Genomic DNA, 57,671 nt, shown 5'->3' with positions numbered 1-57,671 from the left:
AAAGAATCTGGATTGAAGCCACTTATTTTTGGTGGTGAGCAGGAGAGAGGCTATAGAGCTGGTACGGAATCCATCCATAATATTGTTGGTATGGACGAAGCGCTGAAAATTGCCTATGCTAATTTAGATACCGAAAAACAATACATTTCTGAATTGAAGAATTACTTCATTGCACAATTAAAGGAAAATATAGATGATGTCAGCTTTAATGGAGGTTGTGAAGACACAGTAAATAGCACATACACTTTGGTGAACGTCTGTTTGCCTATTGCTCCAGAGAAGGCACCAATGCTACAGTTTCAACTCGATCTTAAAGGTATAGCTTGCTCTAAAGGTAGTGCTTGCCAAAGTGGAAGCAATCAACAATCCCATGTACTTTCGGCAATTCTGGATGGGGATAAACTAAAGCGACCGTCCGTCCGTTTTTCATTTAGTGTTTTTAATACTAAAGAAGAGTTGGATTATGTAGTTGATGTGCTAAAGGATTTTGTTAATTCTTAACGATCACCTTTTCAGATTTTACCGTATTTGTATTTGAAATCACATTGACTATATAAACTCCGTCGCTTAGATCTACTGTAGAGAGTTCATAGCGATTAGATACAGAATCATATTGGTTATTTAGCATACGCTTGCCTGCAACATCAAAAACTTCAATAGACTTAATGTCTAATCCATTTGGATTTAAAACAGCAAGTTGATGTAAGTCATTGTTCTGTCTTATGGTAAGCTTGTTAACTTCAAAATCATTAATACTTAGAGCCTCGCCAGGCGTAAATACAATTTCGAAGCGATTGGTGTAATTGCCTGGCTCAATGTTTAATTCATAATCTTGTTCCCTAAGATTGACATAAAGTTCGTTTTCTATATCGTGAATATAAATGCCTTGTGAATCATCAAAATTCTGAATATCAAATATTCTAAATCTAAGCGGTTGCTGTTGTTCTATATCAACTACTAGAGGAATAGTCAAAGCATCTTCAAAAGGATAGGCTTGTGCTGAATATGCTTTGTCATTGAGTGTAAAATAAGTATCCGAAGGGTGATTATCTGAACGGCTTAACTCTAATCCATAATCAAATCCAGCTGTTGCTGTATCATGAAAATTTAAAAGTAGCTGTCTTGTGTATTGGGATTGACCCACCGTAAAATCTACATTAACCCTAAAACGTTTGTAATCTTCTGGAACTATAGGAAGTCCATTTTCGTGAAATTGAATGCCATCTGAACTTGTATTGGTAGCATCACCATTTCTAAAGAAATAACTCTGTGCACCTTCTTTTACATAAGCTCTGTGTTCGTTTTTGGCACGCACAACACCAGATGTACCAACACTGCCCTCTACCATAAAACCTTGCCCAATTGGTATGTAGCGTTGAGCCATTTTAGTTCCAGTAGCTGGTGGCCCAGGAGGTAAAGAATAAACATTATCTTGCTCATCATAAGTATAAAATACAGCAGGTGTATTGGAGATGATAACTCCAGAGGAATTGATGGTAAATTCTGAATAGCCACCAACATACTCTTGTAAAACATGTGATTGTGTTTGTGGAGTACTGGCATCTTGCTCCCAATAAAACAATGTGCCAGTTATTGCTGCTTGATTTTGAGTATCGTGTATAAAGGCTGCAGAGTCCATAGCGCTAGGATACGGATTGCCAACCAGAGTGAAATCACCAGCAGCCACAGGATTAGCCATTGTGCCATTATTTGGTTTTCCTCTGAAATCGTAAGTGGTATTACCTGTACTAGCTGTTCCACTTCCTTTCATAGTGAAGCCCAATCCAGGGTCTATATCACCAGCATCACCAGCATAAATCCAATCAGCATAAGCACTAGACGATACATAAGTCCATAACCAACGGTCAGATATGGTCAAAGGGCTTGCGGTTCCATTATACGAAGCGGTAAATATACTATTGTTACTGTCTATTGGATTCATGGTGGACAGAAGGGGATCGTCTAATTGATTAATCCTAAAATAATTATTTATAAAATTATCAGTCAATATTCCACCAACAGGAGAGCACCAATAATTGTAAGCCCATTGGTTGACTGTTCCGTTTTGGTAAACACTTAATTCACCAATACCAGAATTACCAGTTGTTCCAGCTCCTTGAATTAATTGAGATTCGTTTCTAAGATAAAGTTTAGTGGTTGACTCTTCGAGGTTAACATCATCTTCTACGTACAAAACCTGATCATTAACGTAGACAAAAGCGTTGTTTCTGACACTAAGTTGTGCAAAAACCGAACTAAAACATAGCATTAGGCATGCGATGAGGGAAAATTTCATGCTTGATAAATTTATAACTATAGCTTAGTAGGGTAACCTAAAGTGAATTAGACAGTTACAAATTTATAAAATTTAATGATACCTTAGGTGTAATACAACGAGGAATTTGGCTCTTCCGCTAAAATTTGGCTATTCCTTAACCAAGATTTTTTGAGACATAATTGTTTCATTAAGTCTAATATTAACAATATAAACGCCATCACTCAAATTTGCAGTAGATAATTTGTATATCTCTGTACTCGCATCGAACTGACGTTTTAAAATGTGCTTACCATTTACGTCAACAATTTCAATAGATTTAACATTAAGATTATTCGGGTTTAAAATTGATAGCTCCTGTAAATTATTATTTTGAACTACAGTTACAGATTCAGAAATATAGTCCTTAACATCTAAGACGTTTTGTTGCATAAATACAATTTCAAAACGGTTGGTATAATTACCGGCATCAATATTTAATTCATAATCTTCATCTCTTAAGTTAACGAAAGTATTCGTTTGCACATCGTGAATATAGATGTCTTGATTTTCTTCAAAGTTTTGAATATCAAAAATTCTAAATCGTAGTGGTTGTTGTTCCTGAATATCTACATTCAGAGGTATTACAAGAGCTTGATCAAAAGGGTAGGCTTGCCCAGAATAGATTTTGTTATCTATTGTAAAATAGGCATCGTTAGCAAAATTTTCAGAGCGACTTAACTCCAAACCTCGATCAAATCCAGCCGTTGCACTGTCATGAAAGTTTAAAACCAATTGTCTGGTATATTTAGACTGATTTACAGTAAAATCGACATTAATTCTAAAACGCTTATAATCTTCTGGAACTATTGTTAAACCATTATCTTGATATATAATTTGTGAGTTATCAGATTCTTGAGCACTATTATGACTTCCATTTCTAAAGAATATACTATTTCCACCTTCTTTTTCATAAACACGATGCTCATTTTTAGCATATACAGTTCCTGAAGTACTAGTTATACCTTTAACCATAAATCCTTGACCAATAGGGATGTAACGACCAGCGGATTTAACTCCATTCAATGGCGTCATTAAAGGATACGAGTTATCATCTTCATCGTAAGTGGTGAATACAGCAGGTGAATCTGTTATCATATCTCCTGTCGCGTTTATGGTGAATTCATAGTAGCCACCAACATAGTCTTGTAAAACGTGTGAGTTAACCGTTCCATCCTGTTCCCAGTAATATAAAGTACCATCTATTGCGTTTATATTGTCGGTATCATGTATGTATAGAGCAGCATCAATTGCACTTGGGTACGGATTACCTACCAAAGTGAACACATCATCCGCTATAGAATTGCCTATGGTACCATTATTTGGTTTTCCTCTAAAATCGTATGTTTGGTCCCCAGTAACTGCAGAACCCATTCCTTTCATTGTAAAACCAAGTCCTGGTGAAACATCTCCTGTTTCTCCTACATATACCCAATCACTATTTGAATCTGATGAAACAAAGGTCCACAACCATCGGTTAGAAATAATCAGTGGAGTACTGTTTCCATTATAATTGTTGGTAAAAATACTATCGTCACTATCTATAGTGCTCACTGTTAAGAGCAACGGGTCATCGATTTGATTTACTCGAAAAGAATTATTTAAAAAATTATCGGTTAAAATGCCGCCAACAGGTGAACACCAATAGTTATAGGACCATTGATTCACATTTCCCTCTTGGTAAATACTTAATTCTCCTAAACCAGAATTGCCAGAAGTTCCATCGCCTTGGATTAATTGTGATTCATCCCTTAAATATATTTTAGAATCAGCTTCGTTGAGATTTATATTATCCTTGACAAAGACAACTTCATCTTTTACGTATATATAGGTATTGTTTCTAACATTTAATTGTGCAAATATCGATGCGCTATAGCCTAATAAAAGCAGTGAAGTTAGTATACGCATGGCCTAAAGATTTGGGTTGTAAAAGTTGGCAATATAAAAAAAATAATGTACTTGAACGTTGAAATTTGGTTTTAATCGATAATTGGTATATTATTGCACTAGAATTTGCCCCAAATTTTTATTTATGAAACGTATTTTAACCGCTATAACTTTCTTTATTGTATTTCAAACTCATGCCCAAGTGGGTATTGGAACTACAGATCCTGATCCATCAGCCTTATTAGAACTAGAGTCCGACAGCCAAGGTATGCTTACTCCTAGAATGACTTCAGATGAGAGAAATGAAATAATTTCTCCAGCGACTGGACTATTAGTATTTGATACAGATTTAAATGTTTTTTTATTTTTTAACGGTTCAACTTGGCAACAATTATCTCAGCCTTCCAATACTGGTTGGGTAGCATTAAATGATGGAGATTACTTTTTAGACCTACCAGGAATATCTATCAATGATTCAGAGAACCCTGAGAACTTTACGGATATAAACTTAAACTTTACTAATCATCCATCAGACAACGTTATCGAATCTTTTGCCCCAACAGGAGTAGCAGCATCAGATTTTTTTGATAATAGCAATAGCCGAATCACACCTATTAATTTAGGAGATTCTGTTGAAGTTAGATTACAGTTTGATGCGATTCCGGATGCAAATAATAGTTTCATAGTTATTGCATTTGACATTGCAACGACCAACGGAATCGTAATTTTTCAGAAGACTGTACCGTTATTAAGGGGATCTGGCGACTTAAACAAGGTTAGTGAATCCATTCTATTATATCAACTTGAAACTTTTGTTGCAAATGGTGCTAAATTGAGATTAGGGTATAGTTCAACTAGTGGTTCTCCGGGGAATGTAGAGTTGTCAAATTTTAATTTAGTAATTACTAAACTATCGGGCAATTAAATTAAAACTTAGCAGAAAGCCTTACGTTAAATACCCTTGGTGTTAAAAAATTAGGAATGGCAAACTGACGCTTGGTATAAACATCCCTTACCCAAGTATTGGTAATAGAGTTTTGGTTGTTGAACATGTTGTAAATCTCAAAGCCTAAGGAAAGTTCCCTAAACTTCTTTTTCCAGCGAGCGTTGTAGATTTTGGTTGGGTTTACCAGTTCTAAGGAAATACCCAAATCGGCACGTCTGTAGTCTCGCAATCGAATCTGAAAATCGTATGGATCCGCATAACTCGGAGACCCACCAGGAACACCTGTATTGTACACCAAATTGAGGTACATTTTTAAATTGGGCATGTTTGGTACATAATCCTGAAACAATGCTCCAAATTTTAAACGTTGATCGGTTGGTCTAGAAATGTAACCACGATTATCAATATTCTCTTCGGTTTTTAAATAGCCAAAACTAAACCACGACTCAGTGCCTGGTACAAACTCACCATTCAATCGCATATCCAAACCATAAGCGTAAGCTTTAGCATTATTCTTGGCCCTATAACGAATCCTTACGTTTTCTAAAGTGTACGGATTTACATCGCTTAAACCTTTGTAGTAGGCTTCAGTAACTAACTTAAATGGTCTATCCCACATTTTGAAGCTATATTCATTACCTAGAACTATATGAAAGGATTTCTGAGCTTTTACATTTGGTTGCACTACACCTGAAGAATCTCTTAACTCTCTGTAAAAGGGTGGTTGGTAATACAAACCACCTGCAACTCTAAACAGCATATCCTTATCCCAATCTGGCTTAATGGCAAATTGAGCTCTTGGGCTAAAAACCGTTTGTGTATTGCTTTCTATATCCTCGCCACTCACAGTCCAGTTGTGTGCTCTAACACCAACATTGTAAAACACTTCATTGGTTCCCCATTCCGTTCGTTTACTATATTGGGTAAAAGCTTGCATACGATTTATCTGAACTCTATTCAACGCTCTAATGTTTTCAAAAGCTGTTAGAGGTCCTTCAAAAGGTTCGTAAGGTTGTAAGTTTGGAATGCTAAAATTCGGTGGACGAATAGAGAAGCCTGCCGAATCTATAATTTCGTATTCTACCAAACGATCTCTAATATCTTCATGGGTGTATTTTACCGACCATTCAACTGTAGATTCTTCATCAATTTTGTAATCACCTCTATGCTCAGCATTGACGATAAAGGCGTCTAAATCGTTACGTGCATGTGTTAATTGTGAGCCAATGCCTTCGCTGAATTCAACTTCACCTAAATCCTCGTCGCCTATATTAGTATTGACTTCTCCTAAACGGTATTGTGCAAAAATGTCGAAATACTCTTGCTCTATAGTGTGATATGCTGAAGCAATCAGCTTTAGCGTTAAATCTTCGTTGACAAAATAATTGGCTTTAAAAGCACCAAAATAAGTTTGGTATTGGTCTTCCTCATTTCCATCATAGAACACCAACAAGGCAACAGGTTCTTGTAGTGTACCGAAGTTGGTCTGTCTATTTTCTGGCTCAAAGTTGTATTTGTTTAAAGAAATATTCCCTAGAAAGTTGAGATGAAACTTATCTGAAAAACGATACGTTAAATAGGTCTGGGCATCTGCAAAAACAGGTTCTACGTTACCTTCGGTTTCTAAGTTGTTTAATATTAAACTATTGTCTCTGTAACGCACACCAGCAATACCAGAAAATTTTCCGTCTTTAGAAATGGTTTCAGCAGCAATGCTTCCTCCTAAAAAACTTAAATCTGTTCTTATACCGAAATCCACAGGATTTCTATATGTAATATCCAATACAGAAGAAAGTTTGTCTCCATATTTGGCTTGAAAACCACCAGCCGAAAAATCAACATTTGAGACCAAATCCGTGTTTACAAAACTCAGACCTTCTTGATTACCAGAACGAATTAAGAACGGACGATACACTTCAATTTCATTAACATAAACCAAGTTTTCATCAAAATTTCCACCACGTACGGAATATTGTGTACTTAGCTCATTGGAAATATTAACACCAGGCAAGGTTTTTAGTATGTTCTCCACACCAGGTTGTGCACCTTTTATGGTTCTTAAAGTTTTTGGAGTCACAGAGACAATTCCGTCGACGCTTTGCCTTGTATTGGTAGAAATTACAACTTCGGCAATTTGCTCTATTTCAACTTTCATTACAGGATTAAACTCTAATTCCTGCCCATTTTTCAAATTGAATTTTGAAACAACACGACTGTGCCCAACATGTGTAAATTCTAAAGTTAATTCAATATCTGAAGGTACTCTTAATTCGTAGAAGCCATTTTTATTGGAAGCACTACCTTCGCCAGTAGAAGCTTTTATGTTAACATTTTCTATTGGGTTATTAGCTTCATCCAAGATAACACCTCTTATAATTGCAGACTGCGAAAAAGAAAACACGCTGAATAGCAAACAAAATAGAAGAATAAAGTGTAAGCGTTTCAAATATTAGTTTTTATAGTTAGCATTAAAAAAGATCATAAAGATCAAGTTTTGTCATGCTGAACTTGTTTCAGCATCTCAAAGTATGAAAAACAGAAAATGAAACTCTGAAACGAATTCAGAGTGACAAGATTTTAATGTTATTTCATTTATTTTCTGAAAAAGGTTGCTTCAAATGTAGAACTATTTCCAACATTATCGGTAACAATTATCTTTAATTCGTTCTTAGTGTCTTTAACGATGTTATCATTAAAATCGTGCACCAACATCTTGGTTTTATAGTCGTACTCCATTAAGATCCATTCACCATTTACCGTTGCTCTGTATTTGCTGATTCCAGATAATTCATCATCAATTTTCACTTTCAGATAACGGTATTTGCTCAACCATTTCTTGTTCTGAAAATTTACTGGTTCAATTGTTGGTGCAACCGTATCCATTACCAATGTATATAAACCTAATGTTTTACTACCAGCGCTCAAAATGTTTCCTTTCCGCTTTGTGTGTACATAACTTGGTCTTTTGTAATAACCGTATAAACGCGCAATGAAAATTTTGTCCAAATGCTCAACCTTATAATTACTTAGGTCATAATTGATATAGAAATTCTTTTGAAGTGGGATGTTGTCTTTATGAAGATGAATTGTATCTGAGCTTACTTTAAAATCAATAAAAACATCATCATAGACCGTGTTTTCATAGAAATTAACGGTAACGTTTCCAGATTGAAGCGTTGTCGGTTGGTTACTGTATACCAATGTCTTGTTGGCATCAATGTCTCGTAATGTTTCATTGGGCTTTTCATACTTTCCAGTTACAGGAATATTCACCCAAGTTTCGTTGCCTTCAAAATCACGAATTCTTATTTTATAAACAGAAGAAGTACTATCTTCAACACGTATATAGCCATCATCATACGCATCTTTGTATAGGCTCAGCGGATTGTTTTTCTGAACAAATAATTTTTGAATTCGAGAACGTTTGGTTTTGTAATATTCATAATCAATTAAACGCTTAATGTGCTTAGATTCATCAAAACTGAAACGCTTAAAATCTATTTCCAGACTTTTATTGCCATTAAAAAATGTTTCAATATTGCTTACTCCATTGTTGTTTGGCGCCAAATCTTGTTTGTCATAAGAAGTCACTCCAAAACCTATATTGCCAAAAGCGGTAATTTTTTCAACCTCATAATCACCACTTTTCTGCGGTATTAAACGAAGAGGTACACGTTCATTTTTACCATTAATTATGGCATTTTCATCTTTTGGATACGCAAATACTGCTGACACAAATGGCCTTTTGGTGTCTTTTGCCTCAATACCAAATAACATTGGATTCATGGGACGTTCTTGGTTGTCTCTTATTTCAAAATGCAAATGAGGTCCGCCAGAACCGCCTGTATTACCAGAGTATGCAATAACTTCATTTGGTGCAATAATGAGTTCTTCAGAACTTGGAAAAACTTCCACCTCAAAACTTTCTTTATCGTATTGACATTCCTTGATGTATTTTTCCAATCGGTCAGAAAATTTTTGAAGATGGCCATAAACCGTTGTGTATCCATTTGGATGTGTGATGTAAATGGCCTTTCCGTAACCGTAATGCGAAATTTTTATTCGGCTCACATAACCTTCTGCAGCAGCGTAAACTTTCAATCCTTGTTTTTGCTGGGTCTTTATATCCAATCCAGAGTGGAAATGCGAAGAACGTAACTCACCAAAAGTACCAGAAAGCACTAGGGTGATGTCTAAAGGGTTTCTAAAATAATCTTGAGGGTATTCTGACTGTGCGTACACAGACGAGGTAATTAAAAAGAAGAGTAAAAACTTTTTCATAGACTAAGCAATACAGCTAAAATATCAAATAGATTAAAATTTACAAACGCTAATGTTGTATTATTTTATAGAAGCACAATTTCAGTGGTAATATTGTCATATGGAATCGTTGATGAGTTAGAATAAACATTTTTGTTCTTGTATAATGTTTATTTTAATCACGTTATTTTCTTAACGTTCTAATTGTTTTGATGTTATGTGAATTAAAAATAATTGTAAAAGAATTGTGTTTTTTCATTAGGTATGTTAACTTTGTTTCTACAGTATTGAATTACTTTAATGAGTAAAATAGAAGAAATTGTTGATGCTTTAGAGAATAAGATCAGTAAGATTTTACACAAGCAGGAGGTTTTAAAGCAAACTAATGCGAAACTTACGGATCAATTAGAGAAACAGCAAAAAGAACTTCTCAGCAAACAAGAAGAAATTGCTTCTTGGGCAGAAAAATATGAGACACTCAAAATAGCAAATTCAATGCTCGGTAGTGACGAAAATAAACGAGAAACAAAGCTCAAAATAAATGCACTTATTAGGGATATTGATCATTGTATAGGTCAAATCTCGGAATAAAGTTGTAAATTTAGACTGAATGTCAGATCAATTAAAAATTAAACTTTCTATTGCAAATAGGGTATATCCTTTAACGATTAATCCAAAGCAGGAAGAAGGTTTGCGAAAGGCCACAAAGAAGATTGAGGCAATGATAGGGCAATTTGAGCAAAATTACTCTGTAAGAGATAAGCAAGATGTTTTAGCAATGTGTGCTTTGCAGTTTGCGGCTCAAGTAGAGCAAAAGTCAATAGATAAAGAGTATGTTAATGAGGAAGTTCAGGAAAAGTTAGAAGCTTTAAATGATCTGCTTCAAAAACACATCTAACTCGTTCGTTCTTTAAAATACATAAGGTTACTGCCTACATTAGTTATATTTTTTGATAAACTCAACGTTAATTCTTTAAAAAGGGTGAGTTTAAATTGTAAAAGCAAGCCATCTCAGAATGGATCCTTGATCAGTTTGTTAGCCCTAAACTTGTTTTTAAGGAGTTTATACCAGAATCCAAAACTGATGTAGGCTTTTTTTATATACTAAACTAAATAACTAACATGGACACTAACACAATTTTATATATTGTTGGAGGAGTAGTATTAGGCGTAATACTGGGCTATATAATCGCTAAATCCCTTGAAAAAGGAAAGGCATCTAAATTAATCGCAAATGCAGAGAAAGAATCCAAGTCGATTTTAAAGCAAGCAAAAGTAGATGCAGAATCATTAAAAAAAGATAAAATACTTCAGGCTAAGGAAAAGTTTATTGAACTTAAGGCTGAGCACGAAAAAGTCATACTTTCTCGCGACAAGAAAATGGCTGAGGCAGAAAAACGTATTAGAGATAAAGAGTCCCAAATTTCCAATGAACTTTCAAAAGCAAAAAAATCCAATCAATCTTTAGAAGGCAAAATTAAAGATTACGATTTTAGATTGGAGTTTCTTGAGAAGAAAAAGGATGAAGTTGAAAAAGCACATAAAAGCCAAATTCAGCAATTAGAAGTCATTTCTCAACTCTCAGCAGAAGAAGCTAAAGAACAACTGGTAGAATCTCTTAAAGAAGAGGCCAAAACAGATGCTATGGCTTATGCCCAAGAACGATTAGAGGAAGCCAAACTAACTGCACAACAAGAGGCCAAAAAGATTATTATTAATACCATTCAGCGTATTGGGACTGAAGAAGCTGTAGATAATTGTGTATCTGTTTTCAATATTGAATCTGATGACGTTAAAGGTAGAATCATTGGTAGAGAAGGTAGAAATATTAGAGCTATAGAAGCAGCGACAGGTGTTGAGATTATAGTTGATGATACACCAGAAGCCATAATCTTATCTTGCTTTGATTCTGTAAGACGTGAAATAGCACGTTTATCGCTTCATAAGTTAGTGACTGATGGTAGAATACACCCAGCTCGTATTGAAGAGGTAGTAAGGAAGACAGAAAAGCAGATTGAGCAAGAAATTATAGAAGTCGGTAAGCGTACGGTTATCGATTTAGGGATTCATGGTTTGCACCCAGAATTGATAAAAATGGTAGGACGAATGAAATATCGTTCTTCTTATGGCCAAAACCTATTACAGCATTCACGCGAAGTCGCTAAGCTTTGTGGTGTGATGGCTGCAGAATTAGGTTTAAATCCTAAATTGGCTAAGCGTGCAGGTTTATTGCACGATATTGGTAAAGTACCATCTTCTGAAACTGATGTCGAAACTCCACATGCTATACTTGGTATGCAGTGGGCAGAAAAACATGGAGAAAAACCAGAGGTTTGTAATGCCATTGGAGCCCACCATGATGAAATAGAAATGACAACCATGTTGTCACCAATTATTCAAGTTTGTGATGCTATTTCGGGAGCAAGACCAGGTGCGAGACGCCAAGTGTTGGATTCTTACATTCAACGACTAAAGGATTTAGAAGATGTAGCTTTTGGTTTTAACGGCGTAAAGAAAGCCTATGCTATACAGGCAGGTAGAGAACTACGTGTTATTGTAGAGAGTGAAAAAGTTTCTGATGATAAGGCAGCTAGTTTATCTTTTGAAATTTCTCAGAAAATACAAACGGATATGACCTATCCAGGACAGGTAAAAGTAACCGTAATCAGAGAAACTAGAGCGGTGAATATAGCCAAGTAGAATAATAGTGTATTTAGGTTTACTAAAAAGTGTCTTAATTTCTTAAGGCACTTTTTTTATATGTATACTGCACAAAACACATACTATGTAAAATTTATATTCATTACTCGAGTAAGTATGTGATGTAAAATTTCTAAGATCAAAGTAGATATTATTTTCTCGGATGAAATTTGTTTAAAACATCGCTTAAGTGAGTCCTATCCACATGCATATAGACTTCAGTAGTCGTGATGCTTTCATGACCTAGCATCATTTGTATAGCCCTTAAGTCTGCACCGTTTTCCAGTAAATGCGTAGCAAATGAGTGTCTAAAGGTGTGTGGCGATACCGTTTTTTTCAGACCAGACTTCTCGACCAATTTTTTTATAATGGTAAATATCATAGCACGAGTTAACTTTTTACCCTTATAATTTAAGAACAGAATATCTTTAGAACCAGATTGAACACCTATATGGTTTCTTATGTCTTTCCAAATGTTGATAAACCGTTGGGTGGTTTCTCCAATGGGTACAAAACGCTGTTTATCACCTTTACCAGTCACCTTTATAAAGCCCTCTTCAAAAAATAAATCAGATAATTTTAATTCAATAAGCTCACTCACACGCAAGCCGCAGCTATATAAAGTCTCTATGATGGCTCTGTTGCGTTCTCCAAGATTTACACCATTGTATTGGTAGCTCAAATCAATAGCGCTTATTAGTAGGTCAATATCGCCAATGGATAAAGTGTCAGGAAGTTTTCTACCGATTTTTGGGGACTCAATTAAATCCAGGGGATTGGTTTTTCTATAGTTTTCAAAAACGAGATAATCAAAAAAATTGCGAAGACCAGAGATGAGACGTGCCTGCGACCTTGGGTTTATCTCTTTTGAAATGGTGTAGATAAATTGTTTTATAATTTCGTTGTCAATAACTGTTGGTGAGGTAGTTATGCTATTGTTTTCAAGATATGAAATCAATTTCCTAATATCATAGCTATAATTTTCTATGGAGTTGTTGGAAAGTCCACGTTCAATCTTGAGGTAGTGCTGATAATCAGTAATCGCTTGGGACCATTTCATGCCTAAAAATAGAAAAATATAAACGCAAATAAGTGAAAATACTACGCAATTTATCGTATATTCATTATAAATTGTTAATAACAAAATTCATAAGCATTTGTAAATCAGTAACATATATATCTGTGTTTACAAAAATGTTAATAACTGTGTAAAGAAACTTTAATATTTAAAAAAAAAGGCTTTAGTTTGTATTAATCAATTTTAAAACTTTAAAGATTATGAAAAAATTATTTTTAGCTGCTTTTGCAGTCTTTGCTTTTGCGAGTGTTAATGCACAAGATTTTAACGCTAGTATCAGTGGTGCTTTACCAATAGGTGATGCCGGAGATGGTTGGACTTTTGGAGTAAACCTTGATGTTAACTATTTATGGGAAGTTTCTGATGATTTTCAAGCAGGTGTAACTGCAGGTGTAGCTCACTACTTTGGTGATGAAATCTCTGGATTTGAAATCGAGGACGCTACTTTTATTCCTATTGGTGCAGCAGGACGCTTCGCTGTATCTGAAGAGTTTACTTTAGGTGCTAATTTAGGCTATGGAATCGGTATTGCTCCTGATGGTAACGACGGTGGATTTTACTATTCGCCTAGAGTTCAGTATGGTGTAAGTGATTCATTAGATATCGTGTTCGCCTATACAGGTATAAGTATTGAAGGAGGATCATTTGATGCAATTTCTCTGGGAGTAGAGTTTGGATTGTAATCTATCTAAAATTATAGATAAAAAGGAGGCCATTTGGCCTCCTTTTTTTTACAGTTATTTTTAATAGATAAACTAATTGATAATTGAAATTTTAATAATATTTTGTTTACAAAATTGTTAATAGTTCAAATCAATTTTTTTAAAGATCTCTAAAAAATGCTTTACTTAGTATAAACTAATTTTTAAACCATAAAGTTATGAGAAGTTTATTTTTAGCTGCTTTTGCAGTATTTGCATTTTTAAATTTAAATGCACAAGGGGATGATGATCATGGCCCAATCCAAGAGGGTAAATGGCAGATTGAAATTAATACAGGTTCTTGGACAACAGGAAGCACTGCTTTTTCATTAACGTCTGTTGATGGTGAAACCATGTGGTCTGTGGGTGGTGAAGGTGGCTATTTTGTAGCTGATGATTTAGCTATTAAGGCAGGTTTAGGCTATTCCGATTTTGGAGATGATTTTTCATCATTTAGCTATAAAATTGGTGCAAAGTATTACATTAATAGTGAATTTCCGGTTGGCTTAGATTTCACCGGTACAAGTTTCAAGGACTTTGATGAAAATCCGTCATATGTTGGTATTGAAGGAGGTTATGCGTGGTTCATAACCCAAAAAGTAAGTGTTGAGCCTAAGCTACGCTATAATATATCTATGAACAGTGATTTTTATGACGATGCACTTCAGGTTTTAATCGGATTTGCAATTCATTTATAAACATTAGTGATAAAATAAAAGAGGCCATCTGGCCTCTTTTTTTATTTATGTGAATTTCGATTATTTACATTAAATATTAACATTCTGTTATATTTCAATTGTCGCCTAAATCTTACATTTGGTGTTCGAAAAATTAAACTGATATCAAAATGAAAAAAATTACTTTATCTGCAATTATGGCTTTTTTTAGTTTAATTGCTATTAACGCTCAAGATGACTCCACAGCTTCTGCAGACCAACAATTTGGTTTAAAGGCAGGATACTCTTCAATTATTTCTAAAGTCAAAGTTGATGGTGCTTCTGGTTCTGATAATGTTTCCGGTTTTTACATTGGTGCTTTCGCTGAAATAGAATTAGGTGATAAATTCTCTTTACAGCCAGAAATTACTTTTGCAAACTATAGTCAAGATGGCGAGAGCAGTAGCGTATTACTAATACCAATTCTTGCAAAATTTAAAGCAAACAATGAATTAGGGCTTTATGCAGGACCTCAATTAGATTACCTGCTTAATGAAGAAGATGCGGAAGGATTGAAAAGAGTAGGACTAGGATTAGCTATTGGTGCTTCGTATGATATTTCAGATGATGTTTTTATAGATACTAGATATACTTTTGGAATTTCTGATAGATTAGATGGGGATTTAGAAGGTTTTGAAGATTTTAATGTTAAGGCAAAATTTAATTATTTTCAGGTAGGCTTAGGATACAGATTCTAAACATTTATTAATTCAACATAAAAAAAAGGCAATAATTGCCTTTTTTTTATGCCAGAATTTTTACCACGTGATACCCTATATATTACTATAAATTTAGTTAATATAGAGTTTTGTAGCTTAATTTATATTTTCAGAAACATACTTAAACAATTGATAATTAAGCATATACATATATTTTGTTTATTAATTTGTTAATAACTCGTACTAAATCCCATAAGTTCTTCAAAAAAATCATTTATTTAGTAGTAACTAATTTAAAACCAAAAGATTATGAGAAATTTTTTAATGTTTACCGTATTATCGGTTTTTAGCTTTTCAATTATTTTTGCACAAACCAGCGAAGATAACGATAGTTTTACTACTGGTTGGGCAGAAGGAGATATTGCTTTAAGCGGATCCTTAAACTATTCGACTACATCTCAGGATGATGTAAAAGATTCTAGTTTTGGCGTTATGCCACAAATTGGCTACTTCTTCAATGAAAACTTGCAAGGTGGCTTAAGTTTAGGCTATATGTCTAATACTGCAGAGGCTAATGACATAGATATTTTTGACGAAAGTACCATTATGGCTGGTGCCTTTCTTAAATATTTCTGTATGCCAGAAAAAAGGTTTAGTCCATACGCTTCATTGGGCATTAATTATATGTCTACAGATGACGGATTAAATGATGTAAAGTTTAATGGTTTTGGTATTGGAGTAGGTTTAGGTGCAAATTTCTTCTTAAATGATGATTGGGCCCTAACTACTTCCGTTGGTGCTCTGTCTTACACTTCTGAAAAGGCAGATTTTGATGGTGCAGAAGCCAGAAACACTTTTGGACTAGATTTAGACTTCAAAAATATATGGTTTGGAGTTGTAAGAAGATTCTAGAACTATTAGAGTTTTATAAAAAGCAGCCAACTTGGCTGCTTTTTTTATTAGGTTTTTATACCTTTATCTTATGAAGAAACTTATAGTCATCAACGGTCCAAATCTCAATTTATTAGGCAAGAGAGAACCAGAAATATATGGCGACAAAACTTTTGAAGACTATTTAGGTACCTTACAGTCTAAGCACAATGACGTTAAGATTGACTACTATCAGTCTAATATTGAAGGTGAAATTATAGATAAGTTACAAGAGGTTGGGTTTAACTATGATGGTATTATATTAAATGCCGCTGCTTATACACATACTTCAGTAGGGATTGGCGATGCTGTAAAAGCTATTGAAGCACCAGTTGTAGAGGTTCATATTTCCAATACATTTTCAAGAGAAGAATTTAGACATCAGTCTTATATATCACCAAATGCAAAAGGAGTTATACTTGGTTTTGGCTTAAGAAGCTATGATTTGGCGATACAAAGTTTAATAGAATAAGGCATGAGAAGGATAACACTTGTTCTAGCTTTTCTTTTATCAGGCATTTCTGTAAATGCTCAAACTGATTTTGGCGTTAAAGGAGGACTGAATTTTACTTTTTTTAAAGTAACCGAAGGTAGTTTTGGTACTAATCCAAGCGAGGAGGTTGGCTTTTATGGTGGAGTATTTTTTGATGTTGAATTTGAGGATAAGCTCCACCTTCAACCAGAGTTACTCTATATTCACATACGGGATTTTCAATTTCTAAATGCACCAATTTATCTGGAGTATGATATTGACAAAAACTTTCACATACTTGTTGGGCCTAGTCTAAATTACTTTTTCGATTTCTTTTCTAACAAATTTAAAGTACGAGCTGATCTTGGCTTGGCCTACAACTTTACTGAAAACTTAGATATGCATATGAAATATACCTTAGGTTTTGAAGAACTTGCACCTAATATGGTATTTCTAGGCTTAGGTTATAAGCTGTAAAAATAAAGCGATTCAATTATTAGATGAATCGCTTTTTGTTTTTAAAATAAGAATTACCTCCCATTCGGAAGGATAGGAAGTACTTACAAATGAATCACTTCATCATAGGCATCAGCCACAGCTTCCATTACAGCTTCACTCATTGTTGGGTGAGGATGAACTGCTTTTAAAACTTCATGGCCTGTAGTTTCTAACTTACGACCTAAAACAGCTTCAGCAATCATGTCAGTTACACCAGCTCCAATCATATGGCAACCTAACCATTCTCCATATTTAGCATCAAAAATCACTTTTACAAAACCATCTTTATTTCCGCCTGCACTTGCTTTACCAGATGCTGAGAATGGAAACTTACCGATTTTTACATCAATACCTTGCTCTTTAGCTTGTGCTTCAGTTAATCCAACACTTGCAACTTCTGGAGAACAGTATGTACAACCAGGAATGTTGCCGTAATCTAATGGTTCAACGTGTTGTCCTGCTATTTTCTCTACGCATAAAATACCTTCTGCTGACGCTACGTGAGCTAACGCTTGCCCAGGAGTTACATCTCCAATGGCATAATAACCAGGTATATTGGTTTGGTAGTAATCATTAACTAAGATTTTGTCTCTATCTACCACAATACCCACATCCTCTAATCCTATATCTTCAATATTTGATTTTATACCTACAGCGGATAAAACAATATCTGCTTCTAGTACTTCTTCACCTTTTTTGGTCTTTACTGTAGCTTTAACACCACTACCAGAAGTATCTACAGAAGTAACCTCAGCAGAGGTCATTATTTTGATTCCAGATTTTTTAAAGCTACGCTCTAATTGTTTTGAGACTTCGTCATCTTCAACTGGAACAATTTTAGGCAAAAACTCAACGATGGTCACCTCTGTTCCCATAGAATTATAGAAATATGCAAATTCAACACCAATAGCACCTGAACCTACAACAATCATTTTCTTAGGTTGCTTGTCTAGTGTCATTGCTTGTCTATACCCAATAACCTTTTGGCCGTCTTGTGGTAAGCTTGGGAGTTCACGTGAACGCGCACCTGTAGCAATAATGATATGGTCTGCAGAATATTCTTTTCCATCTACCTCAACTTTTTTTCCTGGTTTTACTTTTCCGTAACCTTCAATGACATCAATCTTGTTCTTTTTCATTAAGAACTTAACACCATTACTCATACCATCTGCAACACCTCGACTACGTTTTACAACGGCATCAAAATCGTGCTCGGCATCCTTTACTTTTAAACCGTAGTCTTCAGCATGTTTAAGATATTCGAAAACCTGAGCAGATTTTAAAAGTGCTTTTGTTGGGATACAGCCCCAATTTAAACAAACACCTCCAAGACTTTCCTTTTCTACTACAGCAGTTTTAAATCCTAATTGAGATGCTCTAATCGCAGTTACATAGCCACCTGGACCACTTCCTAAAACTATAATATCGTATTTACTCATAAGTGATTTTATATTGAAAATGAGTAGCAAAAATATGAAAATCCCTTAACAATATTGAAATATAGAGATGTCAAATTTTATCATTTGAGCAAATGTTAATTTGGTTTCGGACAATCTAAAAGCTTTAATGAAAGTATTTTTACAATAATGTTATGCGATAAGTGATTAGTCCATAACATAAGCTAACATAATCACGCAACTAAATAACTTAAAAATTTAAAAAAATGAAAAAATTAATATTATTATTTGCAATAGGAGCTTTTACATTTTCAGTAACAAGCTGTAAAATTGATAAAGAAGAATCGGGCGAGATGCCAGAGTTGGATGTAGATGTAGATGCTGACGCAGGTGAATTGCCAGAGTACGATGTAGATTGGGCAAATGTGGACGTAGGAACCAATACAAGAACGGTAGAGATACCAAAAGTTGTGGTGGTAATGGAAGAGGAAGAAGTAGAAGTTCCATACATAGATGTTAATATGCCTGGTGAAGATAAAGAAGAAAGAACTCTAATGGTTGAGGCCGAAGTTTCTGGTAACAAGCACGATATAGAGATACAAGAAATAAGAGCAAGTAAAAATCGCTTATATGTAATCTCTAGATTGGAGAAATTGGATACTGATTTAGGTGATAAAACAGTTAGGGTTCAAGATCAGGTAGATATTAATGCGCCAGATTTGGATGTTAAGCATATCATTATTGGTAACAAGGTTGACAGAGTTTTTAATAATAATTATACTTATGTTAACTCCATGAATGATTTAGATGAGAGCATCAGAAACGCTGAAGTAATCTATAAAAGATAACATTTAAGTTAATCAAAACACCAAAACCCTTTCATTGATTTGAAAGGGTTTCTTATATTCAAGGATATTCCAATGCCTACAAATCATCTGTAAAATGTTGCTTGGCTTTATCTTTAGAGAACTTGTTTTTGTTATAATCCGATGATTTTCCTTTTGGTATTGAGAGCGATTTCCAGCTATCTCCTTTAATTAATTTACCGATAAAAACAATTTGCCCAATATGGTAGGCATAATGCGTCATTTGTCTGTTTATGGCTTCCGTGACTGTATGCCCTTGATTTCTAATATAGACTATACTGTCCAAATTCTTTTCTGTTAAAGGTTTGAGGGCATTGAATAAACAGTCCCAACCTTTATTCCAGTAGGTAGTTAGAGCTTCTCTGGTTTCAAAAGTATCAATAAACTCGTTATCCCGTTCTCGCCAAGTTTTTTCACCATCTTCGGTTAAAAAATTGGTCCATCGGCTTAGCATATTGCCTACAATGTGTTTGACTATAATGGCTATTGAATTAGAGTCGTCTTCAAATTCTGTTTTAAGTTCAACAAATGATAATTGCTCAAAAGTTTTATCGCCAAGACTTTTGTAATATTCAAATTGTTTTATGCAGCTTGTTAAATATGAATTTCCCATGCCTTTGGATTTATATCAATAAAAATAGTGCTATAAAACCACTAAAACTACGAATAGTCATATATAGATTTTATAACACTATTATATGATCTTGGATGCGAAATTTACTCTTCCGCTGGCACAAACTTTAATGCTACGCCATTGATGCAGTGACGTTTCCCAGTGGTTTCTTTCGGTCCATCATTAAACACATGGCCTAAGTGACCTCCACAAGTTGCACAATGCTCTTCAGTTCTTGCATAGCCTATATCATAGTCTGTAGAAAAAGCAACATTGCCTTCAATCTCTCTATCAAAACTTGGCCAACCAGTACCAGAGTCAAACTTATGTTCGCTTTCAAACAAAGGAGTATCACAAGCCGCACAATGATAAACACCTTCTTCGTAGTTTTTGTTTAGTGGACTGGAAAAAGGTCTTTCTGTACCAGCTTCACGTAGAACATAGTATTGCTTGTCCGTAAGTTGCTCCTTCCATTCTGCCTCTGTTTTAGTAACAGGGAAAGTTTCTTTTTCTTGTTTGTCTTTTTTTTGTGCTGAAGAATTGCAGCTAAAGAGTAAACTAAGGGTAAATAAAAACATTATCTTTTTCATAGTGTAAAATTACAATTTTTTAATTGTTTGTTTTGTCGTACACATAAATTAAAACTTACGAAATCGTTTTAGTATATTTAAGTTTACTAATTTTATAATATACAAGGTAAACTCACGTAATTTGCACTATGTTTGAGTTTTAAACCTTTAGAATGTTAACCTGAAACGAATCAATGAAAGCATTATTTCTAACTAGAGAATTTCCACCATATGTTTATGGAGGTGCAGGAGTGCATGTAGAATATTTAGCAAAAGAATTGTCCGAATTGATGCAGATAGAGGTAAGAGCTTTTGGAGATCAAGACACCAGTGAAGATAGTATAACTGTGAAAGGTTACCTTTTCGAGGATGGTATTTTTAAGAACAGTGATGAAAAGTTAAAATCAGTGTTTAAAACTTTAAGTACAGGTTTACACATGAATGCCGAAGCAATAGACGCAGATGTGGTGCATTGCCATACGTGGTATTCCCATTTTGCTGGTATTATGGCAAAGTTGTGTTATGGTACACCTCTGGTAGTAACTACACATTCTTTAGAGCCTTTACGACCATGGAAACGCGAGCAATTGGGAAGAGGCTATGATGCTTCATCTTGGATTGAAAAGACTGCTATTGAAATGGCAGACTGCCTTATCGCAGTTTCAGAAGAAACCAAGGAAGATGTCATCAAGCATTTTAATGTTGATGAAAAAAAAATAGAAGTGGTCTATAATGGTATAGATCTCAAAGAATATGTCGTTGTTAAAGAGACCAATGTTCTAGAAGCCTATGGGATAGATAAATCAAAACCTTATGTTCTGTTCGTTGGAAGAATTACCAGACAAAAGGGCATTGTTCATCTGGTGAACGCTATTAAATATATTGATCCTGATACACAAATAGTATTGTGCGCAGGAGCACCAGACACCAAGGAGATTGCTAAAGAAATGGAAGATGCCGTTGAGGAAGCTAGAAAAACCAGAGACAACATCTTTTGGATAAATAAAATGCTAGATAAAAAAGATGTAATTCAGTTATATTCTCATGCAGATGTGTTTTGTTGTCCGTCAATATATGAGCCATTTGGTATTATTAATATAGAAGCCATGGCATGTGAAACAGCTGTGGTCGCTAGTGCAGTAGGAGGAATAAAAGAAGTGGTCATACCAGAAGAAACCGGATTATTGATTAACTTAGAGCAACAAAATGTTGCGCCTTTTGAGCCTGTAAATTCTGATAAGTTTTCAAAAGATTTGGCGGCAGGCATCAATAGGTTAATCAACAACAAAGAGTTAAGAGATGCCATGGCAAAAAAAGGACGAAAAAGAGTAGAGGATTTTTTCGACTGGAAGGCAATAGCAAAACAAACGCAAACCATATACCAATCACTAATTAACAACTGATGATAAACAACAAAGTTATATCCATAATTTTAGGAGGAGGACAAGGTTCGAGATTATATCCATTAACGGAAAACAGGTCTAAACCTGCAGTACCAATTGCAGGAAAATATAGGTTAGTAGATATTCCGATATCTAACTGTATTAATTCGGATATTAAACGAATGTACGTTTTAACCCAGTTTAATTCGGCATCTTTAAACAAACATATTAAAAACACGTATCATTTTAGTTTTTTTAGTTCAGCATTTGTAGATGTTTTGGCAGCAGAGCAAACTATAAAAAGTGATAAATGGTTTCAAGGTACAGCAGATGCGGTTCGTCAGAGTATGCATCATGTTCTTAGACATGAATTTGATTATGTCCTAATTCTCTCTGGTGACCAACTATATCAGATGGATTTTAATGAAATGATAGAGGCTCATGAAGCGAGTGGTGCAGAAATATCCATTGCAACACAACCGGTAAATGCAAAAGACGCTACAGCGTTTGGTATTTTAAAGACCGACAACAAAAGCATTATAGAATCTTTCATAGAAAAGCCAGACGCATCAATTTTACCAGAGTGGACATCGCCTGTAAGTGATGAGATGAAAAAAGAAGGACGACATTATTTAGCTTCAATGGGAATTTATATCTTCAATAGAGATTTGCTGGTAAAGCTAATGGAAGAACCAGATACTGTGGATTTTGGTAAGGAAATTATTCCAAATGCTATTGAAAAACATAAAACATTAAGCTATCAATTTGAAGGCTATTGGACAGATATAGGAAATATTGATTCATTTTTCGAAGCCAATCTCGGTCTTACGGACGAGATACCAAAATTCAATTTATACGACAATGCAAAACGCATTTATACAAATGCCAGAATATTACCAACCTCTAAGATATCAGGAACTTTACTAGACAGAACAGTGATTTCAGAAGGATGTTTAATCCATGCTGCAAAGATTGAACGCTCCGTTATAGGCATACGTTCTAGAATAGGTGAAGAATCTACTGTAATCAATTGTTACATGATGGGCAATGATCATTACGAATCTTTGGAAGAGGTAGAAGAGAAGAAGATCAAAATATTTATGGGAATTGGTGAGCGTTGCTTTATTAAAAATGTCATCTTAGATAAAAATTGCAGAATAGGTGATGATGTACGGATTAATGGAGGCAGTCATCTCAAAGATTTAGAAACGGATAATTATTTAATAAAAGATGGTATTGTAGTGGTTAAAAAAGACGCTGTAATACCTCCAAAAACTATTATTCAATAGTATAAATCGAATTAATATTCAAATAGTTATCCAATTCAAACGTTATAGTGCTTACTTAACTCATATTGTCTTTTATATATTGAGAATGTATAGTACTTTCGTGGTATAATAACAATCAACCAAAACTATGCATAACCAAAAGCGAGTAGTTATAGATGCAGTTAAACCTCAAATAAACTGCGGAGAGTTTTTCATAAAACGTATTGTAAACGAAATTGTTAACGTAGACGCTCATGTCTTAGTAGATGGACATGATGTCATTGCAGCTTCTGTGCTTTATAAGCACGAAAAAGAACGCAAATGGAGTGAAGCAAGAATGCATCATACAGTAAATGATGAATGGAAAGCTTCATTTACCGTAGAGAAACAAGGATTTTATAGCTATAAGGTTGAAGGTTGGGTTGACTATGCGCTTAATTGGCAACATGGTACAGAACGAAAAATTGATGACAATCAACACGTTAAATCAGAGTTTCTAGAAGGGATAGAATATCTTAAACCGCTGTTGAAAAAAGCAACAGCAACAGAGAAGGAATACATACAACACTGTATTGATGTTTTTGGTGATGAAAATCAATACGACAAAGCAGTAACTGAAGCAAAAAGTGAAAGGCTTCATAAAATTTTCTATAAATATCCTGAAAAACAGTTAGTCAATACCTCAAAGGAACTTCAGATATATATAGATCGTAAAAAGGCTTTGTTCAGTACTTGGTATGAGTTTTTTCCGAGGTCATCGTCAGAAAAGGAAGGTGAACACGGTACATTTAAGGACTGTGAGCGTTTATTGCCAAGAGTAGCAGAGATGGGCTTTGATACATTGTATTTTCCACCAGTGCATCCTATTGGTGAGGTCAATAGAAAAGGAAAAAATAACACCACCGAAGCAAAAGATGGTGATGTTGGTTCTGCTTGGGGAATTGGCTCTAAGTATGGAGGTCATAAGGATATCCATCCGCAATTAGGTACAATAGAAGACTTTAAAAAACTTGTAAAAAAAGCAAAGGATCTCAATATAGAAATCGCTATGGATTATGCGTTGCAAGCTGCGCCAGACCATCCATGGGTAAAGGCACATCCAGACTGGTTTAAATGGAGACCAGACGGAACCGTGCAGTATGCTGAGAATCCTCCAAAAAAATATCAGGATATTCTGCCAATCTATTGGGAAAGCAAAGATTACAAGAATTTATGGCAAGAATGTTTAGATACCTTATTCTATTGGATAGACTGTGGAATCAATGTCTTTAGAGTAGATAACCCACATACCAAACCATATTATTTCTGGAATTGGGCGATTTCCGAAGTTAAAAAGAAACACCCAGATGTGTTGTTCTTGGCAGAAGCGTTCACTAAGCCAAAGGTGATGCAACAATTAGCTAAACAAGGTTACACGCAGTCTTACACGTATTTCACTTGGAGAAACACAAAACATGAGCTCATAGAGTACATGACGGAGTTAACCCAAACAGATCAACGTGAATATATGAGACCGAATTTTTGGCCTAATACACCAGATATAAACCCATATCATCTACAAGGTGCTAATGAGTCTAAATATATACAGCGATATGTTTTGGCAGCAACTTTAAGCTCTAATATAGGTATTTACGGTCCTGTTTTTGAGCAAATGATAGATGATGCCATTCCTGGTAAAGAGGAATACTACATGTCTGAAAAATTCGAGGTAAAACATTACAACTGGAATGTTGAGAATAAACTCACTACAATTATATCAAAAGTAAACGCAATTCGTCATCAACACGAGGCTTTGCAACAAACCAACAACATAAAGTTTTGCCATATTGAAAATGACAATTTAATTGCGTTTTATAAGTGGAATGATGCCAAAACCGACGAACTTCTCATTATTATTAGCTTGGAGCAGTATTATGCCCAACAAGGAAATGTTCAATTGCCATTACAAGAGCTTGGTGTTCAACATGGGCATCAAATAACTGTAAATGATTTAGTTACGGGAAGTAGCTATAATTGGCATAGCGAATGGAATTTTGTTGAGTTGCATCCCACCTTACCATTTCATATCTTTAAGATAAATAAATAGAAATGTCTTCGAGAAAACCTTTAGCTGTAGATGTTAAGACACCGTACAATTTTAATGTACCGTGGGAAGAATTGATGGAGAATGAGGATTTTGTAGAGGTTTTTTTATCCGATGTCTTAGAAAAATATATTGTTAAGCAGCGTTGGTATGGTGGTAAGTCGAGCAAACTAAAATACATAGAGCTTTCAGAATATTTTAGAATCCAGCAAAAGGAAGAAGTATATTACGGGCTGATTTTAGAAGTTAATTTTACCGAGGCGTTTTACCAACATTACTTTTTGCCAATAGCATTTGTAACCAACGAAGATTTTGCAAAAGATGATCGTATTCTCCCAATTAGTATTCAAGAACAGAAAGGATATATCATAGATGCTATAAATCTTGAAGCTTTTAGGCGCGTTGTTTTTGAGCGGATATTGACTGCTGTTCCTAATGATAGAACGAGAGTTCAATATAAAAAGAGTTCTTTGTTTGAAGATTGTGAGTACGAATCTTCGAGATTTATGGGTATGGAACAAAGTAACACCTCCATAATTTACAACGATAAATGTGTGCTTAAATTCTTTAGACGAATCTATGCAGATCGCAATCCAGATTATGAAATGAGCCGTTTCTTGTCTGAAAAGAAAGAATTTAAAAATACACCTGCATACTTGGGAAGTATGCAAATAAAAGATCAGGAAAACACTAACATCACTATTGCGTTAATGAACCAGTTGGTGCCCAATGAAGGTGATGCTTGGGACTATATGCTCAAAGAATTACATAGAATATTTAGCAATTTAGAATACAAAAGAATTCAAATAGATAAATTACCCAAAACAGATCGCTTCAAGCGTTTGGGTATTAGGGAAATTCCACCTCAAATAATAGATTGGGCAGGACTTAATGTGTTCAATAAAATCCAAAAACTAGCTAAGAGGACTGCAGAAATGCACATTGCACTAGGCTCTGAGTTTGAAGACACATCCTTTACTCCAGCACGTTTTAATGGTGATTATACCGTATGGTTAAAAAATAGATTGTTGTACCAGTTTCAAAATCGTTTAAATGCTGTAGAAAATAATATGCATAAGTTAGATGGATTGGCTTTGGAACTCGCTAATGAGTTTCTCGAAAAGAAAAACGACATTAGAAAACGATTTGTAAATTTTGATTGGACCAAATTAAAAGGCGAACGATTGCGAGTACATGGTGACTATCACTTGGGGCAAATACTGGTAAAGGATGAAGATTTTTATATTATAGATTTTGAAGGCGAACCAGAAAGCACCATTAGAGATAGGAAAGTGAAACAGCCGCCTTTAAAAGATGTTGCAGGTTTATTTAGGTCGTTTCATTATGCCATATATGCAACAATATTTAATAATCAAGAGAACTATAAACAAAGTCAAGACGAACTCTTTGAAGCAGGCGAGATTCTATATCAATATTTTATCGGCTTATTTTTAGGAACTTATGTTGTAGAGATTCAAAACGCAAATATTAATATAGGATATGAGCAAGAGCGCATATTTTTATTAAAATATTCATTATTAGAAAAAGCAGTTTACGAGTTGGGTTACGAGCTTAATTCGCGTCCATTATGGGCAGTCATTCCTTTAAAAGGAATTTCAAATATCATCAACCACTAATTTATGGCAGAAGTAATTGTACACAGTTTATTTACCGATTTTGATATTGATTTATTTAAATCAGGAAAGCATTACAGGCTTTATGAAAAATTCGGATCTCATATAACAACTGTAGATGGAGTAAAGGGAACCTACTTTGCCGTTTGGGCACCAAGTGCTAAAATGGTATCCGTTGTAGGTGATTTTAACTATTGGCTAGAAGGTGACCATAAACTCTCGGTAAGATGGGATGGAAGTGGTATTTGGGAAGGGTTTATCCCAGAAGTTGGTAAAGGCAACATTTATAAGTACAAAATCCATAGTCATCATAACGATATAAAAACTGAAAAAGCAGATCCGTATGCGAGAAGATGTGAGCATCCACCAAATACGGCTTCCATAGTTTGGGACGATAATTATAAATGGAAGGATTCTAAGTGGATGAAAAAGAGAAAGAACCACAATGCACTAGATGCTCCTTTCTCCGTTTACGAAGTTCATTTGGGTTCATGGAAAAAGCAAATTGAAGAAAATAGATTTCTTTCGTATAAAGAACTTGCTGATGAATTAGTGGCTTATGTAAAGGAAATGAACTTTACACACGTAGAATTAATGCCTGTAATGGAATATCCTTACGATCCATCTTGGGGCTATCAACTCACAGGTTATTTTGCGCCAACATCACGTTTTGGCTATCCAGAGGAATTCAAGTTATTGGTGGATAAACTACATCAAAACGATATCGGAATTATTTTAGATTGGGTACCATCACATTTTCCTGAAGATGCACATGGTCTTGGTTTCTTTGATGGTTCGGCCTTATATGAGCATCCTGACAAACGTAAAGGATATCACCCAGATTGGAAGAGTTTGATTTTTAATTACGGACGAAACGAGGTAAAGTCCTTTCTTATAAGTAATGCTATTTTTTGGCTAGATCAATATCATGCAGATGGGTTGCGAGTAGATGCTGTAGCTTCTATGCTGTTTTTAGATTACAGTAGGGAAGAAGGTGAGTGGGAGCCAAATATGTTTGGTGGTAGAGAAAATCTTGAAGCCATTTCATTTATGCGAGAAATGAACGAGGCTGTATATGGTGCTTTTCCAGATGTGCAGACCATTGCAGAAGAATCGACGTCATTTCCTATGGTGTCTAAGCCAACATCTTTAGGTGGACTGGGATTTGGAATGAAATGGATGATGGGATGGATGCACGATACCTTGCAGTATTTTGCAAAAGAACCCATTTACAGAAAGCATCATCAGAACGACTTAACATTTAGTATGACCTACGCATTTACGGAAAATTTTATGTTGCCTCTGAGTCATGATGAAGTGGTTTATGGGAAGCATTCTATTTTAGGTAGAATGCCAGGAGACGAATGGCAACGCTTTGCCAATTTAAGGTTGTTATATTCCTACATGTTTACGCATCCTGGTACAAATCTCTTGTTTCAAGGTTCAGAATTTGGTCAAAGTGAAGAATGGAATTTTCAGCAAAGTTTAGATTGGCATTTATTGCAATATGAACCTCATAAAGGGGTGCAAGCATTAATAAAGGATTTAAACACACTTTACAAAAACGAACCAGCACTTTACGAAAAACAATTTTCTGGTGACGGCTTTGAATGGATCGATTATAACGATTCAGAAAATTCAGTATTAGTTTACATTAGAAAAGGAAATGATGAAACCAATGATTTGGTCATAGCTTGTAATATGACACCTGTACCTAGGGGAAATTACAAAATGGGTGTTCCGAGAAAAGGAAAATTAAAAGAAATTTTTAATAGTGATCTTAAGAAATATTTCGGTTCGGGTGAGTATAAAAACAAAATACAATCCACTAATGCCAATCCATGGCAATTTAGAGACAATTCTGTTGAAATAGATATACCGCCTTTAGGTGCAGTTGTATTAAAATATTCAAAATAAAAAAACTGCATGATTCGTTTTATTGGGTTTTAAAGATTATCATTTTCATAAAATTAGTCATCGAAATCGATATAGTTAACAATTCATTATAAATACTAGTATTTACGCTTTCTCATGTTCTGATTTTTCCTTTTTTTTACATGCACAAATCCTCAAATTCGTACAATGATTGTAAATACAGAATTAGAACAAAAAGGAAATTTATTTCCATCTAAAATAATAGGCTTTGAAAAGGACGTTGATAAATTATATTTTACAACAGATAATGATGTTATTCTCCAATTAACAGTTTTACGAGATAGCCTTCTTAGGTTTAGATATACTACTGTTGGCAACTTTGATAACGATTTTTCCTATGCCATAACCAAGTACGCTAGTATTGGGTATAACCGATTAAAAATAGACGAAAACGAAGATTACTTTGTGGTTACAACGTCTAAGTTGCGTTGCGATATTTCTAAGGAAAGTCTCAGAGTATCTATTTATGATGTTAAGGACAATGTACTTATTAATCAAGATGAGATTGGATTTCATTGGGAAGAAAGTTATGAGTTCGGCGGAAACATCGTAAAAATGAGTAAAGTATCCAATGATGGCGAAAGCTACTACGGATTGGGTGATAAACCAAATCACTTAAATCTCAAAGGAAAGCGCTACACCAATTGGGTGACGGACTCATACGCTTACGGAAAAGATACCGATCCCATATATAAAGCCATTCCGTTTTACACTGGTTTGCACCATGGTAAGGCTTACGGAATATTCTTTGATAATTCGTTTAGGTCTTCATTCGATTTTGCGCAAGAGCGTAGAAATGTAACAAGTTTTTGGGCACAAGGAGGTGAGATGAATTATTATTTCTTTTATGGCCCTAAAATGACTGATGTTGTAGAAAGTTATACCGATTTAACAGGAAAACCTCACCATTTACCACCTATGTGGGCATTAGGTTTTCATCAATGCAAATGGAGCTATTATCCTGAAAGTAAGGTTAAAGAAATCACTTCTACATTTAGAAAACTAAAAATACCATGTGATGCTATTTACCTGGATATTGATTACATGGAGGGCTTCCGTTGTTTCACTTGGAACAAAGATTATTTTCCAGATCCTAAGAGAATGGTGTCAGAACTTAAAGAGCAAGGCTTTAAGACTGTCGCTATAATAGATCCAGGAATAAAAATTGATAAAGACTATTCCGTTTTCAAGGAAGGGTTAGAGAAAGATTATTTCTGTAAGCGTGCAGATGGAGCGTATATGAAAGGTAAAGTATGGCCTGGCGAATGTCATTTTCCTGATTTTACCAATGCTGAAGTAAGAGAATGGTGGTCTGGTTTATTTAAGGAATTAATAGAAGAAATTGGGATTAAAGGGGTTTGGAATGATATGAACGAGCCTGCTGTTATGGAAGTGCCAAACAAAACATTTCCAGATGATGTACGTCACGATTACGATGGAAATCCGTGTAGTCATAGAAAAGCACATAACATCTATGGAATGCAAATGGCAAGGGCAACATACCAAGGCTTAAAAAAATACTCTTACCCAAAACGACCATTTGTTATCACCAGAGCGGCATATTCAGGGACACAACGTTACACGTCCACATGGACAGGTGATAATATTGCAAATTGGGAACATTTATGGATAGCTAATATCCAGGCGCAGCGAATGTCCATGTCAGGTTTCGGTTTTGCTGGTAGTGATATTGGAGGATTTGCAGAACAACCTCAGGGAGAGTTGTTTACACGCTGGATTCAACTTGGGATTTTCCATCCGTTTTTTAGAGTTCATTCATCAGGAGATCATGGTGACCAAGAACCTTGGGCGTTCGATGAAGATGTAACGGACATTGTTAGAAAATTCATTGAAATCAGATATCAACTTCTGCCATATTTATATACTGCATTCTGGAACTACGTAGATCACGGTACACCATTACTTAAATCTCTGGTGCTTTATGATCAGGATGATGTTAATACCCACTATAGAACGGATGAGTTTGTTTTTGGTGAACAAATTTTGGCGTGCCCTGTTTTAGAGCCTAATGCTAAAGGAAGAAGAATGTATATCCCAAAAGGAAGGTGGTACAATTTCTGGGATGATGAAGTCGTAAAAGGTGGAAAAGAAATGTGGATTGATGCTGATATAGATAGCATGCCAATTTTTATAAAAGAGGGTGCCATAATTCCAAAATTTCCCATACAGCAATATGTTGGTGAAAAGGAAATTAAAGAGGTTACTTTAGATGTCTATTACAAAAAAGGTAAGGAGGAAAGTGAATTGTTTAGTGATGCCAATGATGGCTACGATTACACAAAAGGACGTTATAGCTTAAGGAATTTCACACTTACTGGTCGTAAAAATGAATTAATTATCAATCAATATAAAGAAGGAAAGTTCATTACGCCTTACGAAACATTCAAAATACAAATTCATGGTTTGCCTTTTGATATTTCTGAAATCCAGTTGGATAATGAAACTATTTCCCTTAACCATTTAAAGTCTAACGGTACGAGTTCCTTTGTAGTGGATAAGAATTTTTCTGAGTTACATATAAAAGGAAATCAGTCAAAATCTTAGTGACCTATAGTTTATTTTAGCGTCAAAATATAAACGAACTGTTTTTTGTATTTTAGTAACTCTATTTAAAACCATTAGCTATGAATTTGAAAAAAGCCATATTAACTTTAGTAATTACATTAGTAGTTGTCGCTTGTAAAACGAACCCCTTTACTGGTAAAAAAACTATAGCACTGGTCTCCAATGAGCAATTGTTCCCTTCTTCTTTTTCACAATATAACCAGGTTCTTAGTGAAAGTAAAGTGGTAACTGGCACCAAGGACGCAGAAATGATAAATAGAGTAGGTCAGCGTATTGCTGTAGCATCAGAACGATGGTTGAATGCAAATGGATATCAAGGCTATTTAGATGATTATAAATGGGAATATAAGCTTATTGATTCTGAGCAGGTAAATGCTTGGTGTATGCCAGGTGGAAAGATTGCATTTTATACAGGAATATTACCTATAGCTCAAAATGAAACTGGAGTTGCAGCCATTATGGGTCACGAGGTTGCTCATGCTCTAGCTAATCATGGTCAACAGCGAATGAGTACAGGTATACTGCAACAAGCTGGAGGAATTGCTGTAGCTGTCGCAGCAGGTAACGAAAGCCCAGAAAAACAACAAATGTGGATGCAAGCATACGGCATAGGAACAACAGTTGGGTTTGCATTGCCCTTTAGTAGAAGTCACGAAACAGAAGCAGACAAAATTGGCCTAATTCTTATGGCAATTGCAGGTTATAATCCTGAAGAAGCGCCAGAGTTATGGAAACGTATGAAAGCAAATAGTGGAGGTCAGTCTCCACCAGAATTCTTAAGTACACATCCACATCCAGACACCCGTATTAATACACTAAATGAATTAGTTCCTAATGCAAAAGCTGAGGCAAAAAAATATGGTGTCACAAATTTTAGACCTATAAATTAATATTAAGTTAATATAATTTAACTACTTTAGAAGCTGCTCAATAAGAGCGGCTTTTTTTATTAAACTATCTATGGGAGAACTTAAAAAAGGAAGTAAAAAACTTCTAAATGCATGGGCATTTTACGATTGGGCAAATTCTGTTTATACGCTTACAATAGCATCATCTATATTTCCGATTTTTTATTCAGCGCTATTTATTTCAGAAGTAAAAAAAGTTACTGCTTTTGGATACGAATTTAAGAGTACTGCCCTTATTACTTTTGTTACGGCCTTCACCTTCTTAGTTGTAGCGATTATATCTCCTATATTATCAGGTATTGCAGATTATGTTGGTAACAAGAAGAATTTTATGAAATTTTTCTGTTATGTAGGTTCAGCTGGGTGTATCGGTTTATATTGGTTTAGCATAGAGCCAGATAGAATTCATTTGAGCTTATTGTTTTACTTCATGGGACTTATAGGTTATTGGGGAAGTTTAGTGTATTACAACTCGTATTTACCAGATATTGCCTACGAAGAACAACAAGACAGTATAAGTGCCAAGGGCTTTAGTATGGGATACATAGGGAGTGTTTTATTGTTAGTTGTTAATTTGGCTATGGTTATGACTCAAGACACTGGCGAAGATAAAATGCAGATGATGCGTTATTCCTTTATAACAGTTGGTGTATGGTGGGCATTGTTTAGTCAATACACATTTTACATTCTTCCAAAAGGAACCTCTTCGGGCCATAGAGTTACCAAATCAGTTATTTTCAACGGTTTTAAAGAATTAAAGGGAGTTTGGAATCAACTGAAACAGAACTTAAGATTAAAACGTTACTTATATGCTTTTTTTGTATTCAGTATGGCAGTACAAACTATAATGTTAGTAGCTGTATATTTTGGTGAAGAAGAAATTGCATGGGGAAGTGACGAGGCTAAGACAACTGGCTTAATAGTAAGTATTTTGGTAATACAGCTCGTTGCGATATTAGGAGCCATATTAACATCAAGAGCTTCGGCAAAATTTGGAAACATACAAACTCTAATTGCAGTTAACTTTATTTGGATGTCACTTTGCTTTTATGCCTACTTTATGGAAACTCCACTTGAGTTTTACATAGCTGCTTCATTGGTTGGATTAGTAATGGGTGGAATTCAATCATTGGCAAGGTCAACATATTCTAAGTTTTTACCTGAAACTGAAGACACCACATCTTACTTTAGTTTTTTTGATGTAGCTGAAAAAATAGGCATAGTCATAGGGATGCTAATCTATGGCTTTATTGACCAGATAACCGGAAGCATGCGTAATTCCATTCTGTTTTTATTTGTGTTCTTTTTATTGGGAATTATCATGCTCTTTAGAGTACCTAAAGCGGAGATTCAAAATTAATGCTTAACTTTAGATGCTATGTTAAAGAAAATAAGTTTACAATATCTTTGTATTGTAATCCTGTTCCTTGTGGGTTGTCATAACGAACCTTACGAGGGAGAGATTATAATAGAAGACAATTCTTGCCTTTTGGCCATGCAGGCTACTGCAGATGCTGCCGTAAATTTTTCTTCTGCCACTGAAAATAATTACAGCGTTTTATGCCAAGTTTATAGAGGTGCTTTAGAGGATCAAATAGAATTTTGTGGTGATGAAGATAGTAGTTTACAAACGCTAGTTGACGCGCTAGGAACCTGCGTATTGGATGAAGATCTATGTGAAGAAGCTATAACTGCAACTGAAATAGCCCAAGAAGACTATGAAAATGCCACTGATGATACCCTTGAAGATTTGTGTAATGCCTACGTGGATGCATTGGAGTATCAAATTGAAGTCTGTGGAGATGATGGTACTTTACAAGCTATTATTGATGATATTGGTGATTGCGCACCTGTTTTTCTAGATCTTGTTGGTAATTGGAGGCTGATTTCATGGCTAAATGACCAAGGTATTGATATTGATAACGATGGAGAAGTCACCTTTGACTATTTAGAGGAAATTGACTGTTATGATAACGAAACCATTACTTTTAATGGTGATGGAACAGGTTTGTTTTTCTATAGATCTATAGCTGAAATAACCTACACACCTACAGGTCCCGAAGGTGAAGACTTCTATGTAGACTGTACTAACATAAGTGAAACTATATCTTTTACCTGGACACAAAACGGTAATACGGTGGCCATTACTTTCTCTGATGGTACTACGATAAACCATTTTAGAAATGCTGATAGCTTATTTGTTGTAGTAAATGATGGGTTTACAGCCACTAGTACAGTAGATGGTACATCAACCATTGTAGAACCTGTTACTTATGTCTATGAAAAATACTAATAAATTGTAGGGTTAATGGTTAAGGTCTAATTAGGAAAATCAGCTTCTGATAGTTTTTCTTTAAAATTAGTTTAGGCTTAATAAAAAAAGGACCAGCAAAGCCAGTCCTCATTCATTTTTTGGTTGATTGATTTGCTATTAATTTCTCACTTTGCCTGAGCCAGTAACCTTAGTATCCTTGCTTGTTGGTGTGCCAGAATAGTTTACATTACCAGATCCAGAAACTCTTGCTTTTAGTTTGCCATTACAAACCACATTGACGTTTCCTGAGCCAGCGATTTTGGCTGTAACGTTCATGCTTTTTAAGTTTTTACCATTAAAATCACCAGAACCGGCAATTTTAGTACTTAAATCCTTTGTTGAGCCGCTCAATTCAATATCACCAGAGCCAGCAATACTGCTTTCTACAGTGTTAGAACTGATGTTTAAGTTAATATCACCAGAGCCTGCCAATGACACTTCAAACTCATCTGTATTAATTGTTCCTGAGTTTTCTATATCACCAGATCCGGCAAGCGAAACAGAATTTATAGACTCATAAGGTACGGTGACTACAATAGTTTCTGTTGGTTTTATATTAGTGCCTTTTTTTACTTTAACCACAAGATTCCCGTCTTTAACTTCGGTTACGATGTAATCCATAAGGTTGGCATCTCCCTTAATGGTAATAGAACCTTCTTTACCTTCAACTAATTTAAAATCCATTGGCCCTGCAGCTTTTAAGCCATCGTAAGGTCCTGTAGTTCTTGTTATTGTAGTGATGTTGCCATCACCTTTAACTTTTTCCCATTTATCCCACTGTGCACAAGATGTTGATACACATAGTAAGAATACTAATACTGTGATTGATTGTAATGCTTTCATTTGTTCGTTTTTTTATGTTGGTTATGTATTTCGATGCCGTGATTTAGTTTTTCGTAAAACTAACGCTTCCGTATTCTGATTTAATATTTACCATATTACCAGAGTTTTTAGAACCGTAGTAGCCTTTATATTTCTTTTCAGAATGATTAGCTTCCTTTAGTGTGAAATTAAAACCATCAGAATCTCTTAGTGAGCAATAATCTAAATCTATATCAAAATTGAAATTGTAGCCAGCGTCATACCCAATGGTAATACCTGTAAATTCAGAATCAATATTTATGTTTTTTGCTTTTGAAGTCATACGGTCAATTTTTAAGGATCCATAGTTAGATTTTACATCTATATTCTTAAAAACATTTCCTAAACGCAAGCCCAAATAATCACCATTTCCTTCAACATTGTTGACATTTTCGATCTTTAAAGCACCATAGTCGCAGTTGTATTTTACATTTTCCACAACTTCTACTATCGACTTTGAATAATCGGCATATATGTCTAAATTTTCTGCTTTTGCAATGGTATAGCCACTATAGTCTGCATTAATTTTAGCACTTTTGATATACTCAAAATAACAGTTGTTGGTATAATCAAACCTAAGTTCATTATTGTCTGCCATGAGTTCTTTGGTAGTGATTTTACCATAATCACAATTGATTTTTGCTCTTCCTTCTAGCTTATCTAGGTTAATGGCTCCATAGTCATTGTTTAAATCCACGTTGCCAGATATTGGCATTTTAATAACGTAGTTGATTTCTAACTTAAGGTTCATCTTTTTGCCCCAGTTCCACCAGCTTTTTTCCTTCTTTTCAATATTGGTAATGGCAGAAACCAAATCGTTACTTGCAGAAAATTCTACGTCTATACCATCTAAACGTTCTTGTACTTTTTCAGCATCATTACCAGATACTTTAATGGTAATATCAAAATCAATTCTATTTTCATTCCATGTTACAATATCCAAGTTGCCATAGCTGTTTTTCACTTTGAGTGTAGCGTTAGGGGACACATTAAATGATTTTTTAATGTTGCGTTCTTTTTCTGTCTTCGTAGCATCTTTTCCTGTGTTTGCCAATGCTATAAAAGGCATTAACAAGAATAATAATGCTAATCTAAATTGTATTTTTTGGTTCATCGTTGTTGGTTTTTAATTCTTTAATAGTTTCAATTTGTTCTAAGACTGTATTTAAAATATCAATCCTATTCTGAAAGTTGCTGATCATAGCGTAGATAACACGTTGGTCATTATTACTTTCATTTAAATCAGTTTTTAAATTTTGATACTCTTTTTCTAAAAGTTCAATTCTGTTTAGAGCATCTGTGATCACTTTTTCGGTTAAAGGTGAACGTTCGTTGTTCAGCTTTTTTAATTCAGTTTGAATTGTAGCAGTGAAGAAATCTTGGGCTTCAGACATTTCTGGTGACACGCTTGCCAAATCCATAGCTTCGGGTTCGCTTTGTAATGTTGCAAACACACTGAAGCAAATGACCAAAGAAGCTGCAATGGCTAAAAACGGTTTCCAATTAAAGCGAGATGTCATTTCAGAATCAACAGAAGCTGAATCACTGGCTGTTAATTTATCTAAAAACCGGTTTTCATGCCCTTTGTTAGGTTCGTTTATATCAAACTCTCCTTTAAGGTTATCAAATAAATCGTTTAAAGTATCTTTTTGCATCGCTTTAAAATTTAGGCTGTTTGCATTAGTTTTTTACGTAAACTTTCTTTTGCTCTAGAAATCATTGTCCTGCAACTGGCATAAGAAATATCCATTATGTCACAGATTTCTTCATAATCGTAACCTTCAATAAGGTGTAAAGACAATCCTAAACTATAGTTAGGTTTCAAGGTTTTCATAACCTTTAATATGTGCTTTACTTTATCCGAATTTTGGCTACATTCTTCAATGCCGTTGTCATCTTCAACTTTGTATATTACGGTTTCTAAAGGCACTTCATTTTGCTTGGCGGTCTTATTGTAATGTGCAATACTATTGTTCACTACTATACGTTTTAACCAAGCACCAAATAAATTGGTGTCCTCTAGAGTATTTAACTTTGTAAATGCCGTTAAAAAAGACTCTTGCATTATGTCCTCAGCCCTATAAGAATCCTTTACAATCCTTAAGGCTGTATTATACATAGCTTTGTTGTATCTATTGTAAATTTCCAACTGCGCACGTTGGTTACTAGATTTACAAAGCAATAATAACTGTTCGATATCTTGATTGGTTGATGTCAAAAAAACAATTGCTTTATTCTAAAGATGAGGTTGAACTTAGATTGTTACAGTTTGCATAAAAAACTTTTAATTTCTATAAAGGTAATGGCATAACAATTGAAATTATACTAGTGTGAATAACTTTGAATATCTTCTAATCTGTTGATATTCAGTATAAAGTTAATTATTAATACATTTAAACAAACGCTAGTCTGTAAATTTTAATGACAGAATGGCTTAAATATACTATGGGAAAACAAAAATTTTTAGGACTTGACAGTTTGTCATTTCAGGATTTTGACGAAAATTCAGAGTTGATTCCTTTGATGACACCAGAAGATGAAGAGTTAATAAATAATGAAACTTTACCAGAATCCTTGCCGATTTTACCACTTAGGAATACGGTTTTGTTTCCAGGAGTCGTCATTCCGATTACGGCTGGTAGAGATACATCCATCAAATTGATTAATGATGCCAATAAAGGTGGAAAAGTTGTTGGTGTGGTTGCTCAAAAAGATGAAGCGGTTGAGAATCCTTCAGCAAATGATATATATAAAGCAGGAACCGTAGCTAGAATCTTGAAGGTGTTGAAAATGCCAGATGGTAACACAACCGTTATCATACAAGGTAAAAAACGATTTGAGATAAAAAAGGTTATACAAGAGAAGCCTTATTTGACGGCTACAATTTCAGATTTGCCAGAAGTTAAGCCAGAAACCCAAAATGAGGAGTTTTCTGCTATAATAGATTCTATTAAGGACTTGTCATTAGACATTATAAAGGAAAGCCCAAACATCCCTTCTGAGGCAAGTTTTGCCATAAAGAATATTGAGAGCAATTCGTTCTTGGTCAACTTTGTATCATCAAATATGAACTTAAAGGTTGATGAAAAACAAAAGCTGTTGGTAATAAATGATCTTAAGGAGCGTGCGCTTGAAACCTTAAAATTTATGAATCTCGAATATCAAAAGCTAGAGCTTAAGAACGATATTCAGAGCAAGGTGCAGAGCGATATGAACCAGCAACAGCGTGAATATTTCTTGCATCAGCAGATGAAAACCATTCAAGAAGAATTGGGTGGAGGAGTCTCTTCTGGTGAAGAAATCGAAGAAATGAAAGCGCGCGCCAAGAAAAAGAAATGGGATAAAAAGGTAAAAGCGCATTTCGATAAAGAATTATCTAAGATGCAACGCATGAATCCTCAGGTTGCTGAGTATTCTATTCAACGTAATTATCTAGATTTATTTTTGGATTTACCTTGGAATGAATTCACTCAAGATAAATTCGATTTAAAGCGTGCAATGAAAATCTTGGACCGCGACCATTTTGGATTAGATGATGTAAAGAAACGTATCATTGAGTATTTGGCGGTGTTAAAGCTGCGTAATGATATGAAGTCTCCGATTCTTTGTTTATATGGTCCTCCAGGTGTTGGTAAAACATCTTTAGGTAAATCTATAGCTGAAGCCTTAGGTAGAGAATATGTGAGAATATCTTTAGGCGGTTTGCGTGACGAATCTGAAATTAGAGGGCATAGAAAGACTTATATTGGTGCAATGCCAGGGCGAATCATACAGAGTTTAAAGAAGGCACAAACCTCCAATCCGGTTTTTGTTTTGGATGAGATAGATAAATTATCAACAGGGAATCAAGGTGATCCGTCGTCTGCGATGTTAGAAGTGTTAGACCCTGAGCAAAACAACGAATTCTACGACAACTTCTTGGAGATGGGTTATGACTTGTCTAAGGTAATGTTTGTGGCTACAGCCAATAGTTTAAATACCATTCAACCAGCATTAAGAGATCGTATGGAAATCATTAATGTTACGGGTTATACCATTGAAGAAAAGGTTGAAATCGCCAAACGTCACTTATTGCCAAAGCAGTTGAAAGAGCATGGTTTGGATAGTTCTAACCTTAAAATCGGAAAACCTCAATTAGAAAAAATCGTTGAAGGTTACACGCGTGAGTCTGGTGTTAGAGGTTTAGAGAAGCAAATTGCGAAAATGGTACGTTATGCGGCCAAAAACATTGCGATGGATGAGGATTACAACGTAAAAGTGTCTAATGAAGATGTAGTTGAGATTCTTGGTAGCCCGAAGTTAGAACGCGATAAATACGAAAACAATAACGTAGCAGGTGTTGTCACAGGCTTAGCTTGGACTAGAGTAGGTGGTGATATTTTATTTATAGAATCAATTTTATCTAAAGGAAAAGGCAATCTCTCTATCACAGGTAACCTAGGAAAGGTTATGAAGGAATCTGCCACTATTGCCATGGAGTATATTAAATCCAATGCAGATAAATTTGAAATCAACCCTGAAGTATTCGAAAAGTATAATGTTCACATTCACGTACCAGAAGGAGCCACTCCAAAAGATGGGCCAAGCGCAGGTGTTACAATGTTAACCTCTTTAGTATCTTTATTTACGCAACGTAAAGTGAAAAAGAGCATTGCTATGACTGGCGAGATTACGTTGAGAGGAAAAGTGTTACCAGTTGGTGGTATTAAGGAAAAAATTCTAGCGGCCAAACGTGCTCGTATTAAAGAAATTCTACTTTGTGAAGACAACAAACGTGATATAGATGAAATTAAACCCGAATACTTAAAAGGGCTGACTTTTCATTATGTGAAGGATATGAGCGATGTTTTAGATATCGCGATCACTAACCAGAAAGTTAAAAATGCAAAGAAACTTTAAATTAATTCTTTCTATAGTTGTTGTTCTGTTGGCAGGTGCACTGGCTTTCGGACAAGAAGAAAAGGTTGAATATAAAGATGTGGTTCTAGACGGTAAACCTGCAAAGCTTAATGTGGTCACTGGTGAAATTACTTTGGTAGATCCTAAGCCAGATAAAAAGCCTAAAGTTTCGAAAGCTGATAATTTTGAGAAAGAGGAAATTAATTCCAATTTTCATATCGTTGAAGAGAATGAAACTTTACTCGATATTGCCAACCGATACAATACAACTTTAACGGAATTAAAAAGAGTTAATAATTTAGAATCGACCTTAGTTGAAAAGGGTCAAAAGCTTCGGGTTAGAAACTTTGATGTAGTTGAAATTGAAGAAGCCAAACCTGAAGTCTTAACGCAACCTTCAACATCTAAAGCAAAAACTAAAAGTTCTTCCGATTTTCATATCGTAGAAAAAGGACAAACCTTATATAGTCTGGCCAATCGTTATGGACTAACAGTAAGTGAACTTAAACAGCAAAACGATTTAACGTCAAATTTGATTAAGGTTGGTCAAGAGCTAAGAGTTGCTAATTTTAACTCTAATATTGGTAAAAGTGATTTATCTGTATGGACTGTTTCTAAAGGTGATACGCTTTACAGCATTGCCAAGAAAAATGGACTTTCCGTTGAGCAACTTAAAAGCTTTAATGGCTTAACCAGTAATCTTATAAAAGTTGGTCAGGTATTGCGATTACAATAGAAAAGGACCTCACTCAAAAAATAAAAAAATCATATCATCGTTTTAAGATAGATTTAGTTATTTTGCATCGTTTATGATTAAGAGGCTTACCCAATTATCTATTATGCTATTGGCATTACCAGTGTTTGCACAATTGGGTGGCGAATCTACTTATCAATTTCTTAATTTAGTATCCTCACCAAGACAAGCAGCCCTAGGAGGTAAAATCATAACTAATTTCGATCACGACGTTACGGAGGCGCTCTACAATCCAGCTTCGTTAAATTGGCAAATGCATAATCAAATGGCGGTTAACGTGTCTAGTTTTTTAGGAGGCATAACTTACGGAACCGCAGCTTACGCCTATACTTGGGATAGACATATTCAGACTTTTCATTTTGGTGTTACCTATATCAATTACGGTACTTTTGATGGTTATGATGTTAGTGGAGTTTCTACAGGAAGCTTTAGTGGTAACGAAGCGGCTATTTCTGCAGGTTATAATTACAATATTCCATTTACGGATTTCTATGTTGGCGCCAATGTAAAAATCATTACATCCTTATTAGAACAATATAATTCCATAGGTGGAGCAGTGGATTTAGGAGCTATGTATATTAATGAAGATTTAGACTTTCATGCCGCTTTAACTGTAAGAAATATTGGTACTCAGTTCACGACTTACGCTGGTCAAAATGAACCTTTGCCATTTGAAGTTAATTTCGGAATGTCCCAGACCTTAGAAAACGTTCCAATACGTTGGCATCTTACTCTAGAAAATTTACAAAAATGGCCTATTGGCATATCGAATCCTGCTAGAGCAACCACGGATTTAGACGGCAATCAAACCCAAGAAAAGGTTGGTTTTTTCAATAACGCATTGCGTCATTTAATTTTGGGAGCAGAATTATGGCCAGAACGTGGCTTTAACTTAAGATTAGGTTATAACTTTAGACGAGCAGAAGAATTAAGAATTGTAGACCAAAGAAATTTCTCAGGGCTTTCAGTTGGTGTTGGTATTAGGTTGAATAAGATGCGATTTAGTTATACACACGCCAGATATACCAGTGCTTCTAATACGAGTTTCTTTGGACTTCAAATTGATTTAGATGGAAGACGATAATTTAAATTGAAAGGAATGTCCCCTTGAGGGGACTTTAGGGGTGTTTTTATCTTTACAGTAATCACTATGCAAATTTTAAACAATTATGAATAAAATCATCATAGCCATAGATGGATTTTCATCAACAGGAAAAAGTACGGTTGCCAGGCAGTTAGCCAAAGAGTTAAATTACATATATGTTGATACTGGTGCTATGTATAGAGCAGTGACTTACTTTGCTTTGAAAAATGACTTAATTGGTGAGGGTTTCTTTCATTCTGAAAAACTTATAGAAAGGCTTGATGACATTAATATTACGTTTAAGTTCAATGAAGACCTTGGTTTTGCGGAGGTGTATCTAAATGGAGAGAACATTGAGAAGGACATCCGAACTCTTGAGGTCTCTCAATATGTTAGTCCGGTTTCCACAATTTCTGAAGTACGTCAAAAATTGGTAGAACAACAGCAATTAATGGGAAAGGGCAAAGGAATTGTTATGGATGGTCGCGATATTGGTACAGTTGTATTTCCTGATGCAGAACTCAAAATCTTTATGACCGCATCAGCTGAAACAAGGGCTAAACGACGATACAAGGAGTTATTGGAACGAGGACATAATTTGAGCTATGATGAAGTTCTAGAGAATGTAACGACAAGAGATTATATAGATTCTACAAGAGAAGATTCACCATTGATGAAAGCTGAAGATGCTATTGAAATTGATAATTCAGACTTAACAATCGAAGCTCAACTCGATAGTTTGATAAAACTAGCAAAAGCTATAGCATAAAAAAAAGCGACTGCACTTCGAGAACCTCAGTGATCAGTCGCCTTTTTAAGTTGTAAATCTTTCTATTAAAGATTAGGAATAATCAATTCCTGATCTGGATAAATTAAATCCGGATTCTTAAGAATATCGGTGTTGGCCTGATAAATCTTTTGGTACTTAGATGGATCACCGTAGTAGTGCTTAGCAATCTTACCTAAAGTCTCACCTGAAGCAACCGTATGTCTTGCATATACAGACTCGTCAGCAACTTTAATGTCAGCCATTATATCAGAAGGACTATCTCCACCAGCAGCTTTTATAGCGTCCCATAATAAGTTCTTTTCATATTGTGTCTTTGCAGTTCCCCATATTTTTAATTTGCCATCTTCCACTTTTACATCACCATCTTGAATTCCTAGTGTTTCACCTAAGTCTAATACGCCTTGGTATTTTTCTCTAACCATAATTTATTGTTTTAATTTAGTGTTAATACTTCTTGTAAATATACCAATTTTTAGCATCATATGGTATATCCTAATTATAGGACACTGGTTTTGGTGGAAAGTCACTATTAGGAAATCTTTTTTTATAACCTATCGTATTGTGTCCAGATACGATTGCCATTTTCAAAATACCATACTTCAAGTACATCTGTATTTAAAGAATACTCTTATGTATAAGAATTATTATTTACGGTTGTATATAGTAATCCGTTATTTTCAATATCTAAAGTAAAAACACCATCTGTAATAATACCACTAGTATCATTAAAAGTATATTTACCAATTGAATCAAGCTCATTTGAATCCTCCATAAATTTTATTGTTTCACAACATAAGGCTTCTGTAGATGAAACATTGTTAATACCACGTGCGCTTATTTCCCATTCGCCAATTAATCCTGAATTGATAAGAGGATTAATCGGTGCATCATCATCACTACAATTGGTTAACATAGGTACTAATATTAACAGGTATAAACTAATTTTTTTCATGTGATATGTTTTTCTCAAAATTAAAAATTGTATCATTTGCACTACAATGGGAAATGTTATGATTGCATCATTTTAATGTAAAGTAGTTTAAATAATGGCTCAGTAATTTGTTAATTGATTGAAAATGATTAATTTTGCGCTCCTTTTTAGCGAAGTATTGAAAGTAGAAAAGGAAATAAAACAAATTTAAATTAATAAACTTCTGTTAGTCATTCGCTAGTCTTTCTAATGCTACAGAATACAAATTTTATTCAGCACATGTCTGAAAAAGAAACAAAACAAGCGGAAGCCGAAGTTGCGGCAGAAGCAAAAGAAACAGCTACGGCTGTTGCACCTCACGTAAGTGAAGCGCAAAAAAATCCGGAAAAATTCTTAAAGGAGTTCGATTGGCACAATTACGAAGAAGGAATTGAGCAAGTAGCGGACAAGAAGTTAGAAGAATTTGAAAAATTAGTATCTGAAAATTTCGTTGACACTTTAGATGACGAAGTTGTAGAAGGTGAAGTAATTCACATTACAGATAGAGATGCTATTATTGACATTAACGCAAAGTCTGAAGGTGTAATCTCTCTTAATGAGTTCCGTTACAACCCAGATTTAAAAGTTGGTGACAAAGTTGAAGTATTAATTGACGTACGTGAAGACGCAACAGGACAGTTAGTATTATCTCACAGAAAAGCTCGTGTAATCAAAGCATGGGACAGAGTAAACAACGCACATGATACAGGTGAAATCGTAAATGGTTTTGTGAAATGCAGAACTAAAGGTGGTATGATCGTTGACGTATTTGGTATAGAAGCATTCTTACCAGGTTCTCAAATCGATGTGAAGCCTATTAGAGATTACGATCAGTACGTAAATAAAACTATGGAATTTAAGGTTGTTAAAATCAATCACGAATTCAAAAACATAGTTGTTTCTCACAAAGCGCTTATCGAAGCAGATATTGAAGAGCAAAAGAAAGAAATCATTGGTCAGTTAGAAAAAGGACAGGTCTTAGAAGGTATTGTGAAGAACATTACTTCTTATGGTGTGTTTATCGATTTAGGTGGAGTAGATGGTTTAGTTCATATTACAGATTTATCTTGGTCTCGTATCAACCATCCAAATGAGATAGTTGAGTTAGACCAGAAATTAAATGTTGTAATCCTTGATTTTGATGAGAACAAATCTAGAATCCAATTAGGTCTTAAGCAATTATCTAAGCATCCTTGGGAAGCTTTAGGCGAAGATGTAAAAGTTGGAGATAAAGTTAAAGGTAAGGTTGTTGTAATCGCTGATTACGGTGCATTTGTTGAAGTAGAAGAAGGTGTTGAAGGATTAGTTCACGTAAGTGAAATGTCTTGGTCAACGCATTTACGTTCTGCTCAAGATTTCGTATCGGTTGGTGATGAGATCGAAGCTCAAATCTTAACTTTAGATAGAGAAGATCGTAAAATGTCTCTTGGTATTAAGCAATTAACACCAGACCCGTGGACAGATATTACTAAGAAATATCCTGTAGGTTCTAAGCACACAGGTATTGTACGTAACTTTACAAACTTTGGTGTATTTGTTGAATTAGAAGAAGGTATCGACGGATTAATTTATATTTCAGATTTATCTTGGACTAAGAAAATTAAGCACCCATCAGAATTCTGTAACGTAGGTGATGAGTTAGAAGTAGTTGTTTTAGAGTTAGATGTAGAAGGACGTAAATTATCTTTAGGTCATAAGCAAACTACAGAAAACCCTTGGGACAAATATGAAACTGAATTTGCTTTAGGTACAACTCACAAGGCTGCCATTACTGAAATGGTAGATAAAGGAGCAACTATTGATTTCAATGAAGACATTACGGCATTTGTTCCGCAACGTCATCTAGAAAAAGAAGATGGTTCTAAGCTTGGTAAAGGTGAAGAAGCAGAATTTAAGATCATTGAGTTCAATAAGGAATTCAAGCGTGTGGTAGCATCTCATACTGCAGTATTTAGGGAAGAAGAAGCTAAGATCGTTAAGCAAGCTGTTAAGAAAGCAGAAGCACAAGCGGCAGAAGCTAAACCGACTTTAGGTGATGCAAACGATGCTTTACAAGCACTTAAAGATAAAATGGACGGGAAAAAGAAATAATTTTTCTTTAAATTTTTAATATAAGAGCCTCTCGATTTTCGGGAGGTTTTTTTATTTTACATTTGTCTCTTATGAAGGTTATTGTTTATATCATTTTAGTAATTCTATTTGCTGTTATGGGCTTTTGGTTTCATAAAGGTTTTTATGAGCTTTCTTTTTCTTTGCTAAAGAATGAGAATGTCACATTAATTAATAGAACTACGGCAGGTCAGTTTAATTCTGATTTAATATTTGCCACTAGTATAGGTTTAATTCCTTTGTTCTATTTAGTTATTGAAAAAATTACAAACATCAAATTCATTTACAAAGGGTTAATAGCAGCCGCAATTATTCTAATAACAGGAATAGTCTTTTGGAGACTGAGAATTTATGGTCTTAACGTTCAGTTTGAAGAATTGGCCTTATACGATTTACCTGATGGTTTAATTCCAGAATTTGATATTGTCCATCTAAAATTTGAAATCTATTTATTTATGGGATTCATTGTAGGGACATTAATAAGCATTTTAATTTTTAGGGATCACAATAAACCTTTGTTAAATTAAAATCTAAAAATTACATCAAATTCCCTAACTTTGCGAACCAATAACGTTTGGATACTGCATGAGTCAAAAAGTATTACTTAACTCTAAGGAAGTCGATATCACACTACATAGATTGGCTTGCCAACTTATTGAAAACCACGATGATTTTTCTGAAACAGCTTTAATTGGTATACAACCAAGAGGTAAGTTTTTGGCCAATCGTTTGGCACAAATGCTCACAAAGGATTACAACATTAAGAATATTCTGTTAGGGCATCTAGACATAACTTTTTTTAGAGACGATTTTAGAAGAGGAGAAAAACCACTTGAAGCTAACACTACCGAAATAGATTTTATTGTTGAGGATAAGAATGTTGTTTTTATTGATGATGTCCTATATACAGGGCGAAGCATAAGGTCAGCACTTTCAGCTATTCAATCGTTTGGAAGACCTAATAATATAGAATTATTGACTTTAATAGACAGACGCTTTAGTCGTCATTTGCCAATACAGCCAAATTATAAAGGAAGACAGGTTGATGCCATAGATAATCAAAAAGTAAAAGTAAATTGGGCTGAAAATGAAGGTGAAGACTCTGTGTATTTAATTGATAAATGAAAAATATAAACACAGTTGGAATTAGTGAATAAACAGATAAAAAAGACTGAATACTACCAACTGAATACTAAAACAAATGAGTGAACTAAGTGTAAATCACTTACTGGGAATAAAATATCTTACCGAACAAGATATAGAACTGATTTTTGAAACGGCAGATCAGTTCAAGGAGGTCATTAATAGGCCTATTAAAAAAGTTCCGTCACTTAGAGATATTACTATTGCCAACTTATTTTTTGAAAATTCCACACGCACAAAATTATCATTTGAACTTGCAGAAAAACGTCTATCTGCAGATGTTATCAATTTTTCAGCATCACAATCGTCAGTGAAAAAGGGCGAGACACTTATAGATACCGTGAATAACATCTTGTCCATGAAAGTGGATATGGTAGTAATGCGTCATCCAAATCCTGGTGCTGGTGTGTTTTTATCAAAACACGTCAATGCAAGTATTATAAACGCTGGTGATGGAGCGCATGAGCATCCTACCCAAGCGTTGTTGGATTCGTATTCCATTAGAGAAAAATTAGGCAGTGTAAAAGGAAAAAATGTAGTTATTGTTGGAGATATTCTACATAGCAGAGTAGCACTTTCAAACATTTATGCTTTACAGTTGCAAGGTGCTAATGTTATGGTTTGCGGACCAAAAACACTTTTGCCTAAATATATTAAAGAGCTTGGAGTAAAAGTTGAAACCAATCTTAGAAAAGCACTAGAGTGGTGCGATGTCGCCAATATGCTGCGCGTACAGAATGAACGCATGGAAATAAGTTATTTTCCAACCACTAGAGAATACACGCAACAATTTGGTGTAAATAAAGAATTGCTGGATAGTTTAAAAAAGGATATTGTAATAATGCATCCAGGACCTATAAACAGAGGTGTGGAGATAACGAGCGATGTGGCGGATTCTAAGCAAGCCATTATTTTAGATCAAGTGGAAAACGGTGTAGCGATAAGAATGGCCGTTATTTACTTACTCGCTGCCAAAATAAAACAGTAAGGTATGATTGTAGATAGAGATGGGAATATTACCATAATCGCCCAAGAGAAAGCCTCAGTAAAAACACTGGTAAATAATATAGAGGTTGGTTATCATAAGTATAAAGATTATCACCTCATTGTAAGATTATCTAGTCTTGAAAAGATTTTGCTCAAAGATATTATAGAGTTTTTAAGATTAAGTAATAACCACCGCGCTGAAAAAAAATCCTTCGTTATTGTAACTAGTCAAGCGGATTTAGACCAAATGCCAGATGAGTTAGTTGTCGTACCTACTTTGCAAGAAGCCTACGACATCATTGAAATGGAAGATATTGAACGCGATTTAGGATTTTGAAAATGTTAAGCTGTTGGTCGTTAAGTTGTAAAGTAGAATTATTAAAGACAACTAAATGACTAAACAACTAAACGACAAACTATGAAATTAACCATTCTCGGCTGCCACAGCGCTACACCACGCACCAATACCAATCCTACATCTCAAGTATTGGAAATAAAGAACCACATGTTTCTTATTGATTGTGGTGAAGGCACTCAGGTAGAATTGCGTCGCAATAAAATTAAGTTTTCAAGGATTAAACACATCTTTATTTCACATCTTCATGGCGACCATTATTTTGGTTTGGTTGGTTTGGTGAGTACTTTTAGGCTTTTAACACGAGAAACTCCACTTCATATTTATGGACCAAAAGGCTTAAAAGAGGTCATTACCCTCCAGTTAAAGCTTTCGGATTCATGGACTAATTATCCTTTGATTTTTCATGAGTTGACATCAAAAAAATCCGAACTGATTTATCAGGATGACAATGTGGAAGTACATACCATTCCATTAATTCATCGTATTTATACCAACGGATTTTTGTTCAAGGAAAAGAAAAACGAACGCAAATTAGATATTGCTGCTGTTTTAAGAGCTAACATTAATGTGGCTTATTATCGTAAGTTAAAACAAGGTTTTGACGTCGAAAATGAAGAAGGAGTTCTTATAAAAAACGAATCAGTAACCAAGGATCCTATACCACCAAAAAGTTATGCCTTCTGTAGTGATACAGTTTATAACGAAGCCATTATACCATTGATAAAGAATGTTTCGGTCTTGTATCACGAATCTACATTCATAGATAAAAACGAAGCCCTTTGCATACCCACTAAGCATAGTACTGCCAGACAAGCTGCTCTTATAGCTAAAAAAGCGAATGTGGGAACTTTAATTCTGGGGCATTTCTCAACGCGATATAACGGTTATGATGAGTTTAAGTCAGAAGCCAAAGAAGAGTTTGATAATGTGCTTTTGGCACAAGATGGTAAGTCTTTTGAGTTTTAATTAAATTCTTTTAAATTCTGTACCCAATTAATAGCTTCGCCCAAGCTAAATGCTCTTTTCATAGGAATGGAAGCAATATTCTTTTCAATATTAGCGCTCATATATGTAGAATCCCTATAGCTAACAATACAAGTTGCTATTAAAATACTATCATCTTTATCAAAATAAGACCAAAGCACAGGGTCAATAGAATATGCATTTACACGGTTTGCGATATACGCTAAAGCTTTATGTGTACCGTAATAAGCTCTAAGCGAATCCAATAGGGTATTCAGCTTTTCCCCGTTAAAATGTTCACCTTCATTGATTTCCATAATAAAGAAATCGCCACAGAGATAATAAGAACCAAAATCTAAAACAATTTTATCGTAAGCAATGGATTTTGAGTGAGGTGAGTCTTCAAATCTCATTTAGTAATTTAGTTAGATTTTTAAGATGGTTTTCAAATCTACACTTTTTTTGACAGAAACAAAATATTGAACTAACTTCGTACATATATGGAAAAAGACTTAGGCAACTACAGAAAATCTTACGAAAAAGGGGAACTATTATTGGATAATGTACCTGTTAATCCAATGGAGTTATTCCGAAATTGGTTTGTAGAAGTTGATACACACTTCAATGTCGGTGAAACCAATGCCATGACAATTTCTACCTTAGGATTAGACGGCTACCCAAAGAGTAGAGTAGTGCTGCTTAAAAAGTACACACACGAAGGTTTTATTTTCTACACCAACTATAATAGTGAAAAAGGAAAAGCTATAGATGCCAACCCTAATGTATGTCTATCGTTCTTTTGGCAAGCAGCCGAGCGCCAAATCATTATTAAAGGAAGGGCAGAGAAGATTGCCGAAAATCTAAGCGATGGTTATTTTGAATCACGTCCTCGTGGAAGTCAACTCGGTGCAATAGTTTCAGATCAAAGTGAAGTCGTTAAGGATAGATCTGAACTTGAGGATAAGCTAAAAGCACTTGAAGCTAAATACGAGGGTAAGGACATAGAACGACCAAAATATTGGGGAGGTTATATAGTAAAGCCTGTTGAGATTGAATTTTGGCAAGGCAGACCTAACCGATTACACGATAGAATCCGTTATCAATTACAATCAAACTTTGATTGGAAGATTGAAAGATTATCACCTTGATTCTCTTCTTGCATTATCGATGAAATGCAAATTCTCTTAACTTTTTATTCTAATATTCTTACAAAATAATTCATTTTATCGAATTATAACGCTTATAAACGTACAAATTCGAATAATAATGTATATTCACAATGAAATGAGTTGGTTATTTAATTGCCCCAATTATTTAAATAACCAATGTAAGTAATAAACAATTTAGACTCCAAATCTAAATTACCTAATTAACCTACTTATGAAAGTAACTAAACTATTGCCATTTATGGCCATTGTTGCCCTCTTAGGCTTTACATCTTGCTCAACAGATAGTATTGATGATCAAATCAATGCTATAGAAGTGCCAGTGGCACCACAAGCAAAACAGATTGAAATTGAAATCATGGAGCTCATTAATGATTATAGAATTAATGAAGGCTTATCTCCGCTCAATGACCACAGTACGGTTAAAGCTGTGGCGTTTACACATACAGATTATATGATAGAAGAGGAAAATGTATCTCATGATAACTTTTTTCAGAGAAAGCAGAGTTTACAGCTTAATGCTAATGCTAACATTGTTTCTGAGAATGTAGCTTATGGGTTTAGCTCTGCTGCATCAGTGGTTAATGCTTGGCTAAACAGTCCAAGCCATAAAGAAAATATTGAAGGCGATTATACAGATTTTGACATCTCAGCCGAACAGAATAGTGAAGGGAAGTGGTATTTTACCAATATCTTCATTAAGCGTTAAACCGCAATAAAAGTTGATTAATAGCAAGAAAAAGCCATAATGAAAGTTGTGGCTTTTTTTAGTTTATTTTTTTAAACTCAAGCCACTCTAATGGTTTTTGTAATGCCATTATGTTAAACTCCAGATGAATGACTCTTCTTCTTTTATTGTTTGTGGTTTTATTTGATGCATGAAATAATAAGGGCTTCATTAACATTATTCCACCTTGCCTAACTTCACAGATGGTTTCACTTTTCAAATTTAAATCTTCTGATTCCTTTTTGATAATACCCTTTGAATGAGATTTAGGGATAATTTTTAAAGCACCATTATCTTTTGTTGTATCGTCTAAATGTATTCTGACGGTAATAGTATTTTGAAGAATTTTTTCAGGTGGCTGAACTCCATATTGACCTTTCTTGTATGTCCAATTTTGATAACCATTCAGTTCAACTTTTTTATTTACAGAAATACTCAAATCCTGATGATAAGCAACAAACCAATTTGATTTCGGAGGTTTGTCAAAGTAAATGGCTTTAGTTATAAAGTACCTAGACTTATAGAGTCTGTTTAAAATATGAATTAAATTGTCATTGAAAATGTAGTGCATTAATTCAGGAACTACCTTTAATAATTGACGAATAGCATATATACTTTTATTTTTCGAAATAGGATCTTCGTCCTTAACTACTGTGTTTTCAATACAATTAATAATAGAACTTATTTCTCTTGTTGAATAAATATCCTCAACTGTTGAATAACCAAGATTTTTTAATTCGTTTACATACTTATCCACTTTCATATAATAAAAATAATATATGGTTTACTTATAAGTATTTATTTAAGATTAATTTATTAATAAAAAAGCAAGCCTGTTAGAGCTTGCTTTTACTTAAGTAATTTTGAGAGTAAAATTATTCTTTTACAATATAGAAGTAAGAACGTCTGTTCAGTTGATGCTCTTCCTCAGTACATTTTACACGGTTAGCACATTTATTTAAAAGTTGTGATTCACCATAACCTATTGCGCTTTCAATTCTACTTGCGTCTATACCTCTAGAGATGATATAATCTCTTGTGGATTTTGCACGTCTGTCAGAAAGTTTCATGTTGTATCTGTCACCACCACGACTGTCTGTATGAGATTCAATTTTAATTACCATGTTAGGGTGTTTGCGCATTACGTCTACTATGTTCTCAAGTTCGTATTGTGCATCTGTTCTAATGTTCCATTTGTCAAAATCAAAGAAAATAGGGTTAATAACGATTTGGTTATCTATAATCAGAGGTTCTAACATTAAATCTACAGTATTGACTTTTTCATTATCGAAAGCCGTTGTCACTGCTTGTTGGTCTTCTTTATAGTCTGGCTTGTTACCAACTACAGAATAAGTTTTGTTGCAATCTACAGTAAAGGTATATTCACCACCGTCTTTAGTGAAAAATTCTTCTACAACTTTTCCGGTTTCATCAATTAAGCGTACCATAACACCTGTTAGTATAATATTGGTTTTGCTATCTCTTGCTACTCCAGCAATGTATTGTTTACATTGTTGTGCGTTAAAGCTATAGATGTCATCACTACCTTTACCATTTGGTCTATTGGATGAGAAATAACCTTTTTCGGTTTCAGAATCCATAAAGAATGCAAAATCATCATAACCACTGTTATATGGCGATCCCATATTTTCAGGTTCTGTGCGTATGCCTTTTAGAATATCGGACTTAAAAATGTCTAATAAACCTAAGTTCAAATGGCCGTCAGACGAGAAGTAAAGTGTATTGTCTTTTGCCACAAAAGGAAACATTTCACGTCCTTCGGTATTAATTTTTTCTCCAAGATTTTCAGGTTCGCCATAAGTGCCGTCTTCATTGATTTTTACAGCATAAATGTCTGATTGCCCTAAACCACCTTCGCGATCAGAGACAAAGTAAAGAGTTTTATTATCTGGACTTAAAGCTGGATGCCCAGTGGAATACACATCATCATTAAAAGGAAGTTCTACAACATTAGACCATTGATCATTTTCTAAAGTTGCCTTATAAAGCTTAAGGTGTGTCGTTCCTTCATTATCGTATTTTAATTTATTGCGCTTGTTAATGTTATCTCTTGTAAAATAAAGAGTTTTGCCATCATTGGTAATAGCTACAGAAGCTTCATGGTACTCTGTATTAATAGCGCTAGATGAAATCTCTGAAGATGAACCATAGGTAATTAAACCGTTATCGTCCGTAAGAGGTACTTCAAATAAATCTAAAAAAGGTTCTTTGTTCCAGCTATATACTTTATTATCATCACCTCTGGCAGATGCAAAGTATAAGGTGTTGTCAAAAATGTAAGATCCAAAGTCCGAATTTTCAGAATTAAATGGAAGGTTTTCAATATTTACAATAACCTTATTTTTAGTGGTAAGTTTGGCGTACAAATCTACTTCATCAGGATTATATCCTTTCAACCTGCTATCGCCTTGTTGCGCAGCACTTAATTCTTTAAACCATTTATCGGCTTCATCATATTTACCTATACTTCTTAGTGATTGAATGTATTTGTAAAGATATTCGGCATCTATATTTTTATGTTCTTTTAAGGCTTCGCCATACCAATAAGCTGCTTTTTCAGAATTTGAATTATTATAGTAAGCATCTCCTAAACGCGTTAGTACATGCACACTATTGTCACCATTTTCAACTGCTTTTTCGTATAGCTCTATGGCCTTTATGTAACCATAGTTCTCAAAAAACTTATCGGCCAACTTAGTTTGCGAATAAGAAATTGAGTAGCCTAAAATAAATATGAAAGTTATAATCTTTGTTTTCATAACACAATTCTTTTAGAAGTATCTAGGTGATTTTATACGTTTACTCTTAAATACTTCAAACATAAGCAGCACTTCGTGGGTACCACTTGTATAAGGTCTTAAATCTGAAATTGGATATTCGTAAGCATAGCCAATTCTCATTTGTTTTGAAATTTGAAAATCCGCTATACCACCAATTGCAGCTGCCGATTCGTTGATTCTATACCCTGCACCAATCCAAAAGGTTTCGTTAAATAAAAAGTTAGCGGAAACATCAAAGGATAATGGTGCACCATTGGTCGCTTTTAATAATACAGAAGGTTTTAATTTTGTCGTTTCACTTAAGTCGAAAACATAGCCACCAGTAATATAATAACTAATACGTTCTAACGCTACATAATCTAATGTACCTTGTCTCCCATTATTATAATCTGTGTTAAGTATTCTTGGCGCTGAAAGACCAACATACCAACGTTGTGAATGCCAATATAAACCAGCACCAACATTTGGACTCCAACGATTAGAAACATCATTGAAAAATGGGTCATTTACTACAGATGGGTCGTTGAGTAACTCTTCATCCAAATTATAATGTGTAAACCCAGCCTTTAACCCAAAAGCTAATTTAGAGTTGACTCCAGTTTGAATGGTATATGAAAAATCACCATATATGTATGAAAAGTTTTCATAACCCAATTCATCATTTATAAATGACAATCCTAAACCAATCTTTTCATTTCTCAACGGAGTATGAATGGATAAAGTCTGTGTCTCAGGACCACCTTCTAATCCAACCCATTGACTTCTGTGTAAGCCAACAGCGCTGAATGTTTCTCTACTGCCTGCATAGGCAGGGTTTATAGAGATGGTGTTAAACATGTATTGCGTAAATTGGGGTAGCTGCTGTGCAAAAGCAGTAGACACTCCCAAGATAAATATTACAATACTTAATAATTTAGGTAACTTCATCGGTCAAGTTTATTTGTTTGTTGCTACGTAGATTGGACCAGCAAATGGTTTTAATCCACTATCTCTAAAATTAATTATATAGTAGTAGGTTCCAGTTGGGACTTTTCCGGAATTTCCTACCGATGATCCGTGTGCATCACCGTTCCAATCGTTTTGGTAATTTCTAGATTCGTAAATCTTTGCTCCCCAACGATTAAATATTTCTACTTCTATTGTAAATCCACAGAATTCAAGACCAGTGACTGTAAAGAATTCATTATGATTATCTCCATTAGCCGTTACTGTTTTTGATATAATAACGTTGTTTTCATCACTACAAGGTAATACTGTACATTCGTCATCAACGGCAACAGTAACTTCAGCTTCTGAAGGGCAAGGCCCTTCCGTTATAGAATACTTAAACACATAGTTGCCTACTGTAACTGTAGAAGGGTCAAATAAGCTTCCATTTATAGTTGCATCTCCAGATTCTACAGTCCAAGTTCCATTCATGTCAAAATCACCAGAAAGTAAATCGAATAAATCGAATTCAATATCTAAAATACAGCGTGTTGTATCAGAGGCTTCTATAACATTGCTTATTTCTACTGAAATAACTTGTGAAAAGTCCGCGACATTACCACAATCATCAGTTACGGTCCAAGTTCTAATGATTTCATAATCCTCTAAATCATTTGCTTGAGTAGATGTTTCATTGAATACAACATCTATATCGTTAGAACATTCATCCTGGAATACTAAGTTTGGAACTTCAGGAATATCATTACAAGCTACTGTAATATTTTCATCAAAAGGTGTAACCAAAGCAGGTGGAGTAGTATCTCGTACGGTTATAATTTGAGTATGCTCAATTTCATTAGCGCAGCTGTCCGTAAATTTCCAAGTACGCTCAATAATATAATCACCTATGCAAGCTCCAGCAATAGTATCCTCATTAAATAAGAGCGTAACTTCACCACAAATATCAGATGCAGTCAAGGTTGCTGCTTCAGGTATAGCATCACATTCCACTTCTATGTCAACAGGTAATGATTCATTAAATGTAGGTGGTGTAGTATCCACTACCGTAATTGTTTGAACAGCAGACGTAGAATTACCACATTCATCCGTAGCGGTCCACGTTCTGGTTATCGTTTTTGTATTTCCACAAGCAGCAGATTCCATATCAGTTTCAGTAATAACCACACTACCACATGTGTCAGTGCCAGTAGCTATTCCTGTGTTGGCACTAGACTCATCCTCTCCACATTCAATGATGACATCTGCAGGAGCCGTGATCGTAGGCGGTGTTGTATCCACAACGGTAATGGTCTGTGTATCCGAAGCTGTGTTCCCACAGGCATCAGTGGCAGTCCAGGTACGTGTAATCGTTTTCGTGTTCCCACAAGCCGCAACTTCAGAATCAGACTGAGTGATAGTCACATCACCACAGGTATCCGAAGCTGTAGCGATACCAGTATTGGCAGAGGACTCATCGTCGGTACACTCAATAGTGACATCTGCAGGAGCCGTGATCGTAGGCGGTGTTGTATCCACAACGGTAATGGTCTGTGTATCCGAAGCTGTGTTCCCACAGGCATCAGTGGCAGTCCAGGTACGTGTAATCGTTTTCGTGTTCCCACAAGCAGCCGTCTCAACATCAGATTCGGTAATGGTCACATCACCACAAGTATCCGAAGCGGTAGCGACACCAGTATTGGCAGAGGACTCATCGTCGGTACACTCAATAGTGACATCGGCAGGAGCCGTGATCGTTGGAGGTGTAGTATCCTCAACGGTAATGGTCTGTGTATCGGAAGCCGTGTTTCCACAGGCATCGGTAGCTGTCCAAGTACGTGTAATCGTTTTCGTGTTTCCACAAGCGGCCGTCTCTACGTCACTTTCAGTAATGGTCACATCACCACAAGTATCGGAAGCTGTAGCGACACCAGTATTGGCAGAGGACTCATCGTCCGTACACTCAATAGTGACATCTGCAGGAGCCGTGATCGTTGGTGGTATTGTATCCACAACGGTAATGGTCTGCGTATCGGAAGCTGTGTTTCCACAGGCATCAGTAGCTGTCCAAGTACGTATAATCGTTTTAGTATTGCCACAAGCCGCCGTCTCAACGTCACTTTCAGTAATAGTCACATCACCACAAGTATCTAAAGCGGTAGCCACACCAGTATTGGCAGAGGACTCATCGTCGGTACATTCAATGGTGACATCTGCAGGAGCCGTGATCGTTGGTGGAGTCGTGTCCTCAACGGTAATGGTCTGTGTATCGGAAGCCGTGTTCCCACAGGCATCTGTGGCTGTCCAGGTACGTGTAATCGTTTTAGTATTCCCACAAGCCGCCGTCTCAACGTCACTTTCAGTAATAGTCACATCACCACAAGTATCTAAAGCTGTAGCCACACCAGTATTGGCAGAG

Annotated in this window: 52 protein-coding genes and 1 other RNA gene (1 of these 53 running past the window's edge); 34 read left to right on the top strand and 19 right to left on the bottom strand. The window is 35.0% G+C overall.

What is annotated here, in order from left to right; genetic code table 11:
• Positions 1-501: the final stretch of a cysteine desulfurase family protein gene (locus F1003_RS03110; RefSeq protein ID WP_155087755.1), read on the top strand. It extends 645 nt beyond the left edge of the window; 501 of the gene's 1,146 nt are visible here — the last part of the coding sequence; its start codon lies beyond the left edge, outside the window; the stop codon is at positions 499-501.
• Here F1003_RS03110 and F1003_RS03105 read toward each other — a convergent pair.
• Positions 491-2,296: a T9SS type A sorting domain-containing protein gene (locus F1003_RS03105; protein ID WP_155087754.1), complete on the bottom strand. Its 1,806-nt coding sequence runs from the start codon at positions 2,294-2,296 to the stop codon at positions 491-493. The genes F1003_RS03110 and F1003_RS03105 overlap by 11 nt on opposite strands.
• Before the next feature lie 129 nt (positions 2,297-2,425).
• Positions 2,426-4,222, bottom strand: a complete 1,797-nt coding sequence (locus F1003_RS03100; protein ID WP_155087753.1) for a T9SS type A sorting domain-containing protein — start codon at positions 4,220-4,222, stop codon at positions 2,426-2,428.
• 181 nt (positions 4,223-4,403) lie between these two features.
• On the opposite strand from F1003_RS03100, the gene F1003_RS03095 reads away from it, so the two are divergent.
• Positions 4,404-5,126, top strand: coding sequence for a phage tail-like protein (locus F1003_RS03095; protein ID WP_162306886.1), 723 nt, complete (start codon positions 4,404-4,406; stop codon positions 5,124-5,126).
• A 1-nt stretch (position 5,127) separates the two neighbouring features.
• Here F1003_RS03095 and F1003_RS03090 read toward each other — a convergent pair whose 3' ends face one another.
• On the bottom strand, positions 5,128-7,593 hold the full coding sequence (locus F1003_RS03090; RefSeq protein WP_155087751.1) for a TonB-dependent receptor: 2,466 nt from the start codon (positions 7,591-7,593) through the stop codon (positions 5,128-5,130).
• Between the two features lie 146 nt (positions 7,594-7,739).
• A complete protein-coding gene (locus F1003_RS03085; RefSeq protein WP_155087750.1) occupies positions 7,740-9,428 on the bottom strand; it encodes a M23 family metallopeptidase in 1,689 nt (562 codons plus the stop codon).
• 279 nt (positions 9,429-9,707) lie between these two features.
• Between F1003_RS03085 and F1003_RS03080 the strand changes: the two genes are divergently transcribed.
• From F1003_RS03080 to rny, 4 genes are all read left to right on the top strand, one after another.
• The gene (locus F1003_RS03080; protein ID WP_155087749.1) at positions 9,708-9,998 is read left to right on the top strand and encodes a coiled-coil domain-containing protein; all 291 of its coding nucleotides are present in this window, start codon (positions 9,708-9,710) and stop codon (positions 9,996-9,998) included.
• 19 nt (positions 9,999-10,017) lie between these two features.
• The gene (locus F1003_RS03075; RefSeq protein WP_155087748.1) at positions 10,018-10,305 is read left to right on the top strand and encodes a cell division protein ZapA; all 288 of its coding nucleotides are present in this window, start codon (positions 10,018-10,020) and stop codon (positions 10,303-10,305) included.
• A 59-nt stretch (positions 10,306-10,364) separates the two neighbouring features.
• Positions 10,365-10,472, top strand: a non-coding RNA gene (gene ssrS, locus F1003_RS03070) — 6S RNA.
• Between the two features lie 57 nt (positions 10,473-10,529).
• Positions 10,530-12,107, top strand: a complete 1,578-nt coding sequence (gene rny, locus F1003_RS03065) for a ribonuclease Y (protein WP_155087747.1) — start codon at positions 10,530-10,532, stop codon at positions 12,105-12,107.
• Between the two features lie 151 nt (positions 12,108-12,258).
• Here rny and F1003_RS03060 read toward each other — a convergent pair whose 3' ends face one another.
• On the bottom strand, positions 12,259-13,167 hold the full coding sequence (locus F1003_RS03060) for a site-specific tyrosine recombinase (protein ID WP_155087746.1): 909 nt from the start codon (positions 13,165-13,167) through the stop codon (positions 12,259-12,261).
• Between the two features lie 218 nt (positions 13,168-13,385).
• Here F1003_RS03060 and F1003_RS03055 point away from each other — a divergent pair, with 218 nt between their 5' ends.
• From F1003_RS03055 to F1003_RS03030, 6 genes are all read left to right on the top strand, one after another.
• Positions 13,386-13,868 (top strand): outer membrane beta-barrel protein, encoded by a 483-nt coding sequence (locus tag F1003_RS03055; protein WP_155087745.1) that lies wholly within the window; start codon positions 13,386-13,388, stop codon positions 13,866-13,868.
• 197 nt (positions 13,869-14,065) lie between these two features.
• Positions 14,066-14,584, top strand: a complete 519-nt coding sequence (locus tag F1003_RS03050; protein WP_155087744.1) for a hypothetical protein — start codon at positions 14,066-14,068, stop codon at positions 14,582-14,584.
• A gap of 149 nt (positions 14,585-14,733) precedes the next feature.
• Positions 14,734-15,300, top strand: a complete 567-nt coding sequence (locus F1003_RS03045) for a porin family protein (RefSeq protein ID WP_155087743.1) — start codon at positions 14,734-14,736, stop codon at positions 15,298-15,300.
• A 270-nt stretch (positions 15,301-15,570) separates the two neighbouring features.
• Positions 15,571-16,173: an OmpW family outer membrane protein gene (locus F1003_RS03040; RefSeq protein WP_155087742.1), complete on the top strand. Its 603-nt coding sequence runs from the start codon at positions 15,571-15,573 to the stop codon at positions 16,171-16,173.
• Positions 16,174-16,243: 70 nt separating this feature from the next.
• Complete coding sequence (aroQ, locus tag F1003_RS03035) at positions 16,244-16,663, top strand: type II 3-dehydroquinate dehydratase (protein ID WP_155087741.1); 420 nt, start codon at positions 16,244-16,246, stop codon at positions 16,661-16,663.
• A gap of 3 nt (positions 16,664-16,666) precedes the next feature.
• Positions 16,667-17,140 (top strand): outer membrane beta-barrel protein, encoded by a 474-nt coding sequence (locus tag F1003_RS03030; RefSeq protein ID WP_155087740.1) that lies wholly within the window; start codon positions 16,667-16,669, stop codon positions 17,138-17,140.
• Between the two features lie 83 nt (positions 17,141-17,223).
• Here F1003_RS03030 and lpdA read toward each other — a convergent pair whose 3' ends face one another.
• Entirely contained in the window at positions 17,224-18,600 is a 1,377-nt protein-coding gene (gene lpdA / locus F1003_RS03025) for a dihydrolipoyl dehydrogenase (RefSeq protein WP_155087739.1), read from the bottom strand.
• A 224-nt stretch (positions 18,601-18,824) separates the two neighbouring features.
• Between lpdA and F1003_RS03020 the strand changes: the two genes are divergently transcribed.
• Positions 18,825-19,406, top strand: a complete 582-nt coding sequence (locus F1003_RS03020) for a hypothetical protein (protein ID WP_155087738.1) — start codon at positions 18,825-18,827, stop codon at positions 19,404-19,406.
• A 76-nt stretch (positions 19,407-19,482) separates the two neighbouring features.
• On the opposite strand, the gene F1003_RS03015 is transcribed toward F1003_RS03020, so the two are convergent.
• Both F1003_RS03015 and msrB read right to left on the bottom strand, forming a co-directional pair.
• Complete coding sequence (locus tag F1003_RS03015; RefSeq protein ID WP_155087737.1) at positions 19,483-20,037, bottom strand: DUF1572 family protein; 555 nt, start codon at positions 20,035-20,037, stop codon at positions 19,483-19,485.
• A gap of 104 nt (positions 20,038-20,141) precedes the next feature.
• On the bottom strand, positions 20,142-20,627 hold the full coding sequence (msrB, locus tag F1003_RS03010) for a peptide-methionine (R)-S-oxide reductase MsrB (protein ID WP_155087736.1): 486 nt from the start codon (positions 20,625-20,627) through the stop codon (positions 20,142-20,144).
• Between the two features lie 173 nt (positions 20,628-20,800).
• On the opposite strand from msrB, the gene glgA reads away from it, so the two are divergent.
• From glgA to F1003_RS02965, 9 genes are all read left to right on the top strand, one after another.
• Complete coding sequence (glgA, locus tag F1003_RS03005) at positions 20,801-22,009, top strand: glycogen synthase (protein ID WP_155087735.1); 1,209 nt, start codon at positions 20,801-20,803, stop codon at positions 22,007-22,009.
• Positions 22,009-23,277: a glucose-1-phosphate adenylyltransferase gene (locus F1003_RS03000; protein WP_155087734.1), complete on the top strand. Its 1,269-nt coding sequence runs from the start codon at positions 22,009-22,011 to the stop codon at positions 23,275-23,277. Before glgA ends, F1003_RS03000 begins: the two co-directional genes overlap by 1 nt.
• Positions 23,278-23,404: 127 nt before the next feature.
• Positions 23,405-25,342 (top strand): alpha-1,4-glucan--maltose-1-phosphate maltosyltransferase, encoded by a 1,938-nt coding sequence (locus F1003_RS02995; RefSeq protein WP_155087733.1) that lies wholly within the window; start codon positions 23,405-23,407, stop codon positions 25,340-25,342.
• Between the two features lie 2 nt (positions 25,343-25,344).
• The gene (locus F1003_RS02990) at positions 25,345-26,976 is read left to right on the top strand and encodes a maltokinase N-terminal cap-like domain-containing protein (RefSeq protein WP_155087732.1); all 1,632 of its coding nucleotides are present in this window, start codon (positions 25,345-25,347) and stop codon (positions 26,974-26,976) included.
• A 3-nt stretch (positions 26,977-26,979) separates the two neighbouring features.
• Positions 26,980-28,890, top strand: a complete 1,911-nt coding sequence (gene glgB, locus F1003_RS02985) for a 1,4-alpha-glucan branching protein GlgB (RefSeq protein ID WP_155087731.1) — start codon at positions 26,980-26,982, stop codon at positions 28,888-28,890.
• A 165-nt stretch (positions 28,891-29,055) separates the two neighbouring features.
• Positions 29,056-31,473 carry a glycoside hydrolase family 31 protein gene (locus F1003_RS02980; RefSeq protein WP_155087730.1) on the top strand — a complete coding sequence of 806 codons (2,418 nt, stop codon included), beginning with the start codon at positions 29,056-29,058 and terminating at the stop codon, positions 31,471-31,473.
• A gap of 80 nt (positions 31,474-31,553) precedes the next feature.
• Positions 31,554-32,384, top strand: a complete 831-nt coding sequence (locus tag F1003_RS02975; protein WP_202913874.1) for a M48 family metallopeptidase — start codon at positions 31,554-31,556, stop codon at positions 32,382-32,384.
• A 70-nt stretch (positions 32,385-32,454) separates the two neighbouring features.
• Positions 32,455-33,762 carry an MFS transporter gene (locus tag F1003_RS02970; protein WP_155087729.1) on the top strand — a complete coding sequence of 436 codons (1,308 nt, stop codon included), beginning with the start codon at positions 32,455-32,457 and terminating at the stop codon, positions 33,760-33,762.
• A gap of 18 nt (positions 33,763-33,780) precedes the next feature.
• Positions 33,781-34,695 carry a lipocalin family protein gene (locus tag F1003_RS02965; protein ID WP_155087728.1) on the top strand — a complete coding sequence of 305 codons (915 nt, stop codon included), beginning with the start codon at positions 33,781-33,783 and terminating at the stop codon, positions 34,693-34,695.
• A 138-nt stretch (positions 34,696-34,833) separates the two neighbouring features.
• On the opposite strand, the gene F1003_RS02960 is transcribed toward F1003_RS02965, so the two are convergent.
• Genes F1003_RS02960 through F1003_RS02945 form a run of 4 tightly spaced genes read right to left on the bottom strand, consistent with a single transcriptional unit; the run spans position 34,834 to position 37,795 of the window.
• Positions 34,834-35,559: a head GIN domain-containing protein gene (locus F1003_RS02960; protein ID WP_155087727.1), complete on the bottom strand. Its 726-nt coding sequence runs from the start codon at positions 35,557-35,559 to the stop codon at positions 34,834-34,836.
• 43 nt (positions 35,560-35,602) lie between these two features.
• Positions 35,603-36,691, bottom strand: coding sequence for a hypothetical protein (locus F1003_RS02955; RefSeq protein WP_155087726.1), 1,089 nt, complete (start codon positions 36,689-36,691; stop codon positions 35,603-35,605).
• The gene (locus tag F1003_RS02950) at positions 36,669-37,232 is read right to left on the bottom strand and encodes a hypothetical protein (protein WP_155087725.1); all 564 of its coding nucleotides are present in this window, start codon (positions 37,230-37,232) and stop codon (positions 36,669-36,671) included. The genes F1003_RS02955 and F1003_RS02950 overlap by 23 nt, the downstream gene beginning before the upstream one ends.
• A gap of 11 nt (positions 37,233-37,243) precedes the next feature.
• The gene (locus F1003_RS02945; protein ID WP_155087724.1) at positions 37,244-37,795 is read right to left on the bottom strand and encodes an RNA polymerase sigma factor; all 552 of its coding nucleotides are present in this window, start codon (positions 37,793-37,795) and stop codon (positions 37,244-37,246) included.
• Positions 37,796-38,022: 227 nt separating this feature from the next.
• Between F1003_RS02945 and lon the strand changes: the two genes are divergently transcribed.
• The 4 genes from lon (at position 38,023) to cmk (ending at position 43,083) form a co-directional block, all read left to right on the top strand.
• Entirely contained in the window at positions 38,023-40,476 is a 2,454-nt protein-coding gene (gene lon / locus F1003_RS02940; protein WP_155087723.1) for an endopeptidase La, read from the top strand.
• Positions 40,460-41,212 (top strand): LysM peptidoglycan-binding domain-containing protein, encoded by a 753-nt coding sequence (locus F1003_RS02935; protein WP_155087722.1) that lies wholly within the window; start codon positions 40,460-40,462, stop codon positions 41,210-41,212. The genes lon and F1003_RS02935 overlap by 17 nt, the downstream gene beginning before the upstream one ends.
• Positions 41,213-41,285: 73 nt before the next feature.
• A complete protein-coding gene (gene porQ / locus F1003_RS02930; RefSeq protein ID WP_155087721.1) occupies positions 41,286-42,314 on the top strand; it encodes a type IX secretion system protein PorQ in 1,029 nt (342 codons plus the stop codon).
• 85 nt (positions 42,315-42,399) lie between these two features.
• Positions 42,400-43,083, top strand: a complete 684-nt coding sequence (gene cmk, locus F1003_RS02925; RefSeq protein ID WP_155087720.1) for a (d)CMP kinase — start codon at positions 42,400-42,402, stop codon at positions 43,081-43,083.
• A gap of 65 nt (positions 43,084-43,148) precedes the next feature.
• On the opposite strand, the gene F1003_RS02920 is transcribed toward cmk, so the two are convergent.
• Together F1003_RS02920 and F1003_RS02915 are read right to left on the bottom strand one after the other, a co-directional pair.
• Positions 43,149-43,526 carry a LysM peptidoglycan-binding domain-containing protein gene (locus tag F1003_RS02920; RefSeq protein WP_155087719.1) on the bottom strand — a complete coding sequence of 126 codons (378 nt, stop codon included), beginning with the start codon at positions 43,524-43,526 and terminating at the stop codon, positions 43,149-43,151.
• A gap of 206 nt (positions 43,527-43,732) precedes the next feature.
• Positions 43,733-44,017, bottom strand: coding sequence for a hypothetical protein (locus F1003_RS02915; protein ID WP_155087718.1), 285 nt, complete (start codon positions 44,015-44,017; stop codon positions 43,733-43,735).
• A gap of 297 nt (positions 44,018-44,314) precedes the next feature.
• On the opposite strand from F1003_RS02915, the gene rpsA reads away from it, so the two are divergent.
• From rpsA to F1003_RS02885, 6 genes are all read left to right on the top strand, one after another.
• Complete coding sequence (gene rpsA, locus F1003_RS02910; RefSeq protein WP_155087717.1) at positions 44,315-46,165, top strand: 30S ribosomal protein S1; 1,851 nt, start codon at positions 44,315-44,317, stop codon at positions 46,163-46,165.
• Between the two features lie 71 nt (positions 46,166-46,236).
• Positions 46,237-46,710, top strand: a complete 474-nt coding sequence (locus F1003_RS02905; RefSeq protein WP_155087716.1) for a hypothetical protein — start codon at positions 46,237-46,239, stop codon at positions 46,708-46,710.
• A gap of 58 nt (positions 46,711-46,768) precedes the next feature.
• Positions 46,769-47,308 (top strand): bifunctional pyr operon transcriptional regulator/uracil phosphoribosyltransferase PyrR, encoded by a 540-nt coding sequence (pyrR, locus tag F1003_RS02900; RefSeq protein WP_155087715.1) that lies wholly within the window; start codon positions 46,769-46,771, stop codon positions 47,306-47,308.
• Between the two features lie 76 nt (positions 47,309-47,384).
• Positions 47,385-48,314 carry an aspartate carbamoyltransferase catalytic subunit gene (locus F1003_RS02895; protein WP_155087714.1) on the top strand — a complete coding sequence of 310 codons (930 nt, stop codon included), beginning with the start codon at positions 47,385-47,387 and terminating at the stop codon, positions 48,312-48,314.
• A gap of 3 nt (positions 48,315-48,317) precedes the next feature.
• A complete protein-coding gene (locus tag F1003_RS02890; RefSeq protein WP_155087713.1) occupies positions 48,318-48,650 on the top strand; it encodes a ribonuclease Z in 333 nt (110 codons plus the stop codon).
• An 81-nt stretch (positions 48,651-48,731) separates the two neighbouring features.
• On the top strand, positions 48,732-49,637 hold the full coding sequence (locus tag F1003_RS02885) for a ribonuclease Z (RefSeq protein ID WP_155087712.1): 906 nt from the start codon (positions 48,732-48,734) through the stop codon (positions 49,635-49,637).
• On the opposite strand, the gene F1003_RS02880 is transcribed toward F1003_RS02885, so the two are convergent.
• Positions 49,634-50,047 carry a hypothetical protein gene (locus F1003_RS02880; protein WP_155087711.1) on the bottom strand — a complete coding sequence of 138 codons (414 nt, stop codon included), beginning with the start codon at positions 50,045-50,047 and terminating at the stop codon, positions 49,634-49,636. The genes F1003_RS02885 and F1003_RS02880 overlap by 4 nt on opposite strands.
• A gap of 87 nt (positions 50,048-50,134) precedes the next feature.
• Between F1003_RS02880 and pdxH the strand changes: the two genes are divergently transcribed.
• Both pdxH and F1003_RS02870 read left to right on the top strand, forming a co-directional pair.
• The gene (gene pdxH / locus F1003_RS02875; RefSeq protein WP_155087710.1) at positions 50,135-50,782 is read left to right on the top strand and encodes a pyridoxamine 5'-phosphate oxidase; all 648 of its coding nucleotides are present in this window, start codon (positions 50,135-50,137) and stop codon (positions 50,780-50,782) included.
• 232 nt (positions 50,783-51,014) lie between these two features.
• Entirely contained in the window at positions 51,015-51,509 is a 495-nt protein-coding gene (locus tag F1003_RS02870; RefSeq protein ID WP_155087709.1) for a CAP domain-containing protein, read from the top strand.
• Between the two features lie 58 nt (positions 51,510-51,567).
• Here F1003_RS02870 and F1003_RS02865 read toward each other — a convergent pair whose 3' ends face one another.
• The 4 genes from F1003_RS02865 to F1003_RS02850 form a co-directional block, all read right to left on the bottom strand.
• On the bottom strand, positions 51,568-52,290 hold the full coding sequence (locus tag F1003_RS02865; protein ID WP_155087708.1) for a phytanoyl-CoA dioxygenase family protein: 723 nt from the start codon (positions 52,288-52,290) through the stop codon (positions 51,568-51,570).
• A gap of 112 nt (positions 52,291-52,402) precedes the next feature.
• Positions 52,403-54,307, bottom strand: coding sequence for an OmpA family protein (locus tag F1003_RS02860; protein ID WP_155087707.1), 1,905 nt, complete (start codon positions 54,305-54,307; stop codon positions 52,403-52,405).
• Between the two features lie 12 nt (positions 54,308-54,319).
• Positions 54,320-55,255: a PorP/SprF family type IX secretion system membrane protein gene (locus F1003_RS02855; RefSeq protein ID WP_155087706.1), complete on the bottom strand. Its 936-nt coding sequence runs from the start codon at positions 55,253-55,255 to the stop codon at positions 54,320-54,322.
• 9 nt (positions 55,256-55,264) lie between these two features.
• Positions 55,265-57,671 (bottom strand): T9SS type B sorting domain-containing protein (locus tag F1003_RS02850; RefSeq protein WP_155087705.1); only part of this gene is annotated, 2,407 nt, incomplete at its 5' end.

This window comes from Winogradskyella ouciana, assembly GCF_009709615.1.
GTDB classification, from domain to species: domain Bacteria; phylum Bacteroidota; class Bacteroidia; order Flavobacteriales; family Flavobacteriaceae; genus Winogradskyella; species Winogradskyella ouciana.
Note: the sequence above shows the minus strand (reverse complement) of the source record. Positions and strands in the feature narration are given on the sequence as shown.

What these genes read in the sequence shown, in the direction of transcription:
- porQ (WP_155087721.1), top strand. Translation starts at nt 41,286, where the DNA reads ATGATTAAGAGGCTTACCCAATTATCTATTATGCTATTGGCATTACCA.
- lon (WP_155087723.1), top strand. Translation starts at nt 38,023, where the DNA reads ATGGGAAAACAAAAATTTTTAGGACTTGACAGTTTGTCATTTCAGGAT.
- cmk (WP_155087720.1), top strand. Translation starts at nt 42,400, where the DNA reads ATGAATAAAATCATCATAGCCATAGATGGATTTTCATCAACAGGAAAA.
- F1003_RS02975 (WP_202913874.1), top strand. Translation starts at nt 31,554, where the DNA reads ATGAATTTGAAAAAAGCCATATTAACTTTAGTAATTACATTAGTAGTT.
- F1003_RS02960 (WP_155087727.1), bottom strand. Translation starts at nt 35,559, where the DNA reads ATGAAAGCATTACAATCAATCACAGTATTAGTATTCTTACTATGTGTA.
- F1003_RS03015 (WP_155087737.1), bottom strand. Translation starts at nt 20,037, where the DNA reads ATGGGAAATTCATATTTAACAAGCTGCATAAAACAATTTGAATATTAC.
- lpdA (WP_155087739.1), bottom strand. Translation starts at nt 18,600, where the DNA reads ATGAGTAAATACGATATTATAGTTTTAGGAAGTGGTCCAGGTGGCTAT.
- F1003_RS02950 (WP_155087725.1), bottom strand. Translation starts at nt 37,232, where the DNA reads ATGCAAAAAGATACTTTAAACGATTTATTTGATAACCTTAAAGGAGAG.
- F1003_RS03080 (WP_155087749.1), top strand. Translation starts at nt 9,708, where the DNA reads ATGAGTAAAATAGAAGAAATTGTTGATGCTTTAGAGAATAAGATCAGT.
- F1003_RS02965 (WP_155087728.1), top strand. Translation starts at nt 33,781, where the DNA reads ATGTTAAAGAAAATAAGTTTACAATATCTTTGTATTGTAATCCTGTTC.
- F1003_RS03075 (WP_155087748.1), top strand. Translation starts at nt 10,018, where the DNA reads ATGTCAGATCAATTAAAAATTAAACTTTCTATTGCAAATAGGGTATAT.
- F1003_RS02915 (WP_155087718.1), bottom strand. Translation starts at nt 44,017, where the DNA reads ATGTTAACCAATTGTAGTGATGATGATGCACCGATTAATCCTCTTATC.
- F1003_RS03000 (WP_155087734.1), top strand. Translation starts at nt 22,009, where the DNA reads ATGATAAACAACAAAGTTATATCCATAATTTTAGGAGGAGGACAAGGT.
- F1003_RS02970 (WP_155087729.1), top strand. Translation starts at nt 32,455, where the DNA reads ATGGGAGAACTTAAAAAAGGAAGTAAAAAACTTCTAAATGCATGGGCA.
- F1003_RS02855 (WP_155087706.1), bottom strand. Translation starts at nt 55,255, where the DNA reads ATGAAGTTACCTAAATTATTAAGTATTGTAATATTTATCTTGGGAGTG.
- glgB (WP_155087731.1), top strand. Translation starts at nt 26,980, where the DNA reads ATGGCAGAAGTAATTGTACACAGTTTATTTACCGATTTTGATATTGAT.
- F1003_RS02895 (WP_155087714.1), top strand. Translation starts at nt 47,385, where the DNA reads ATGAGTGAACTAAGTGTAAATCACTTACTGGGAATAAAATATCTTACC.
- F1003_RS03085 (WP_155087750.1), bottom strand. Translation starts at nt 9,428, where the DNA reads ATGAAAAAGTTTTTACTCTTCTTTTTAATTACCTCGTCTGTGTACGCA.
- F1003_RS03045 (WP_155087743.1), top strand. Translation starts at nt 14,734, where the DNA reads ATGAAAAAAATTACTTTATCTGCAATTATGGCTTTTTTTAGTTTAATT.
- aroQ (WP_155087741.1), top strand. Translation starts at nt 16,244, where the DNA reads ATGAAGAAACTTATAGTCATCAACGGTCCAAATCTCAATTTATTAGGC.
- F1003_RS03060 (WP_155087746.1), bottom strand. Translation starts at nt 13,167, where the DNA reads ATGAAATGGTCCCAAGCGATTACTGATTATCAGCACTACCTCAAGATT.
- F1003_RS02870 (WP_155087709.1), top strand. Translation starts at nt 51,015, where the DNA reads ATGAAAGTAACTAAACTATTGCCATTTATGGCCATTGTTGCCCTCTTA.
- pdxH (WP_155087710.1), top strand. Translation starts at nt 50,135, where the DNA reads ATGGAAAAAGACTTAGGCAACTACAGAAAATCTTACGAAAAAGGGGAA.
- pyrR (WP_155087715.1), top strand. Translation starts at nt 46,769, where the DNA reads ATGAGTCAAAAAGTATTACTTAACTCTAAGGAAGTCGATATCACACTA.
- F1003_RS02995 (WP_155087733.1), top strand. Translation starts at nt 23,405, where the DNA reads ATGCATAACCAAAAGCGAGTAGTTATAGATGCAGTTAAACCTCAAATA.
- F1003_RS03020 (WP_155087738.1), top strand. Translation starts at nt 18,825, where the DNA reads ATGAAAAAATTAATATTATTATTTGCAATAGGAGCTTTTACATTTTCA.
- F1003_RS02865 (WP_155087708.1), bottom strand. Translation starts at nt 52,290, where the DNA reads ATGAAAGTGGATAAGTATGTAAACGAATTAAAAAATCTTGGTTATTCA.
- F1003_RS03050 (WP_155087744.1), top strand. Translation starts at nt 14,066, where the DNA reads ATGAGAAGTTTATTTTTAGCTGCTTTTGCAGTATTTGCATTTTTAAAT.
- rpsA (WP_155087717.1), top strand. Translation starts at nt 44,315, where the DNA reads ATGTCTGAAAAAGAAACAAAACAAGCGGAAGCCGAAGTTGCGGCAGAA.
- F1003_RS02990 (WP_155087732.1), top strand. Translation starts at nt 25,345, where the DNA reads ATGTCTTCGAGAAAACCTTTAGCTGTAGATGTTAAGACACCGTACAAT.
- F1003_RS02890 (WP_155087713.1), top strand. Translation starts at nt 48,318, where the DNA reads ATGATTGTAGATAGAGATGGGAATATTACCATAATCGCCCAAGAGAAA.
- F1003_RS02860 (WP_155087707.1), bottom strand. Translation starts at nt 54,307, where the DNA reads ATGAAAACAAAGATTATAACTTTCATATTTATTTTAGGCTACTCAATT.
- F1003_RS03055 (WP_155087745.1), top strand. Translation starts at nt 13,386, where the DNA reads ATGAAAAAATTATTTTTAGCTGCTTTTGCAGTCTTTGCTTTTGCGAGT.
- F1003_RS03030 (WP_155087740.1), top strand. Translation starts at nt 16,667, where the DNA reads ATGAGAAGGATAACACTTGTTCTAGCTTTTCTTTTATCAGGCATTTCT.
- F1003_RS02880 (WP_155087711.1), bottom strand. Translation starts at nt 50,047, where the DNA reads ATGAGATTTGAAGACTCACCTCACTCAAAATCCATTGCTTACGATAAA.
- F1003_RS02980 (WP_155087730.1), top strand. Translation starts at nt 29,056, where the DNA reads ATGATTGTAAATACAGAATTAGAACAAAAAGGAAATTTATTTCCATCT.
- F1003_RS02955 (WP_155087726.1), bottom strand. Translation starts at nt 36,691, where the DNA reads ATGAACCAAAAAATACAATTTAGATTAGCATTATTATTCTTGTTAATG.
- F1003_RS03040 (WP_155087742.1), top strand. Translation starts at nt 15,571, where the DNA reads ATGAGAAATTTTTTAATGTTTACCGTATTATCGGTTTTTAGCTTTTCA.
- msrB (WP_155087736.1), bottom strand. Translation starts at nt 20,627, where the DNA reads ATGAAAAAGATAATGTTTTTATTTACCCTTAGTTTACTCTTTAGCTGC.
- F1003_RS03105 (WP_155087754.1), bottom strand. Translation starts at nt 2,296, where the DNA reads ATGAAATTTTCCCTCATCGCATGCCTAATGCTATGTTTTAGTTCGGTT.
- F1003_RS02885 (WP_155087712.1), top strand. Translation starts at nt 48,732, where the DNA reads ATGAAATTAACCATTCTCGGCTGCCACAGCGCTACACCACGCACCAAT.
- F1003_RS03100 (WP_155087753.1), bottom strand. Translation starts at nt 4,222, where the DNA reads ATGCGTATACTAACTTCACTGCTTTTATTAGGCTATAGCGCATCGATA.
- F1003_RS02935 (WP_155087722.1), top strand. Translation starts at nt 40,460, where the DNA reads ATGCAAAGAAACTTTAAATTAATTCTTTCTATAGTTGTTGTTCTGTTG.
- glgA (WP_155087735.1), top strand. Translation starts at nt 20,801, where the DNA reads ATGAAAGCATTATTTCTAACTAGAGAATTTCCACCATATGTTTATGGA.
- rny (WP_155087747.1), top strand. Translation starts at nt 10,530, where the DNA reads ATGGACACTAACACAATTTTATATATTGTTGGAGGAGTAGTATTAGGC.
- F1003_RS02905 (WP_155087716.1), top strand. Translation starts at nt 46,237, where the DNA reads ATGAAGGTTATTGTTTATATCATTTTAGTAATTCTATTTGCTGTTATG.
- F1003_RS02920 (WP_155087719.1), bottom strand. Translation starts at nt 43,526, where the DNA reads ATGGTTAGAGAAAAATACCAAGGCGTATTAGACTTAGGTGAAACACTA.